Origin of the sequence: Actinocorallia aurantiaca, from assembly GCF_039533685.1 — a bacterium.
GTDB lineage: Bacteria > Actinomycetota > Actinomycetes > Streptosporangiales > Streptosporangiaceae > Actinocorallia > Actinocorallia aurantiaca.
Genome location: NZ_BAAATZ010000012.1, coordinates 446,378 through 500,831, shown reverse-complemented (window position 1 = coordinate 500,831; position 54,454 = coordinate 446,378). Strand labels below are relative to the sequence as shown.

Annotated in this window: 51 protein-coding genes and 1 pseudogene; 26 read left to right on the top strand and 26 right to left on the bottom strand. The window is 69.9% G+C overall.

Going from position 1 to position 54,454, the window contains the following annotated elements; all coding sequences use genetic code 11:
- Positions 1 to 1,106: NAD(P)-dependent oxidoreductase (locus ABD327_RS17455; RefSeq protein ID WP_344451593.1), on the bottom strand; the 1,106-nt coding region annotated here is incomplete at its 3' end.
- Here ABD327_RS17455 and ABD327_RS17450 point away from each other — a divergent pair.
- Positions 993 to 1,286: a winged helix-turn-helix transcriptional regulator gene (locus ABD327_RS17450; protein ID WP_344451463.1), complete on the top strand. Its 294-nt coding sequence runs from the start codon at positions 993 to 995 to the stop codon at positions 1,284 to 1,286. The genes ABD327_RS17455 and ABD327_RS17450 overlap by 114 nt on opposite strands.
- A gap of 228 nt (positions 1,287 to 1,514) precedes the next feature.
- On the opposite strand, the gene ABD327_RS17445 is transcribed toward ABD327_RS17450, so the two are convergent.
- The 4 genes from ABD327_RS17445 to ABD327_RS17430 form a co-directional block, all read right to left on the bottom strand.
- Positions 1,515 to 2,408 (bottom strand): Vgb family protein, encoded by an 894-nt coding sequence (locus ABD327_RS17445; protein WP_344451462.1) that lies wholly within the window; start codon positions 2,406 to 2,408, stop codon positions 1,515 to 1,517.
- Between the two features lie 28 nt (positions 2,409 to 2,436).
- A complete protein-coding gene (locus tag ABD327_RS17440; RefSeq protein ID WP_344451461.1) occupies positions 2,437 to 3,342 on the bottom strand; it encodes an alpha/beta fold hydrolase in 906 nt (301 codons plus the stop codon).
- A gap of 75 nt (positions 3,343 to 3,417) precedes the next feature.
- Positions 3,418 to 3,591: a DUF397 domain-containing protein gene (locus ABD327_RS17435; protein WP_344451460.1), complete on the bottom strand. Its 174-nt coding sequence runs from the start codon at positions 3,589 to 3,591 to the stop codon at positions 3,418 to 3,420.
- Positions 3,575 to 4,402 (bottom strand): helix-turn-helix domain-containing protein, encoded by an 828-nt coding sequence (locus ABD327_RS17430; protein WP_344451459.1) that lies wholly within the window; start codon positions 4,400 to 4,402, stop codon positions 3,575 to 3,577. The genes ABD327_RS17435 and ABD327_RS17430 overlap by 17 nt, the downstream gene beginning before the upstream one ends.
- A 439-nt stretch (positions 4,403 to 4,841) precedes the next feature.
- Here ABD327_RS17430 and ABD327_RS17425 point away from each other — a divergent pair, with 439 nt between their 5' ends.
- The 3 genes from ABD327_RS17425 (at position 4,842) to ABD327_RS17415 (ending at position 6,155) form a co-directional block, all read left to right on the top strand.
- The gene (locus tag ABD327_RS17425) at positions 4,842 to 5,234 is read left to right on the top strand and encodes an ATP-binding protein (RefSeq protein ID WP_344451458.1); all 393 of its coding nucleotides are present in this window, start codon (positions 4,842 to 4,844) and stop codon (positions 5,232 to 5,234) included.
- Between the two features lie 118 nt (positions 5,235 to 5,352).
- The gene (locus ABD327_RS17420) at positions 5,353 to 5,862 is read left to right on the top strand and encodes an HAD domain-containing protein (protein ID WP_344451457.1); all 510 of its coding nucleotides are present in this window, start codon (positions 5,353 to 5,355) and stop codon (positions 5,860 to 5,862) included.
- A 77-nt stretch (positions 5,863 to 5,939) separates the two neighbouring features.
- Positions 5,940 to 6,155, top strand: a complete 216-nt coding sequence (locus ABD327_RS17415; protein ID WP_344451456.1) for a hypothetical protein — start codon at positions 5,940 to 5,942, stop codon at positions 6,153 to 6,155.
- 721 nt (positions 6,156 to 6,876) lie between these two features.
- Here ABD327_RS17415 and ABD327_RS17410 read toward each other — a convergent pair.
- Positions 6,877 to 7,641: a hypothetical protein gene (locus tag ABD327_RS17410; RefSeq protein WP_344451455.1), complete on the bottom strand. Its 765-nt coding sequence runs from the start codon at positions 7,639 to 7,641 to the stop codon at positions 6,877 to 6,879.
- Between the two features lie 312 nt (positions 7,642 to 7,953).
- Here ABD327_RS17410 and ABD327_RS17405 point away from each other — a divergent pair, with 312 nt between their 5' ends.
- Positions 7,954 to 8,589, top strand: a complete 636-nt coding sequence (locus ABD327_RS17405) for a hypothetical protein (RefSeq protein WP_344451454.1) — start codon at positions 7,954 to 7,956, stop codon at positions 8,587 to 8,589.
- A gap of 125 nt (positions 8,590 to 8,714) precedes the next feature.
- Here ABD327_RS17405 and ABD327_RS17400 read toward each other — a convergent pair whose 3' ends face one another.
- The 5 genes from ABD327_RS17400 to ABD327_RS17380 form a co-directional block, all read right to left on the bottom strand.
- A complete protein-coding gene (locus tag ABD327_RS17400; RefSeq protein WP_344451592.1) occupies positions 8,715 to 9,113 on the bottom strand; it encodes a RidA family protein in 399 nt (132 codons plus the stop codon).
- A 237-nt stretch (positions 9,114 to 9,350) separates the two neighbouring features.
- Positions 9,351 to 9,878 (bottom strand): DinB family protein, encoded by a 528-nt coding sequence (locus ABD327_RS17395; protein WP_344451453.1) that lies wholly within the window; start codon positions 9,876 to 9,878, stop codon positions 9,351 to 9,353.
- A 323-nt stretch (positions 9,879 to 10,201) separates the two neighbouring features.
- On the bottom strand, positions 10,202 to 10,801 hold the full coding sequence (locus ABD327_RS17390; RefSeq protein ID WP_344451452.1) for a hypothetical protein: 600 nt from the start codon (positions 10,799 to 10,801) through the stop codon (positions 10,202 to 10,204).
- Complete coding sequence (locus ABD327_RS17385) at positions 10,798 to 11,106, bottom strand: hypothetical protein (protein ID WP_344451451.1); 309 nt, start codon at positions 11,104 to 11,106, stop codon at positions 10,798 to 10,800. The genes ABD327_RS17390 and ABD327_RS17385 overlap by 4 nt, the downstream gene beginning before the upstream one ends.
- Positions 11,096 to 15,925, bottom strand: coding sequence for an HD domain-containing protein (locus ABD327_RS17380; RefSeq protein WP_344451450.1), 4,830 nt, complete (start codon positions 15,923 to 15,925; stop codon positions 11,096 to 11,098). Before ABD327_RS17380 ends, ABD327_RS17385 begins: the two co-directional genes overlap by 11 nt.
- A 417-nt stretch (positions 15,926 to 16,342) precedes the next feature.
- Between ABD327_RS17380 and ABD327_RS17375 the strand changes: the two genes are divergently transcribed.
- From ABD327_RS17375 to ABD327_RS17365, 3 genes are all read left to right on the top strand, one after another.
- Positions 16,343 to 16,648 carry an antibiotic biosynthesis monooxygenase family protein gene (locus ABD327_RS17375; protein WP_344451449.1) on the top strand — a complete coding sequence of 102 codons (306 nt, stop codon included), beginning with the start codon at positions 16,343 to 16,345 and terminating at the stop codon, positions 16,646 to 16,648.
- A 259-nt stretch (positions 16,649 to 16,907) separates the two neighbouring features.
- Entirely contained in the window at positions 16,908 to 18,035 is a 1,128-nt protein-coding gene (locus ABD327_RS17370; RefSeq protein WP_344451448.1) for a DUF6745 domain-containing protein, read from the top strand.
- Positions 18,036 to 18,044: 9 nt separating this feature from the next.
- Complete coding sequence (locus ABD327_RS17365) at positions 18,045 to 18,521, top strand: hypothetical protein (RefSeq protein WP_344451447.1); 477 nt, start codon at positions 18,045 to 18,047, stop codon at positions 18,519 to 18,521.
- A 122-nt stretch (positions 18,522 to 18,643) separates the two neighbouring features.
- On the opposite strand, the gene ABD327_RS17360 is transcribed toward ABD327_RS17365, so the two are convergent.
- Positions 18,644 to 19,156, bottom strand: coding sequence for a hypothetical protein (locus ABD327_RS17360; protein ID WP_344451446.1), 513 nt, complete (start codon positions 19,154 to 19,156; stop codon positions 18,644 to 18,646).
- A gap of 136 nt (positions 19,157 to 19,292) precedes the next feature.
- On the bottom strand, positions 19,293 to 20,000 hold the full coding sequence (locus ABD327_RS17355) for a polysaccharide deacetylase family protein (RefSeq protein WP_344451445.1): 708 nt from the start codon (positions 19,998 to 20,000) through the stop codon (positions 19,293 to 19,295).
- Between the two features lie 195 nt (positions 20,001 to 20,195).
- On the opposite strand from ABD327_RS17355, the gene ABD327_RS17350 reads away from it, so the two are divergent.
- Positions 20,196 to 20,873 carry a pentapeptide repeat-containing protein gene (locus ABD327_RS17350; RefSeq protein ID WP_344451444.1) on the top strand — a complete coding sequence of 226 codons (678 nt, stop codon included), beginning with the start codon at positions 20,196 to 20,198 and terminating at the stop codon, positions 20,871 to 20,873.
- Between the two features lie 99 nt (positions 20,874 to 20,972).
- On the opposite strand, the gene ABD327_RS17345 is transcribed toward ABD327_RS17350, so the two are convergent.
- Both ABD327_RS17345 and ABD327_RS17340 read right to left on the bottom strand, forming a co-directional pair.
- Positions 20,973 to 22,046, bottom strand: a complete 1,074-nt coding sequence (locus tag ABD327_RS17345) for an alpha/beta hydrolase (RefSeq protein WP_344451443.1) — start codon at positions 22,044 to 22,046, stop codon at positions 20,973 to 20,975.
- A 53-nt stretch (positions 22,047 to 22,099) separates the two neighbouring features.
- Entirely contained in the window at positions 22,100 to 24,520 is a 2,421-nt protein-coding gene (locus ABD327_RS17340; RefSeq protein ID WP_344451442.1) for a penicillin acylase family protein, read from the bottom strand.
- A gap of 259 nt (positions 24,521 to 24,779) precedes the next feature.
- Between ABD327_RS17340 and ABD327_RS17335 the strand changes: the two genes are divergently transcribed.
- The 6 genes from ABD327_RS17335 (at position 24,780) to ABD327_RS17310 (ending at position 33,510) form a co-directional block, all read left to right on the top strand.
- A complete protein-coding gene (locus ABD327_RS17335) occupies positions 24,780 to 25,769 on the top strand; it encodes an alpha/beta hydrolase (protein ID WP_344451441.1) in 990 nt (329 codons plus the stop codon).
- A gap of 65 nt (positions 25,770 to 25,834) precedes the next feature.
- Entirely contained in the window at positions 25,835 to 27,337 is a 1,503-nt protein-coding gene (locus ABD327_RS17330; protein ID WP_344451440.1) for a DUF8189 domain-containing protein, read from the top strand.
- A 20-nt stretch (positions 27,338 to 27,357) separates the two neighbouring features.
- Positions 27,358 to 28,815, top strand: coding sequence for a DUF8189 domain-containing protein (locus ABD327_RS17325; RefSeq protein WP_344451439.1), 1,458 nt, complete (start codon positions 27,358 to 27,360; stop codon positions 28,813 to 28,815).
- 77 nt (positions 28,816 to 28,892) lie between these two features.
- Positions 28,893 to 30,911: a DUF8189 domain-containing protein gene (locus tag ABD327_RS17320; RefSeq protein ID WP_344451438.1), complete on the top strand. Its 2,019-nt coding sequence runs from the start codon at positions 28,893 to 28,895 to the stop codon at positions 30,909 to 30,911.
- A 342-nt stretch (positions 30,912 to 31,253) separates the two neighbouring features.
- The gene (locus ABD327_RS17315; protein ID WP_344451437.1) at positions 31,254 to 32,012 is read left to right on the top strand and encodes an FHA domain-containing protein; all 759 of its coding nucleotides are present in this window, start codon (positions 31,254 to 31,256) and stop codon (positions 32,010 to 32,012) included.
- A 139-nt stretch (positions 32,013 to 32,151) separates the two neighbouring features.
- A complete protein-coding gene (locus ABD327_RS17310) occupies positions 32,152 to 33,510 on the top strand; it encodes a serine/threonine-protein kinase (RefSeq protein ID WP_344451436.1) in 1,359 nt (452 codons plus the stop codon).
- A gap of 33 nt (positions 33,511 to 33,543) precedes the next feature.
- Here the strand turns inward: ABD327_RS17310 and ABD327_RS17305 are convergent, their stop codons facing one another.
- Both ABD327_RS17305 and ABD327_RS17300 read right to left on the bottom strand, forming a co-directional pair.
- Positions 33,544 to 34,404, bottom strand: coding sequence for an LLM class F420-dependent oxidoreductase (locus tag ABD327_RS17305; RefSeq protein WP_344451435.1), 861 nt, complete (start codon positions 34,402 to 34,404; stop codon positions 33,544 to 33,546).
- Positions 34,401 to 34,937 carry a nuclear transport factor 2 family protein gene (locus ABD327_RS17300; protein WP_344451434.1) on the bottom strand — a complete coding sequence of 179 codons (537 nt, stop codon included), beginning with the start codon at positions 34,935 to 34,937 and terminating at the stop codon, positions 34,401 to 34,403. Before ABD327_RS17300 ends, ABD327_RS17305 begins: the two co-directional genes overlap by 4 nt.
- Positions 34,938 to 35,086: 149 nt before the next feature.
- On the opposite strand from ABD327_RS17300, the gene ABD327_RS17295 reads away from it, so the two are divergent.
- Entirely contained in the window at positions 35,087 to 35,659 is a 573-nt protein-coding gene (locus ABD327_RS17295) for a hypothetical protein (RefSeq protein ID WP_344451433.1), read from the top strand.
- A 19-nt stretch (positions 35,660 to 35,678) separates the two neighbouring features.
- Here the strand turns inward: ABD327_RS17295 and ABD327_RS17290 are convergent, their stop codons facing one another.
- From ABD327_RS17290 to ABD327_RS17265, 6 genes are all read right to left on the bottom strand, one after another.
- Entirely contained in the window at positions 35,679 to 36,248 is a 570-nt protein-coding gene (locus tag ABD327_RS17290) for a hypothetical protein (protein ID WP_344451432.1), read from the bottom strand.
- Between the two features lie 13 nt (positions 36,249 to 36,261).
- Positions 36,262 to 36,486 carry a hypothetical protein gene (locus ABD327_RS17285; RefSeq protein WP_344451431.1) on the bottom strand — a complete coding sequence of 75 codons (225 nt, stop codon included), beginning with the start codon at positions 36,484 to 36,486 and terminating at the stop codon, positions 36,262 to 36,264.
- A gap of 117 nt (positions 36,487 to 36,603) precedes the next feature.
- Positions 36,604 to 37,647 (bottom strand): NAD(P)H-dependent flavin oxidoreductase, encoded by a 1,044-nt coding sequence (locus ABD327_RS17280; RefSeq protein WP_344451430.1) that lies wholly within the window; start codon positions 37,645 to 37,647, stop codon positions 36,604 to 36,606.
- Positions 37,644 to 38,369: a CoA-transferase subunit beta gene (locus tag ABD327_RS17275; protein ID WP_344451429.1), complete on the bottom strand. Its 726-nt coding sequence runs from the start codon at positions 38,367 to 38,369 to the stop codon at positions 37,644 to 37,646. The genes ABD327_RS17280 and ABD327_RS17275 overlap by 4 nt, the downstream gene beginning before the upstream one ends.
- Positions 38,366 to 39,118 carry a CoA transferase subunit A gene (locus tag ABD327_RS17270; RefSeq protein ID WP_344451428.1) on the bottom strand — a complete coding sequence of 251 codons (753 nt, stop codon included), beginning with the start codon at positions 39,116 to 39,118 and terminating at the stop codon, positions 38,366 to 38,368. The genes ABD327_RS17275 and ABD327_RS17270 overlap by 4 nt, the downstream gene beginning before the upstream one ends.
- Positions 39,115 to 39,861 carry an enoyl-CoA hydratase family protein gene (locus ABD327_RS17265; RefSeq protein ID WP_344451427.1) on the bottom strand — a complete coding sequence of 249 codons (747 nt, stop codon included), beginning with the start codon at positions 39,859 to 39,861 and terminating at the stop codon, positions 39,115 to 39,117. Before ABD327_RS17265 ends, ABD327_RS17270 begins: the two co-directional genes overlap by 4 nt.
- An 89-nt stretch (positions 39,862 to 39,950) precedes the next feature.
- Between ABD327_RS17265 and ABD327_RS17260 the strand changes: the two genes are divergently transcribed.
- The 4 genes from ABD327_RS17260 (at position 39,951) to dmpG (ending at position 43,639) form a co-directional block, all read left to right on the top strand.
- The gene (locus ABD327_RS17260) at positions 39,951 to 40,856 is read left to right on the top strand and encodes an SDR family oxidoreductase (RefSeq protein ID WP_344451426.1); all 906 of its coding nucleotides are present in this window, start codon (positions 39,951 to 39,953) and stop codon (positions 40,854 to 40,856) included.
- Positions 40,857 to 40,925: 69 nt separating this feature from the next.
- The gene (locus tag ABD327_RS17255; RefSeq protein ID WP_344451425.1) at positions 40,926 to 41,708 is read left to right on the top strand and encodes a 2-keto-4-pentenoate hydratase; all 783 of its coding nucleotides are present in this window, start codon (positions 40,926 to 40,928) and stop codon (positions 41,706 to 41,708) included.
- Between the two features lie 9 nt (positions 41,709 to 41,717).
- Positions 41,718 to 42,608: an acetaldehyde dehydrogenase (acetylating) gene (locus ABD327_RS17250; RefSeq protein WP_344451424.1), complete on the top strand. Its 891-nt coding sequence runs from the start codon at positions 41,718 to 41,720 to the stop codon at positions 42,606 to 42,608.
- A 2-nt stretch (positions 42,609 to 42,610) separates the two neighbouring features.
- Positions 42,611 to 43,639: a 4-hydroxy-2-oxovalerate aldolase gene (gene dmpG, locus ABD327_RS17245; RefSeq protein WP_344451423.1), complete on the top strand. Its 1,029-nt coding sequence runs from the start codon at positions 42,611 to 42,613 to the stop codon at positions 43,637 to 43,639.
- Positions 43,640 to 43,711: 72 nt separating this feature from the next.
- Here the strand turns inward: dmpG and ABD327_RS17240 are convergent, their stop codons facing one another.
- On the bottom strand, positions 43,712 to 44,269 hold the full coding sequence (locus ABD327_RS17240; RefSeq protein WP_425547133.1) for a hypothetical protein: 558 nt from the start codon (positions 44,267 to 44,269) through the stop codon (positions 43,712 to 43,714).
- A 562-nt stretch (positions 44,270 to 44,831) separates the two neighbouring features.
- Between ABD327_RS17240 and ABD327_RS17235 the strand changes: the two genes are divergently transcribed.
- Both ABD327_RS17235 and ABD327_RS17230 read left to right on the top strand, forming a co-directional pair.
- Entirely contained in the window at positions 44,832 to 45,965 is a 1,134-nt protein-coding gene (locus tag ABD327_RS17235; protein ID WP_344451422.1) for an AI-2E family transporter, read from the top strand.
- 54 nt (positions 45,966 to 46,019) lie between these two features.
- Positions 46,020 to 46,439 (top strand): VOC family protein, encoded by a 420-nt coding sequence (locus ABD327_RS17230; protein WP_344451421.1) that lies wholly within the window; start codon positions 46,020 to 46,022, stop codon positions 46,437 to 46,439.
- Positions 46,440 to 46,453: 14 nt separating this feature from the next.
- On the opposite strand, the gene ABD327_RS17225 is transcribed toward ABD327_RS17230, so the two are convergent.
- Both ABD327_RS17225 and ABD327_RS17220 read right to left on the bottom strand, forming a co-directional pair.
- Entirely contained in the window at positions 46,454 to 46,993 is a 540-nt protein-coding gene (locus ABD327_RS17225; RefSeq protein ID WP_344451420.1) for a dihydrofolate reductase family protein, read from the bottom strand.
- 62 nt (positions 46,994 to 47,055) lie between these two features.
- On the bottom strand, positions 47,056 to 48,093 hold the full coding sequence (locus ABD327_RS17220; protein ID WP_344451419.1) for a sigma-70 family RNA polymerase sigma factor: 1,038 nt from the start codon (positions 48,091 to 48,093) through the stop codon (positions 47,056 to 47,058).
- A 253-nt stretch (positions 48,094 to 48,346) separates the two neighbouring features.
- Here ABD327_RS17220 and ABD327_RS17215 point away from each other — a divergent pair, with 253 nt between their 5' ends.
- The 4 genes and pseudogenes from ABD327_RS17215 to ABD327_RS37475 all read left to right on the top strand — a co-directional run.
- Positions 48,347 to 48,997: a hypothetical protein gene (locus ABD327_RS17215; RefSeq protein ID WP_344451418.1), complete on the top strand. Its 651-nt coding sequence runs from the start codon at positions 48,347 to 48,349 to the stop codon at positions 48,995 to 48,997.
- A 161-nt stretch (positions 48,998 to 49,158) separates the two neighbouring features.
- Positions 49,159 to 49,617: an Hsp20/alpha crystallin family protein gene (locus tag ABD327_RS17210; RefSeq protein ID WP_344451417.1), complete on the top strand. Its 459-nt coding sequence runs from the start codon at positions 49,159 to 49,161 to the stop codon at positions 49,615 to 49,617.
- A gap of 304 nt (positions 49,618 to 49,921) precedes the next feature.
- Positions 49,922 to 52,606, top strand: coding sequence for an MMPL family transporter (locus ABD327_RS17205; RefSeq protein ID WP_344451416.1), 2,685 nt, complete (start codon positions 49,922 to 49,924; stop codon positions 52,604 to 52,606).
- Between the two features lie 511 nt (positions 52,607 to 53,117).
- Positions 53,118 to 54,454 (top strand): annotated as a pseudogene (locus ABD327_RS37475) (hypothetical protein); the annotation flags it as partial.

The following is a 54,454-nucleotide window of genomic DNA, read 5'->3' as shown; positions in this document are numbered from 1 at the left end:
CAGCGGCGGCTCAGGATCTCGGTGACGCGGCTGAAGCCGTCCGCGCCGTGGCCCAGGCCGATGGCGCGGCGGGCCAGGCCTTCGGCGGCGCGCATCACGCCCGCGTCGATGCCGTGGGCCTCCGAGGCGTGGACGATGTGGGCCATGGAGGAGGCCGCCGAGGTGATCGGATTGCCGTCTCCGGGGAAGGCGCCGTTCTCCACCTCTTCCGCGCCCTCCTCGAAGAGCGGCGGGAGGATCTCGGCGATGCCCTTGGCGAACGGGGCCAGCTCCCGCGGGGTGACGCCCTCCGCCTGCGCCACGGCGAGGGCGTGCGCGTAGCCCGCCATCGCGGTCCAGAAGATGTCGAGGAGCGCGATGTCGTGGGCCGCGGCCCGGCCGATCTCCTCGCCGAGGTGGGTGTGGGTACCGCCCAGCGCGTCCAGGGCCGGCCGGTGCTCCTGGTAGAGCTCCTCCGGGCCGCTGTGGATGAACACCGCGTGGGGTGTCCCGATGGTCGTGGTCGGTGTCATGATCGCGCCGTCGAGATAGCGGACGCCGTGCTCGGCCGCCCAGCCGGCCAGGTCGCGGGCCCGCGCCGGAGTGTCGGCGGTGAGGTTCACGACCGTGCGCCCCTTCAGCGCGTCGGCGACGGCGTCGCGCCGCAGGACGGAGTCCACCGCGTCGTAGTCCACCACGCAGACCACGACCAGGCCGCTCGCGGAGACCGCCTCCTTGGCCGAACGCGCGCCGACGGCCCCGCGCTCGACCAGTTCCCGGTCGCGGCCGGGGGTCCGGTTCCAGACCGTGGTCCGCAGCCCGGCGTCCAGGAACGCACCGGCCAGGGCCCGGCCCATGGGTCCCAGACCGAGCACGGTGACGGCAGACTGGTCGGAGTATGTGGACATGGAGAACTCCCTCGATGACGATGACGATCGGCGATGAACGGGGTGAAGATGACGCGTAGCCGCGCCCGGGACCTGAACGTCTGCGGGGTGACCGCCGCGGTCGCCGTGATCGACGGCAAGTGGAAGACGACCCTGCTCTGGCTGCTGGAGTCCGGCCCCCGGCGCCCCGGTGAACTGCGTCGGCGGCTGCCGGGCCTCACCGAGAAGGTCCTGACCCAGGCGCTCCGCGAGATGGAGTCGGACGGCCTGGTGCACCGCGAGGCGCACGACGTCCGCCCCCTGAAGACCGAGTACTCCCTGACGGAGTTCGGCCGCGAACTCTCCGAAGCACTGGCTCCGGTCTCCGACTGGGGTCACCGCCGCCTGGAGAGGCTCGCCGAGGCCGAGTCGGCCTCCTGACGCGATTTCCCTCCGTCCCGTCCGCGCCGGGCGGATCCTCCCTCCGCCCACGACAAGGTTCGCCGTTCCGCGGCCCGCTGCCAAGTACCCACAAAAAGGTGGGTAGCGCGGGCGGGGACCGGCAGGGGATCACGTCAGGCGGGGCAGCGGCCGGGCCACGTCGAGGGCCCGGCCGCTCGGAGACGGGCTCGCGCCGGGCGTCGATGCAACGGTCGTCCGTACCCCGGGCTACGGTGCCACCCGCGCGACCCCTCCCGTTTCGAGGGCCGCCCAGAGAGCGCCGTCGGGACCCAGGGCGATGCCGTGCGGTTCGGATGACGGTGACGGCAGGTCGTACTCGGTGATCTCGCCACTCACGGTGATGTGACCGATGCGGCCGGCCCCCCATTCAGTGAACCAGCAGTCTCCGGCGGAGGCCGCGACGATGGCGTGGGGTCTGGCCGTGCGGTCGGGGAGCGGGAACTCCTCGATCCGGCCGTCCGTCGAGATCCTGCCGATCTGTCCTGCCGCGATCTCGACGAACCACAGGGCGGCGCCGTCACTGGTGATGCCCACGGGTGCGGCGTCCGGGGTGGGCAGCGGGTGCAGGACGACGTCGCCGCCGGTGGTGATGCGGCCGATCGCGTTCGCCCGGTTGAGGGTGAACCACAGCGCTCCGTCGGGGCCTGCGGTGATCGCCGAGGGGAAGGCGCCCTCGACGGGGAGGGCGAACTCGGTGACCTCTCCATCGCCGGTGACGCGGCCGATCCGGTCGGTGTTCATCTGCGTGAACCACATCGCGTCGTCCGGGCCCGCGGTGATGCCGAAGGGCCCGCTGCCGGGCGTCGGCACGCGAAAGGACTCCGCTTCACCGTCGACGGTGATGCGGCCGATCCGGTGGTCCTGGGACCGGGCGAACCACAGCGCCCCGTCGGGTCCGACGGTGATGACCGTAGGACGACAGGTGGGCGAGTCCAGGGGATGTTCCTCGAGTTCGCCGCCGAGGGTGAGGCGCGCGATGCGACCGCTGTGCACGAAGGTCAGCCACAGGGCGTCGTCGGGGCCGGTCACGATGCCGTAGGGGCCGGCCTCCCCGTCCGCCACGGGGATCTCTCTGATGGCCGGGTCTTCGGAATGCCGCACTGCAACTCCTTGAAGGGGACGGGATCGATCAGCGTTCCCGGTTCGACGTCCCGGCCCGGTCTCGCACCAGGCCGAGAATGATCGCGGCGAGGTCGGCGGGCCGGGTCATGGGGACGTTGTGGTTCGAGCCGATATCGACCAGCCGGCGGCCGGGGGCGGCGTCGGCCACGGCACGCGCCTCGTCGCGGCGCGAGGCGTAGAAGCCGTCGTCGGCCAGCACGATCGTCATCGGACAGGTGATGCGGTCGTACACGTCGATGCTCGGGAAGACCGCGGCGCCGGGCTCCACAGCACTGACGGTCATGATCTCTTCGACGGTCGGCCGCCTCACCCACCGGTGGCCTCGGCGGAGGAAGGAGCGCCGCGTGACCTCCTCGACGAGGCCGGGCCGTGCTCCGGCGTTGAGCCGGTCCCCGCCGGCCTCCCGGACGCACTGCTCGACGTAGGCGCGCATCTGTTCGTCGTCGGCTTCCCAGCCGTAGCGGAACATGGCCCGCAGGCGGTCCGCCGCCTCAGCGGTCCGCACGGCGGCGTGCTCGGCGAGTGAGGTGTCCCGGTCATCGAGCACCAGGCCGTCCACGACGCAGAGAGCGGCTGGCTCCACCAGTCCGCTCGCGGTCGCCGCCGTCACCGCGTACCCGCCGGTGGAATGACCCACCAGCACGGGACGGTCCCAGGAAAGCGCCGTGGCGGCGCTTCCGATGTCCCGCCAGTACTGCTCCGGGCCGGTGGAGACGAGCCGGGTCCGCCCATGGCCACGCAGGTCGAGGGCGACCGGATGGCATTCGCCCGCCAGACGGGACGCCACGTCCGCCCAGGCCGCGGCGTTGTGTCCGCTGCCGTGGACGAGCAGCACTCCCACGCCGCGACCGCCGAAGTCAACGCCCGACAGGACCCCGTCCGCGACGGGGAGCTCGATCTCTGAGCCGATCACCACAGCACCCTGCCCACGAGAGGACGGCGACCGCAACCGCTTTCTCGTGCTCCCCGAACCGGGGTCCGATGGCTGTCAGGCGTTCTTGATCCCCGCGACGAGAGCGGCGAACGCGACTCGCGCCACCTCCCGGTGTCCGGCACCGGGGTTCTTGGAGTCGCGAAGAGCGACCAGCCCTGAGCCGAGTTCGCCCACTTCGACGCATTCTCCGGTCGTGTTGCTGTAAGACGACTTACGCCAGTCGATCATCGCTCTCCGTCTCTCTGATCATGTTCGCCAGAAGCTGTCGAGTCGCCCCTACTGAGAGCGCGTGATCTGAAACCATCTCATATCGTGCGGCGAGATCCCGCACTCTGTCTGGGTCCGTGATAACGATGCCCCAGCCGGATACCTCTGTGAAGCCCACTTCGCCGGTCGGCAGCGTGACCAGCTTGATAGGGCCGTCCACCCCCGGGTGGAGAGGTTCGCCGACGGGTATCACCCGGATGCTGACGTTTCGTTGTTCGGAGAGCTCGGAGAGATATCGGAGCTGTTCCAGGCGTGTGCCCTGCGGCAACACCGGGCGCAGTAGGACGCTCTCGTCAATGATGGCTCGAACCATAGGAGGATCCGAGCGTTTCATTATCTCTTTTCGGGCCATGCGCCGTTTAAGCGCATGATCTACGTTCGGGACGCGACCGGCCACCAGAAGGGCGCGGGCGTACTGCTCGGTCTGCAGCAGGCCGGGAATCACCAGCGGGTTGAAGTACCGGATCACCAGCGCCTGCGCCTCGTGTTGGAAGTGCTGGTCCAGCCATGCTGGGTTCTGCAAGATTCGTGAGAAATGCACCAGGTAAGCGAGCAATCCGCCGGTTTTCCAGTGCCGGTCCAGGGTCGCCGCCTGCACGCTGCCGATCGGCTGCCGAGCGTGTTCGAGCTTGGAAACCTGCGCCTTGCCGACGCCGATGATCCGCCCGACCTGTTCGCCGGTCTCCCCGGCGCGGACTCGGTAGAACCGCAGCATGAAAGCGATGAGCGTGCCGAGCGAATCCTTCGGGTCCGGGTTCTCTCGCATGTACATGAAGCCACCTCCAGGTTTCCGCGGGTTTCCCAGCCCTCGCGCAACTCGTGACAATCACGCCTGGCACTGGAAATCTCGGCTTTCGAACAACCCTGGCAACCTACACAGAGAGGTAAAGCGGCGTGGCGATACTCACCATTGTTCTATGGGTCGTGATTTTCATCATCGCCTTGCTCATCGGAGTGCTCAATATTAGAGAAACGCGTGGAAACCGGCATAAATTCTGAGGAGTTTCCGCGTGCCGACCACGGCCAACGACGAGCATGTACGGACTTTTCTCTCACACCTCTTGAATTCGTCTATTGGTACGCGAAGCACGCACTCCTGTCGACTCCGGGACCCGTTCGCGGAATCCCTTACCCGGCCCGTGCGGAACAGCCGGTCGAGCCGGGAAAGAAACCACTGGGCCTGACCGGCAATGACCGAACGGAGAAGAAGAATGCCCCAGCGCCGCTTCGAGGGCACACTGGACCAGCTGGCGGAGGTCCGACGGTTCGTCCGGCTCACCGCGGGCGGGCACGAGGCGATGCGCCTGGCGGAACTCGTGGCCAGCGAGCTGGCGGCCAACGCCGTCCTGCACAGCGACAGCGGAAGACCCGGCGGATGGTTCACGGTGGAGACGCGGTTCGCCCCGGACGAGGTGACCGTCGCCGTCACCGACATGGGCGCCGAGCAGGAACCGGCGGCCCGGACCGCCGACATCGAGGCCGTCAGCGGCCGCGGACTGTGGATGGTCGAAACGCTGTCCCTGAAATGGGGCTGCGAACCCGCGGAGACGGGCCGGAGAGTATGGGCGGTCCTGCCCGTCTTCGCCGACGACCAGCACCCCTGACGCTCCGCCCCCGAAACGACTACCCGGGCTTTCCTCTCGAAGCGGGGAGCGGATCTTCACCCGCCCCGATGGCAATCGAGACGAGGTTCTCCGCGAACGGTCCCGCTATCCTGCGGTGGTGCTGGACTCCCCGGACCGTCCATTGCTGTTCCTCGACGTCGACGGCCCCCTCATCCCGTTCGGGGCGCCCGAACCGGACCTCAGGGAGCACCCGGATGCCCGAACGGCACCGCGACCGCTGCCGGCGGGGGCGAACCCGCTGCTGGCCAGGATCGACCCCCGGCATGGAACGCGGTTGTCGGCGCTGCCGTGCGATCTCGTGTGGGCGACGACCTGGATGGCCGAGGCGAACGAGGTGATCAGTCCGTTGCTCGGTCTGCCCGAGTTGCCGGTGGCGGACTGGCCGGACTCGGAGGACGAGGGGCCGCTGCACTGGAAGACCCGCGGCCTGGTCGGTTGGGCGGCCGGACGCTCGTTCGTCTGGGTCGACGACGAGATCGCCGACGCGGATCGCGCCTGGGTGTCCGCACACCATCACGGACAGGCGCTCCTCCACCGCGTTGACCCCCGCCGTGGCCTCACGCGCACCGACTTCGCCACGATCGCCGACTGGTTGGCACGGCTGTGACCGATCCGGTCCCAGGCGCCTTTCCGCCCAGGATCGATGGGAGCAACGCCGGGATCCCTCAGACGCGTCTTAACGGTATGAAAACGCGTGGCACGATTCTGCTGACCCTGACCGTCCTCGGTTTCAGCCTGGTTCTGCTGGTCTCGCCCGCAGCGCCCGCCTGGGCCTGCTCCTGTGCCCCCAATGGCCAGGACGAACGGGCTGATCTCATCGTCATCGGCACCGTCACGGAGGTCACGGACACGGGAATCCGGCTCGCGGTCGAGTCGACCGAAAAAGGCAACCTCGGGTAAGGGTCCGCGCTCGAGCTGAAGGCGAGCCGCAACGAGAGCAGCTGCGGTTACGACTTCCGCGTCCGCACCCGGTACCGAGTGAATTCCGTCCGCGGTGCCACCGGTCTGTGCGCGGGAGTCCGTCCGTTGCCCGACGCAGCGCCCCTGCCCCCGGCGGACGCCACTTCTGTCACGATCGGGCCCACGCCTGCGCAGTCACCGGGCTGGTGGTGGCTCGCGGCCGGCGCGACGTTGACCGTCCTCGCCATCGGTGCGGTGACCGTGACCCTGAAGCGGCGTAAGACCGGTTAACGGCGAACTCGTCCTGTTGCCGGGCAAGCACCGACCCGAGGTTCCGCAGGCGCATCAACCTGCGTCTTGACGGTGTCGATGACGTCGGCAACGGCCCGAGACATGATCGGTTCAGGTCGTGCGCCGCCGGCGTGGGCCTCGTTCCGCGCGTGCGAGTGCGATGCCGAGCCGACGGCGTCGGGAGGGGCGGACGCCCAGGTGCCGGGCCAGCTCCAGCGTGCAGGCGCGGTTGCGTTTCCCGACGGAGGTCAAGGGGCTGGAGGAGTCCGCGAAGGAGACGAGAAGGGCGGAGTGCTTCTCACTGCGGCCGGAAACCCACTCGATCGTGGGGGCGAAGGGCCCGTCCGGTTCCACATGGGTGACGGCTCGGCGCGGGATCGTGCGGGACCACCACAGGCCGCGGACGACGACCGTCTCCTGAGCGCCCTGTTCAGGTGAACAGGTAGCCGACGGCGACGGCGAGACTTCCGAAAAGGAGGGGGAAGAGCATGGTGCCGAAGACGAAGCCGGTGAAGCCGCCTATGGGTTCGACCGTTCGAGGGGCGCGTACGGGCGGGAAGGGGCGGCGCTCCAGGAGGAGGTAGCCGATCATGCCGAGGGGCGTGGACAGGAACATCCAGAACCAGGCCCAGCGGTTGGCGTAGCGGTGGTCGCGGGTGCGGAGCATGAGGATGGACAGGGCGATGGCGATGACGGCGGCGGGGACGGACCACCAGCCGGGGAGGTCGACCGCCCAGAAGGTGTCGTCCGGCCGGCGGCGCTCGTAGGGTTCGACGCGGACGTGTCCGGCGCTGTTGGCGGCGGCGAAGTCCTCCGGGAAGGTGTGGCCCTGCGGCCCTGCGTATTCCTCCGGGAAGGTGTGGCCCTGCGGCCCTGCGTATTCCTCCGGGAACGCTTCCGCGAGTTCCGGGGAGACGCCGTCGACGTTGCCGCTCTCGGAGTGCTCGTACCAGGAGAACGGTCCGGTGGACCAGCGCACCGTGAGGTGGTAGTCCTCGCCGTTCCGATCGAAGCGGTATTCGACGACATCTGCCCGGCCGGATCGGGTGTCGGCGTAGAGCTGCTCGAGCGACGCCCGCTTCTCCGTCCCGTACTCGTGGCCGGCCAGTCCGGCGAACAGCAGGAATGCGCAGATCAGGCCCCGCCAGAGCCATGCGAGGTCGATGATCCGGTTCTTCACGGCAAGGACGGCCACGGGTGCCTCCGGGGGAGAGGGAGGCTGCTGGCAGTCCCTGTGCGTTCGACGGGACAATTGTGACAGAACGGAAGAATCGCATGAGAGTGCGGCTCGCTCTCATCCCAGCACGGTGGCTCGCCGGATGCCGGGCGAACACCGGAGCCGGGCCGCGGCGGGGACGTCGCGGAGGCCGTACAGGCGAGACGGAGCATGCGGCCCGCCGACGTCGCCGTCGAGGGCGAGCCGATCGGCCGTGCCTGACGCGTGTCCCGGAGATGCGGGACGGTGGCCCCTTTTTCCCGGGAGCGCGCTCCGCCTAGCGTCCTGGTCATGTTCCTTGAGCGCCTGACACTTCCCGGCCGGCCTCCGTGGCTCCGGATGGTCTTCTTCACCACGCTGGTCGCGGCCAGCTGGTGCTTCGTCGGATTCGTGTTCGCGTGGGGAGGCGGGATCCTCATGCTGCTGATCGGGTTGCCGATGCTGGTGCTCCTGCTGTTCCCGCTGGGCATGGCACTCGTCCTCGATCGCGGAGGACCCGAGTTCGGCGTGATGGTCGCGGTCGGCCTCGCGCTCACGGTTACCGCGTTCACGGTGCCCGGCGACCTCTACCTCAAGCTCTTCGGTGAGTCCCGCGAGGCGGTCGTGGTGGAGAAGATCTGCTCCCGCTCCAAGGGCAGCTGCTCCTGGTCCTACGAGCTGGCGGGAACCGGAGACGAGATCGTCAGGGGCCTCCTACGCCACGGAGAGCTGGACGTGGGCGATGAGGTCAGGGTCATCGCCGATCCTTCGGGATTCATCCCTCCGCGCCGGGCCGGCGACGTGTCCTTCGACTTCCTCGACATGGTGGCGCTGGTGGCCTGGCTCGGCTGCGCCGTGGTGCTCTGCCAGGGTTTCCAGGCCATCTACAGACCCGAGGAGGAACCGCATCCTCCCGTGACGGCCCCTCGCGAGGAAACCGAAGAATGAGGGGTGCCCGCGGCACCGTCCACGGCGGTGGCATCGTCCACCGCCGGTCCCGGTCGCATCGGCGATATCGTGAAAGCCGCCCTCGTGCTCACCCGATTCGAGCACGGATATCCACCTCGGTGAGATCACTTCGTTACGGCGACGGCGTCGACCTCGACAAGCTGGCCCCGGTAGCCGAGCACCGTGACGCCGAGCAAGGTGCTCGGCGCGTCGTGGTCGCCGAACCGGGCGCGCACCACGTTCCAGGCTGTTACGAGGTCCGCCTGGTCGGTGCTCGCAACGTAGACGGTCGTCCGCACGACGTCTGTCAGCACAGCCCCTGCCGCCTGCAGTGCCACCTCGAGATTGTCCATGACCTGCCGGGCCTGCCCGGCGACGTCACCGAGCGCCACGACCCGGTCGTGCTCGTCGATCGGACACGCGCCGGCGGTGTGCACAAGCCGGGCACCGGCGGGAACTACCGAGGCGTAGGCATACGGGACGGCATCGGTCAGGCGGCCGGCACGGATCAATTCCACAGACATGAGGCCGACGATGCCACGTCCGCCGCCCGCTTCACCACCGAATTCACGCCGGCACCAGCGGATGCGCACGCTGCAGATCGACCGGCCCGTCTCTCCGTCGCCGGCCGCGCTCTACGCTGACGATCAGGCCGCCGACCCGATCGCGAAAGCCGCCCTGGTACTCACCCGCTTCGAGCACCGGTACCCGCCTTGTCGAGATCACCTCAGTGGGTACCGAGTCCTCGGGGAGCCTCGAACTCAGTGACCGGTGCGACCGTCGATTCGTTCGCGCAGCAGATCGGCATGGCCGTTGTGCCGGGCGTACTCCGTGATCATGGATGAGTAGACCCAGCGAAGGCTCATCTCGGCCTCGCGACGCGGATCGAAGTAGGTCTCGTCCAGTGAACGGCCGGAGAGCATCCGCCGGACGAGGTCGATCTCCCGGACGTAGGCGGCGTAGTCGTTCTCCGCGTCAGCGGCCTCGACGTCGAATTCGGCGTCGAGGTCGGTGTCGCTGCAGTACAGATAACCCGCTCGCTGCCCGGCGAACCGCGTACGGAACCAGTCCCGTTCCACCTCGGCCATATGACGGACCAGTCCGAGGAGCGACAGCTTCGACGGCGCGATGGCACGCGACTTCAACTGCTCGGCCGTCAACCCTCCGCATTTCCACAGAAGCGTCTGCCGATGAGTGTCCAGCCAGGCGTCGGCAAGGGTGCGCTCATCGCCCACCAGCGCCTCGAGGGGACCGATCGTGCGAGTGATCTCAGGGGCGGTCCAGGTCACCGCTCCATCATGCACAGCAAAGATGCAACGCGACAGAGGGACGTGGTCCCGAAGCGATCCGAAATGGAAACCCATGCCGACTCGGGCGATGGGCGGGCTATGAGCCAGGGTGAGTAGAAGTCGTGGAAGCGCATGCTCGGTCGACGGCGGTGCAAGGGTTTCAACGAGAGCTGGTCGAGGCCTGCCAGAGTCCGATGATGGTGTCGGTGAGATTGACGGCGAGGTCGTTTCAACGCGCTCTTGGGGCGCCTGTCAGCGGCTGCTCTGGGAACGTCAGGAACCCCGGTTGGAATCGCACCAGCTCGGTACCGGGCTGAGTCACATCAGGCAGGGCACTTCTCGACGGTCTCCAGCCCGGTGACGTCCTCCAGCCTAACGACGCGCCACGTTTTCCCCACGGCGACGACGATTTCCCTGTCTGCGGCCGATATGAGACGCCCGCAGTGCCGGATGTCTTTGACGTCCACCTGCACGAGCGTCCCGGATGGCTCCTGGGCCGGAGCCAGCCACGTCACGCCGACGGCAGCGACCACGGCCGCCACCCCGGCGAGAGTGAGGTTCAGGGCGAGCCGCAGGAACCGGCCGATCCGCCCGACCTCGGCACGCGTCCAGTCCCGCAGGTCCTCCGGCGTGCCGAGGATCTCGTCGTCGGCCGGCGTGCCGTGTGCGGCCGACAACGCGAGCAGCGCCGCCGCCACCAGCAGCACCAGCGCGAGAGCGAGGAGCACGACGGCGGCCCACCGCCACCCGCCCGCAACCCCGCTGAACCCGTCCCGCCCCTTGACGACGAGGACGACCCCGAGGAGTGTCGCCAGCCCGGCCAGGCCCGTCCGCCAGCTCTCCGCCTGTCGCCGCGCCACCTCCAGCTGCCCGAATCGAAGCTCGTGCAGTTTCCGCGCCCAGTGGTACATGTCGGCGCTCACGGCAGCGCGACCTGCCACTGCGCCCCGCACCCCTGGTCGAAGAACTCCGGCGGCCTCTCGAGATGAGTCCTCATGCAGTCGCAGATCATCGTCCGCGGCCCCGGCCGCGGCTCCCGCCGCCGCCTCGGCCCTTTCGTCCCCATCAACCCGTACGTCATCTCCTGACGGATGTGCGCACCGCATCCCGGGCACTCACCCGTCACGCTGTACCCGTGGCCGTCGCTCAAGGCGTCGACGACGAACGCCGTCATCAGCCCGTGGTCCCGGCGCTCGTACTCCACCGCCCGATGGTTCTCAACCGCCATTCGCGGCCTCCTCGACGCGATAGCCGAACAACCCCGCGTACTTCGACAGCCGTTCGACCACTTTCTCCTCCGGTTCCTCCAGATCCTCCGCCGCCTTCCGCACGTGCTCCCGTCCCACGACCCCGCTCACCACCGGCGCCTGCCCGTCCAGCCACTCCGTGACGGCCAGGAGGTCCTGCCAGTACACGATCTCGTCCGGACACGCGTCCCGCGGATACTCCAACGCCAATCCCAAGGGCGCGAACCGCGCGAATCTCTCATCCGCATACTTCACCGTCCACCCGAACCGACCCGCTGTCTTCAAGAGAAGGAACGGGTCGACCCGGGTGACGGGGATGGAATCGTAATAATTCACAACGGTCGTCAGCATGGTGATGTCGTATGCGTCGGGAACGTACGAGGTCAGTGTCTTCCGCTCGGCTTCGGTGGGTTCGGGAACGGGGGCGCCGAGGACGCGGAAGCGGGCCAGGTCGTCGAGGAACTCGCCGACCGGCAGTCGCGCGAGCTGAGAATTGCTCACGATATCCCAGGGGGTGAGTCGCCATGTAAGCCTCTCGCAATTGTTGAGTTGGGTGAGCCAGGGACCCAAGAGAGCGAGTGACTCGGCATCGCTGTCACAGCGTACGGTCGATGTCCGGGCGGCGACAGGAATATCCGTCAGGTCGGCGGTCTCGGGAAATAGTTCCTGGTAGTGTTTGACTGCATCGGCGAAATTCAGCCTCAAGGTCAGGCTGATATCGAATAGTTCTGCTGCGGAAACGGGGCGCTTGAGCGCGCAAATACGCAGTAGCCGCTGGTGATCATCTCTGTCTTTCATATAGCTGCGGCGCTCGGGCGTGCCGACCGAACTGATAAGTTGATCGACGAGGTTCCAGCTTCCAGGGCGATATTTGATGTGGCCCGCGTAGCCCTGAAAACGCGTCGAGAGAATGTTCTGCTCGGCCTCGGAGAATGGCTCATCCATGGTGTCGCTGAGTTCGGGCAGGGTGAGGAAGCCCAGATCCTGAAGTCTTTCCAACTCTTTGGCTACACTGTGCGCCGAGCGGCCAAGCTTGGCCGCGAATGCAATGAATTCGAACTCGATCAGCTTAGACCCGAAGTCGGGAATGTAGCGTAGCGCCTCGATTTCTGTCTGGGTCGGAGATTCTGGATAAACGTGTGTATCAGGGACTTCGAAGCCGAATCCCGACAGGCGTCGGAACATCGTCAGAACGGTGGAAAGGGGGAGGCCGAGATCAGTACTCGCTTCAGCGGCGATGCGTGGGCCGATGACGCGGCTCTCGCTTTCCCAGAACCGGTTGAGCAGACGCAGATCAGCGGCTGTGACGGTTTCCAGGGGAAGCATGGCCATGTCCAGTGGTATCGGCGGTGCCCCGGGGATCAGTTGCTCTATTCGCCGGATCGTCTCGGCGACCGGCACGTTCAATCGCCGTGAAGCGAGGGCGAGTCCTTGACCGTCCGGCCATCCCGACGGAGAAACGGACCATGCCGCCAAGGCGCTGTAGAGGAATCGCTCGTCCTCGTCGAAGGGCTGCTCCGGGAGGGGTACTCCGCGCAGGCACGAGACGTCCAGGCCGGTGATCGCGTATCGGCGCAGCCTCCGTAGCGCGGAAGGCGGCTCATCGGGTTGTTTCTCGAACAATTCGAGGAGCAGGGCAGCGTCCGGCCGAAAGTTCGGCTGACCCTCGAGCCGAGTACCAGCGGTGAAGACCTTGGTCAGAGCCGCTGAGTCCTCCGGCCCGGCTGCGGGAAACCCCGCCAGATTCTGCGGAACAGGTAGGCGCCGTTCGGCGCCGACGTTCGCTGCCTGCGCCCAGACGCCCTGCCGCCATGCCCGCAGCCACAGGCGATCCGCACTGCCCCATCCCCAGCTCTGGATACCGACGATGGTGTGATCGAACGGCAGGCAGCCGAGTTCGGTCAGCGGCGCGCGAGCGTCTCCCCGGTTTCCGCCGAGCGGTATCGGGTGCTGTTCGGCGACGAGGAACCGGTAGATGGACTGGGCTACATGGGGGGCTGAATCGGTGACCTTCCACAACCATGTCAAGGTCAGCTCGGGCCAGTCGAGCAGGAACGGGAGCGCGGCCTGAATCTGGGCTTCGACCCAGGACTTGTCCCAGTCCTGGAGGGAGTTGCGGTCGACCGTGAAACGGGGACGGTGTTCGCCGCGGAGGTTGATGACGAGGCCGTCGATCTCCTGGTCGGTGCGGATGCCGTCGGCGATGAGGCCTCCTTCGCCGGGGACCCACCAGAAGTCGGCTCCATGGCGGAGAGTCTCGGTGCCGGTTCCGCCCGGCGGGTGGAGGTCCTCGGGCAGCCAGGTCTCGGTGCCGGTGTCGTGGTGGTCGACCTGGACGTGGAATTCCGACAGCCACAGGAGGTGGCGGAGGGTGCGGAGGGCGGACACATCGGTCTCGCCGGTGAGATAGAGGCGGATGGTGGTTCCACCGCTGGGGACGCCGCCGGCCCTCGTGATCTGGAAGAGACTGCCGCTGCTGGCGATGCGGATGTGGGATGTGTCGACCCCGGGCTGGTCGTCGTCGCGGACGGCCCGCGTGGTGATCTCGATTTCGTCAGCGATCATGAAGTAGCTGAAGACGCCGATGCCGAACTGGCTGTTGGGAATGAGCCGTAGCGACGAGTCCAGCTCTTGCCAGAGAGCCTGTTCATACCGAAAGTCCTGGCGGTGGACGAACCGTTCGCCGGCGTTCGCAAAGGTGTTCTTGAGGGCGCCGGCGGTCATGCCGATGCCGTTGTCGGAGCATTCGATGTAGGCGCGGCCGTTCTCCTCGCCCTGCGTGAAAGAGATCGACCCTTTCCAGTCCGCGAGGGGCTTGCCGAGGGCGGTCAGGTACCGGCGGCGCATCTGCCGGTAGCGGCAGGCGTCCAGCGCGTTCTGGTAGAGCTCGCGGATGGCGAGTGACGGGTCGCCGTAGAGCTGGCGGCCCATGAGGAGTTCGCGGATCTTCTCGTCGGACAGGCGGAACGCCAGTAGCGGCAGCTCGTAGATCTTCTCGTCGTTGCGGTGCTCGGGGCGCAGCCTGCCATCTGTGAATCCGGCGGGCAGGGCCGAGAGAAGACCGGGGTCGCTGCCGGGAACGGCCGCGAAGGATGCACGGGCCTCTACCGCGAACGATTTCCGGGCGTCCTCGGTGGTCGCGACGACTGTTTCGAAGGCCCGGTGGACTGCGGGATGGTTGCAGACCGCGTCGAGTGCGAGGACATCGCCCTCTTTCGTCCAAGAAAGATGCTCGATGGCGCGGTGAAGGGTCGACAGCGGGAGTTCGTCGGTGATCCCGATATGGTCGGCGATGACCGTCGGCATCCGGCGGCCGTCCACGGCCATGTTCCCGGCGACGGCGAGCAGCGCGGCCAGAGACCGGGCCTGAGGCGTGAAACCGGGCCGGGCAATGCGTTCCAGGAGCCGGGGGTCGTCGGCGTTGGAGCCGACCGCGTGCATCAGCGCCTGCGCGACCGACGCGAGTTCCCCGCTGGTGAACGGCCGCTGGGCGCCCGCGGAGGAAAGCGCGGAGGACAGCCGCCGCCCGGCTTCGACGGCGTCGGGCCCCTCCCAGAGTCGGGGCCGCGCGATGAGCCACCGGTGGACGAGCCACAGCGCGAGGTCGTCGCGGGCCTTGGTGCGGCCGCGGTTGGCGAGCCCGTCGGCGCGGCGGCACACGCGCTCGAACATCGAATAGGTGAGTTCGAGGTCGTCCCGGTGCCCGCCGGCGAACCTCCGGGTGAAGTCCGTCGGTTCGATGACCGCGGCGTCGCGCAACCCCGCTGACATGATCGACTCGCGGAGGAAGGGCACGGCGATGGCCATGCCGAGTTCCTGCGGGGACAGGCGGGCGTCCGCCGGGAAGATCTGGGCGAGCGCGGCGAGGACCCGAATCGGGTACCGATGGCTGGACCAGCGGTCGTCCAAGCCCGTCCGCGCGCTCAGGAACGCCTTCGCGTCCTGCCAGTCCTCCGCCGCCTTCTCGATGACGTCGACCACGGCGGCCCGGACGGGCGCGACGGCGGCCGCGTCACAGCGGGCGCGGTTCCACAGCGGCGAGTTCTCGACGGCACGCCGCCACGCCGTCCTGACCTCGTCTCCTTCGCAGATCGCGACGGTGCTCTCGGTTCCGTCCGCCGCCCACCGGATCTGGGGACTCTGCGGGTCGGCGTCGGTGGTGACCAGGTGGCGGGAGAGACCCGCGACCGCGGTGTCGAAGACCTCGCGAAGGGTCCGGGCGGGGTCACGCCGGGCCAGGGCCTCGCTGAGATGCTGAGTGAAGTAACTGCCGGTGTCGTTGAAGCCGCTGGTCTCGCCGTCGGCACAGCTGGTGACGAGCGCGAACGCGCCGGTCGGGGGGAAGCGAAGGGCACCGCCGCCGAGGCCCGTTCCGCCGTCGCGGCAGGCATCGACGATCATGACGATGAGCGAGGCGCGGCATTTCTCCACGGCCCGGGGGACGAGGGGGATCAGGCTTCCCCGGTCGGGTCTCTGGTCGTCGTCGAGGTCGGGGTAGACGTCGCTCGGAACGAGGTAGCTTTCGCCGTCGACGGCGATGCCGTGGCCACTGAAATAGAGCAGGAGGACGCTTCCCTCGGGCGCCTCGCGGCACGCGTGGTTGATCGCGCGCTGGATCGCGCCGCGGGTCGGCTGCTCTCGCCGGTCGTGGTCAGGGGAACAGTACGCGATGTCGTAGCCGGATTCGGTGAGCGCGTCGTGCATCGCATCGAGGTCCGCGCGGACGGTCGCGCCGAGGGGCTTGAAGAGGTCGGTGGGCGTATCGGGAACGCCGATGAGAAGCGCGTAGTGTCCGCCCAAGTGACTCCGTCCTCACCGAGAGAGCGCCGGACGGGCATTCTATTCAACAAATTATGGGGAAAGGCGGAAATCGGTCTTCGGGCCATTTCTGGTCCAGGCCGGTTCCCTTTTTTGGGTGTGCGGTTATGGGCTGGCGAACCGGCATGTGCGAGGTGGTCGAGGGTGGTGCCGGCGCAGGTCGGAGAAAAGATGTGGATGTGTGCGGGCGGGTTCGAGCCGGCTACGGATCAGAAGGTCAGGGGTTCGAATCCCTTCGGGTGCGCTCGGTTCGAAGGCCCTGTTCGTCATTCGGACAAGGTCTTTTGGTGTCTGTACGGCCATCCGGTACGGGGGTGGCCGTCGCCGGGCCGGGTCATCTTGCCGACATGGTGTCGGTAAGATGGCGGGGTCGGCTGTCCCGCGTCCCGGAGGATCATCATGTACGTCGTTCACAACCGCATCGAAGTCACTCCGGAACAGGCCGCCTCTTTCGAGGAGGCCTTCAGCGCCAGCATGCGCGCGACGCTCGCCGGGGTGCCCGGTCTGCAGAGGAGCCTGCTGATGCGCCCGACCAGGCCCGGCGACCCGTACGTGTCGACCATGGAGTTCGACTCGGCCGAGGACTTCCGCGCCTGGATGAAGTCCGACTCCTTCAAGGCCGCTCACTCCGACGTCGAGGCGCCCGGCATGCAGGCCCCCTCGGCGATCGAACTGTTCGACGTCCTGGAGGACTTCTCGGCCTGAACCATGCCCGATTCCGGGTCGAGGTACGGCTCCCGCCGTCCTGGCGGGTTTGGGCGCTGCCGCCCACCAGGCGATGCCCTGGGTGAGGAGAAGCTTCCCGCCTGTGTCGACTTCATGGCGTTACTCGCTCCTGTGTACTGGGGCGGGTCGGGAAGCGCATGCGACGGCGTCACCGGCAGGGTGCGTGCTTGCGGGAGTGCGTTCGGGATGCCATCATTTCGTCCATGATCGAGAGAAAGGGCGCGACAGCCCTCACCCGATGACGGCGGCGCGGCTGGAAGCCGCCGCGATCCGCGAAGAATGGCTGGGCCACGCGTTGTCGACGTCGCCCGCCGACCGTTCGGCCGCTGAGGCCGGCATTTCCGAGCTCTACCGTCTGGTCGGCCGCAAGGCCCCGGCTTTCGCCTGGGTCCGGTCGCCTGCCGAGGCCGTCCCTCACATTCCGCCGATGCCGCGGTTGCGCGCGGACTTGTTCTCCGGAAGGGCTGCGGACTGGCCGTTGTCGTCGCTGCTCGCGGACAGGTACGCGCGTTTGCGAGACCGGCTCGACATGTGCGTGGACCGGCGGCGGATTCCCGCGGGGTGGCCTCCCTGGACGACGAAACTGCGGACTCTGCCGGAAGAGGAGCTCAGCCGGGAAGCGAGCGACTCGGTGCACCAGAGTGTCCTGGACGCGGTGCTCGGTCCCATCCGGCTGGCGCACAAGGTGGTGACCGGGGAATCACGGGGTCTGGCCTGGTACGGGCAGCACGATGCCCACTGGCTGGCGCACTACGAAATCTGGCGGCGCGTCGGCGGTGCCACGTATGCGCATGATGATGTTCGGGAGCTGGAGATCTGGGCCGTCCTGGCGCGTTCGTGCGGCTGGTGGTGGCCGGTCGAAGGACTCTGCACGGTCTCGGAGCGGCCGGTCGAGGTGAACACGGAACCGGCCGGGGAATCGGGCCAGATCCGGCTGCACGCGGCGGACGGTCCAGCGGTGCGGTTCGCAGACGCCTGGTCGGTGTACTCGTGGCACGGCACGCGGGTGCCGCGCTGGGTGATGACCGATCCGTCCGTGGAACGGATCGCCGCCGAGAGCAACGTCGAGGTCCGGCGCTGCGCGATCGAACGCCTCGGCTGGGACGTCTACATCGAGCAGGCGGGCCTCAAGCTCGTCGGCAGCGCGCTCGACCCCGGAAACCAGGGCTCCGAGCTGCGGCTCTACGACATACACAACGGTTTCAGCCGGGTGCTGCTGGCCGTCAACGGCTCCCTGGAACGGGACGGCCGCCGCCGCATGTACGGCCTGACCGTGCCCACCTCCATCGACGACCCGCTCGCCGCCGCCGGCTGGACCTACGGGCTGTCCGCCGCGCAGTACTCCCAGCTCGTCCGACGAACCTGAGGTGATCCCATGACAGTGACTCTCGCATCCCTCTCCCGCCAGACCGGCCTTTCCGTGCTCGACCACCTCGAGCAGGAGGTCACGATCCCCGTACTGGACGGAATCCAGGCCCAGGGCGACCTGCTCGTGATTCCGCTGCCCGTGGTGGCCGACGTGGTCTCGATCCGGGCCGACGTCCGGTGGACCGGTGTACCGGCCGGGGGAGTAGAACTCCTGCGAGGTGCCGCAGGAGGCAACCCGCACACGCTCGTGGCGGATCCGCTCACCTGCCGCTGGACGACCTCGATCAACGACCGGCTCGGCCTCGCGCTCGGACTGTTCGAGGCGTCCGAGCCGGTCTACCTTCTCCACCCGGAGCACGGCGCGACGGGGTTCGTGCCCGGCACCTACGTCGTCCGGCGGCAGCGGGAACAGGTGGCCGCCGCCCGCCGTCCCGGATCCGCCACCGCGGACGCCCGGAACCGGAACCGATTCATCGAGGACTGACCCGGCACCCGGGAAACGACCTCCCGGGACCTGACGTCGATGTAGATCAGGGCCACTTCCGACCACTCGGGAGTGGCCTTCTGATTTCCGTACGGTAGCGACTTCCTGCGGCAGGCCGAGGTTCACATACGGTGGATTCGGTACTCCGGTTCGGGCGGGGTGAGTTCCAGGCCGTTCTCGTCCAGCGCGTTGTAGACGGTGATGCGTCCGTCGTCGAAGACGAAGCTGAAGGCGACCATGCCCTGGGCCATGTCCCTGCCCGACCACTCGAGCAACTCGACGGCTACCAAGGCGCGGCCGTGCAGAGCAGCCATGCCCTCGCTCTCGTCCTTGCGCCACCGCAGGTGGAACCCCATTTCCGAACCGGACCAGATGACGGGCGCCAAGGGGTCGATCTCGTTCCACGTGATGGACACGTCGCTGAACTTGCTGTGGCTGATCTCGACCTGCGTCCCCTCGAAGGCGAACAGCACGGGGCAGTCGGCGAACCATGAGTCGTCTTCCAGGTCCCAGAGGACCCATACCGAGCTCAGCCGACGGCCGACCAGGGAACGCAACCGGTCGGCGTGCGTCTCGACGATCGCGCCGACCCCGCAAATCCGCGGAGGGCGGTAGCCGGTGATGTCGAATGCCATCGGGTCACCCTAGTGACCAGAGCGCCTTCAAAGGGGAGCCGCCCAGGCGGACCCCGGATGCTCGGTCGCCGGACTCGATGCGGAGCGCGTCGGCTCCCGTCCCTTGGGGAGGGGCCGGGCGGCCCGCCGGCAGGCCTCAGCGGCGTCCGTGCCGGTAGGCCTTGCCGGGGGTGGTGCGGCCGAGGAGCTCGGAGACGGTGACGAGGGTGTAGCCCTTGGCCTTCGCGGCGCGCAGGATGCGGGGGACGGCGTCGACGGTCGTGGGGCGGCTGTCGTGCATGAGGATGATCGCGCCGCGGTGCAGGCCGCCGACGGCGCGGCGGGCGACGGTCGAGGAGCTGCGGTCGCGCCAGTCGAGGGTGTCCACGTCCCAGAGGATCTGGGCGAGGCCGAGGCGGCGGGCCTGGGCGGCGACCCGCTGGTCGGTCGCGCCGTACGGCGGGCGGAAGAGGGCGGGGCGCGTGCCGGTCAGCTTGGTGATGGTCCGGCGGGTGCCGCTGAGCTCCTGGCGGATCCGGCCGGCCGGCAGTCCGGTCAGCCGCTGGTGGTGCTCGGTGTGGTCGCCGACCTCGTGGCCGTCGGCGTGGGCGCGGGCGACCAGGCCGGGATGGGCGCGGGCCTGGGTGCCGACGACGAAGAACGTCGCCCGGGCGCCGTTCCGCTTGAGCAGTCTCAGCAGGCGGGCGGTGCCGGGGACGGGCCCGTCGTCGAAGGTCAGGGCCACGCATTTCGCTTTGGCACAGTTCACCCGGGCATGCTGCCGGTCGGCGGCCACCGCCTCGGCCGGGGCGCAGAGCGAGAGCCACGTCGCGACCCCCAGGACGGCCGCTCCCACGGGTCTCATCCACATCGCGCGACTCCTCGAACGTGCTGATATGAGAAAGCCTAGATAAGAAACGATCAATAACCAACATGCCTGGTATATCGGTTTCCTTTTTTCTGATTTTCCGATTTTTCCGAGATTCCCGCCGGGACCGTGCTCCGGCCTGCCCTGAAGCTCCCGGGCCGGTGGGGAAGACGGGGAGGATAAGGTCGGCGCATGCCAGCGCCCCGGACCCGAACTCCCCGCCCTCCGCGTGATCCCGTCGCCCCGAAGTTCCCGGCGGAGCTCGCTTCCGCGCGTCCGGCGGACGGTCTCGCGGACGACGGGGTGTTCCTGTCCCTGGAGTTCGGGCAGGACGACCTGTCGGGGCAGGTCGCGGAGGCCGTGGAGTTCGAGCGCTGCAGGTTCGACGGGACCAGGCTGTCGGGCCTGTCGTTGCGTCGTGGCCAGTTCTCCGACGTGGAGTTCAAGAACGCCGACCTGGCGGGCTCGCGGCTGGCGGACTCGGCGCTCGTCAACGCGGCGGTGCTGCAGTGCAGGCTGACGGGCTCGGTGTGGACGGACTCGGGATTCCGCGAGGTGCTGTTCGACGGCTGCCGGTCGGATCTGGCGTCGTTCCGGTTCTCGCGTTTCAGGAACGTGGTGTTCCGGGGCTGCAACCTGGTGGAGGCGAACTTCCAGGGCGCCGACCTGACGGGCGCCCGCTTCGAGGACTGCAGGCTGGAAGGCGCTCAGTTCAGCGGCGCGAAGATGGCCGGCACCCGGTTCTCCCGCTGCGACCTGTGGGGTGTCTCGGGCGTGGAGAGCCTGCGCGGTTCGGTCGTGAGCAGCGCCGACGCGCAGAGTCTGCTGCACACCCTGGCGTCGGCGCTGGGAATCAAGGTCGAGGACTGAGCCCGGCCGCAGGCCCGCCGGGAAGCCCTGACGGCTCTGCCGAAAGGGGGCCGCTCCAGAGTGTCCGGAGCGGCCCCCGACCGGTTTCCCGTACGGCCGTCAGGAGGCGAAGGCCTGCTCCAGCCGCGGAATCAGGTCACGGAGGTCCTCCTCCCAGCAGCCCGCGGTGTGGCCGCCATCGCACAGGGTGCCCCAGCCCGAACCGTCGCCGTAGTTGACGTAGTAGTAGGGCATGTTCAGGGCGTCCAGGCGGGCCTTGACGTTCTTGGCCGCGCCGGCGACCCAGAACTCCAGGTTGAGGGGCGAGCCTCCGCCGTCGCCGGTGTAGATGGAGATCCCCATGCCGGCGAGCCGCTCCATGTGCTGGGACGGGTCGACCTCGTTCCAGCGCCGGTCCCTGTTGAAGACCGGGTAGGGCGAGCCGAACAGCGCGTCGCTGTCCACACCCGGCGCGAAGGGGGACTGGTCGGGGTCGCAGGAGCCGGACGACGAGGCGCACATCGCGCCCGTCGCGTCGGTGACGGAGGCCACGACGGCCAGCCGCAGGTCCATGGACTTGACCGACAGGTCGATGTCTCCCGACAGGGACGCGGTCTGGCCGAACAGGTCGGGGCGGACCTGGGCGTAGTGCAGGGCCCCGAACCCGCCCATGGAGACGCCGGCGACGGCCCGGCTCTTCTTGGCGGCGATGGTCCGCAGGTTCGCGTCGATGAACGGGATCACCTGCTCGAGGTGGAAGTTCTCCCAGTTCTGGGCACCGAGAGCGGTGTTCTGGTCGAGCCAGTTGGCGTACCAGCCCTTGGCTCCGCCGTCCGGGATGACGGTGATCATCTCGTCCGACATGGACAGCGCCGGGTAGTTCTGGTGGATCGGGTCGTCGGGTGCGCCGTGCAGGAAGTAGAGCACCGGATACCGCCGGTCCGGCTGGTCGTGGTAGCCACTGGGCAGGATGATCTTGATGTGCTGCTCGCCCTTGACCTCCGGGGTGGTCACGGTGAGATAGAAGTTCGTGGCGCTTCCCGTCGCGGTGCCGACCTGGGTCAGGCCGAAGCCGTTCGGCAGCGATGGCGGCGCGGTGTCATCGGCCTGCGCCGTGCTCGCCGTCGTGGCCATCGCCACCGCGGCGACCGCCCCGGCCGCCAGCGTGCGCCACCGGTTCCCTCTGATTTTCACAGCGTTCTTCCTCGTGGGTGTCTTGTCGTTCGGCGCGAATGGACACGCCGCTCTCAGTCCAGGACCTTGGTCTCCAGGACCGGCGAGGCCGCGATCTGCTCCTCGGTGTAGCGCTCGGTCACCCACTGGCCCGCCGAGAACAGCTTGGTCTGATCGGCGTAGTGCGGTGAGCTGGAGTCCGTCGACTGCGAGTAGGCCAGTACCGAGTACGACTCCGGCGGGCCGTCCGCGGTGAACCGCGTCTGCTGGATGAAGCTGGAGCCGAAGACGACGTCGAGCTTGCCGTCGACCTGCCCACCGTTGATCACGTTCAGCACGCCCAGTTCCCCGAGTGAGCCGTGGATCGGGATCCGCTCACCGTTGCGGGTGACCGTCTGGACGTCCGACAGCGGCGCGTTCAGCGGTATGCCCGCCTTGCGCATCGCGATGACCGCGCGGCCGAAGGCGTCGCGGACGGCGGAGCTGCCGGAGTCCAGCGAATTGGGCGTGTGCACGGGGTCGTTCTTGTCGAAGGGAACCCGCCACGGCGCTTTCTCGACGCCCTGTCCGCCGAGCAGGCCGGCCCAGTAGTTCGCGAACAGCACGGAGCCCCGGCTGGTCAGCGAGTAGTCGTGGTCCTTCCAGGCGGCCAGGATCGGGCACGCCTCGCTCACGTCGACCAGGGTGCCGTCCACCAGGATGCGCCCGAAGGGCTGGCTCTGGCACATCGTCACGGTGGCGTCGAGGGCCAGGTCGGCGGCCCTGCTGTTGCCGGAGAACAGGAGCCGGCCCATGGTCTCCGGGGTGAAGCCCTTGCCCGGAAGGCCGTCCGTTCCGCTGATGCGCTTCTGCGCGGTCAGGATCAGCTCCTGGGTGCGCAGCGACCGGGGCGCCGCCGTGTCGCCCATCACCCGCGGGTAGGACAGCGGTTGCGCGGGGTTGGCCAGCCAGGGGCTGTCGTTGGCGTTGCCCGCGAAGTCGGATCGGATCAGCCGGGGCTGCGCGGCCGGGTCCAGCAGCCCCGGAGCGGCCGCGTTCGGGTCGTTCGGCCAGTCGCACGTACTGCGCTTGCCGTCGAGGATGGAGATCGGCGGCACGATCGGCAGCCGCACCTCCTTGTTGAACAGCAGTTTGCCCGTCTCAGTGAGGCACGACGCCGCGTGCGCGTCGGTGATGTTCGGGACGGCCTGGATGTCCGCGTAGAGCGCCCTGCCCTGGCGGTCGGTGGCGATGGTGTTGAAGAAGGGGACGCCCTGGGTGGTCTCCAGGGTGTCCACCACGTCGGTGATGTTCGTGGCCTGGTTGAGGCCGAACCAGGTGTTCAACGCCCGCAGGTTGCCCATGTTCGGATCGCGCACCGCGTGCGCGCTGACCACCCAGGGCAGCGGGTAGCCCTGGATCGAGTTGGTGACCGGGCCGTAACGGGTGGACCACAGCGTTCTGGAGACCTTGCCGAGGGAGCCGTCGGCGTTCAGCACGTCGACCGTGACCTGCTGCGAGGTCATCTTCTGCCAGGCGCCGTCGACCAGGTAGGAGGTCGGGTTCAACGGATCCACCTGCACGTCGAACAGCCCGAACGGGGCGACGGTGGCCACCGTGTGGCTCCAGGCGACGTTGTCGTTGTGCCCGATGTTCACCGCGGGGAGCCCGAGCAGGCTGGCCCCGGAGACATTGAGCTCGCCCGGAATCGTCAGATGGCTCTGCCACATGCGGTTCTTGCCCTGCCACGGGAAGTGCGGGTTGGCCAGCAGCATGCCGGTGCCGCCGGACACGCCCTGCGAGCCGACCGCCAGCGCGTTGCTGCCCATGCCCTGCCGGCGGCTCGCCGCGATCGCGTCGCCGATCTTCTTCGCGGTCTTCTTCGGGTCCGCGCCGCTCGCGGTCGAGGAGGTCGACGACGCTCCCGGGGGCTTGGCGTTCACCTGACCGTCCAGCAGTGGGTCGGCGGCGCCCATGATGATCTCGGCGTGCGCGTGCCGGTAGACGTCCAGCTCCGTGATCGGCCGCACCCAGGCCGCCCCGCGGCAGGCCGGGTCGGAGAGGTTGGCCACGCCCGTCTCGGCCAGGTACCTGTTGTACCCCTGCACGAAGCCGCGAATGGTCTCCTTGGCCTCCGGCACGGGGCCGTCGGGAGCGGGCTTGTCGAGCTGCTTCTCCACCACGCGGTCGTCGTTGATCCGCTGGAAGTACAGGTCGCTGTTGAGATTGGTGGTGCTGTTCTGGCTCTGGCCGGGACTCGCCTTCCCGGTGGGCCCCAGATAGCGGGATCTCTGGGCGTTCACCATCAGATAGGTGTCCGCCAAGGCGCAGATGTTGTCCTTGGCCGCGGCGTACCCGTAGCCCTCTCCCAGGCCTTCCCGGTCCTTGGCGATGATGTGCGGGATGCCGTACTCGGTGTAGCGGATCGTCGGCTTGTCCGGCCCCTCATCGGCGGCCGCCGACCCGATCGCCGCCGTCATGCCCATCACCACGGCCGCGGTGACGACGACCGCCATCGGCGGCCTCGCTCTGTGTCTCCTCCGCACCTTCGAGCCATCCTCTCTGCGGTACAGGCCTGCTCCGAATGCGGCCGCGCAGAACGGCGGCCGACGACGTCGCGCTACCGCCGCAGTCCCCGGGTCGCTGGGTTCAGGGAACCGCAGGGATACGCGGATGTCACTCCGGAGCGTTCCGGATGTCCTGCCCGCGGCCTTCGCCCCTACGTTGTCGACGGCGTTCCACCGGACACTTCGTCAGCTCCCGACCCAGGAGGTCATGTTGAGCGCACAGAACCCCACCCGCAGGAACATCCTGAAGACCGCCGGCGGGCTCTCCGCCGCGATGGCCTTGGGCGCCGGAGGCGTTCTGGCCAGTGCCACCCCCGCCGCCGCGGTCGGCGACGGATTCGGCCTGCGGATCGTGGACCGCAACGAGGCCGACCCCCGGATGCGCTACTACCGGTTCCAGACCAGTGCGATCGGCTGGAACCCCGGCGTCAACGTGCTCCTGCCGGACGACTACCACTGGAGCGGTCGCACCTACCCGGTCCTGTACCTCTTCCACGGCGGCGGCACCGACCAGGACTTCATCACCTTCGACCGCGCGGGCATCCGCCAATGGACCGCCGGCAAGCGCATCATCGTGGTCATGCCCGACGGCGGCCACATGGGCTGGTACTCCAACCCCGTCAGCTCGAACGTCGGTCCGCGCAACTGGGAGACCTTCCACATCGGCCAGCTGCTGCCCTGGGTCGAGGCGAACTTCCGCACCTACGCCGAGTACGACGGCCGGGCCGTGTCCGGGTTCTCGATGGGCGGCTTCGGCGCGCTGAAGTACGCCGCCAAGTACTACGGCCACTTCGCCTCGGTCAGCTCCCACTCCGGCCCCGCCAGCCTGCGCCGCGACAACGGCGCGGTCGTCCACTGGGCCAACCTCACCTCCGCCCTGGACCTGGGCGGCGGCACGGTCTACGGCGCGCCCTTCTGGGACGAGGCCCGGGTGAACGCCGACAATCCGGTGCAGCGCATCGAGAGCTACCGCAACAAGCGGGTGTTCCTCGTCGCGGGCACCAATCCCGACCCGATCAACTGGTTCGACACGCTCAACGAGACCCACGTGCTCGCCGGGCAGCGCGAGTTCCGCGGCCTTCTCAGCAACGCGGGCATCCCGCACCAAGGGCTCGAGGTGGGCGGTGGCCACGTCATCCGCCCCCAGCTGATGCAGGACGACATCAACGGCATCATCGCCCGCCTCCGCAAGGCATGACCGGCGCACCGGGTGCCGCGCACCCGCCCCCACCACCCCGAGACGACCAAGGAGAGGAGCGTCTCGTGCCGATCGGACCTTTCCGGAGCACCCTGACCCGCGTCCTCGCAGCGGCGGCGGTCCTTCTGCCCGCGCTGGTGGCCACGTCCCCGGCCACCGCCTACTTCCCGGCCGCCTGCCCGGCCGACGGACCCATAAGCCAGCACTTTCACAGCGGGCACAACGGCGTCGACATCGCCGCCAATTATGGAACCCCGATCTACGCCGTCGGCGACGGCGAGGTGACCATCTCAGGGACCGAACCCGGATACGGCCAGTGGATCCGTATCCGGCACCCTGACGGGACGATGTCCGAGTACGGGCACATGTCCCGGCGGGACGTCCTTGCCGGCGACCACGTGGCGGCCGGCCAGCAGATCGCCCTGGTGGGATCCGAGGGGCAGTCGTCCGGCCCCCATCTCCACCTGCGGATCTGGGGTGACTCGTCCGCCTCGTACGGCGTCGACCCCGTGCCCTTCCTCGCCGAGCGCGGCGTGATCCTGCCCTGCATCCCGGGCACCACTCCGCAGCCCGCTCCGCTGGTGTATCCGGCGGAGTCGGGACGGGTGGTGTCGGCGCGGTCGGCCGACGGCCGTCTCGAGGTGTTCGCCGCCGGTGCCGACGGAGTGCACCACGCCTGGCAGTCCGAAGTGAACGGCGCCTGGTCGGCGTGGGAGTCGCTGGGCGGTCCGGCCGGCGCGGAGCTGGCGATCGGTCCGAACAAGGACGGACGTCTGGAGCTGTTCGCGATCAACGGCAATGTCTTCCAGCACCGCTACCAGCTCTCGACCTCGGGTAATTGGTCGGGCTGGGAGAACTTCGGCGGCGGCGGCAAGGACATCGCCGTCGGCGCGAACAAGGACGGGCGTCTTGAGGTCTTCGCCTCGGGCCCGGTCGGGGTCTTCCACAAGTACCAGGTCGCTCCGAACAGCGGCTGGTCGGAGTGGGAGTCGACGGGCGGTGGTCCGGCGAACAGCAGGCTGGAGATGGAGAAGGCTCCCGATGGCCGTCTCGAAGTCTTCGCACTCAACGGCGATGTCTTCCAGCACTTGTTCCAGACGGCGGTGAACGGCGGCTGGTCGCAGTGGGAGGCCTTCGGCGGCGGCGGCCATGACCTGACCGTCGACCACAACCGGGACGGGCGTCTGGAGGTCTTCGCCTCCGGCCCCGTCGGTGTGTTCCACAAGTACCAGACGAACCCGACGAGCTGGTCGGACTGGGAGCCGACGGGTGGCCCGGCGAACTCGCAGCTGACCAGCGAAAGCTCCGCTGACGGCAGGGTCGAGGTGTTCGCGATCAACGGCAGCGTCGCCCAGCACCTGTGGCAGACGGGGGTGAACGCGCCGTACGGCCAGTGGGCGTCCTTCGGCACCGGCGGCACCGAGATCACCGCCGCGACGAACGCCGACGGCCGTATCGAGGTGTTCGGCACCAGCAGTGCCGGTGTCTACCACAAGTGGCAGACGGGCTTCTCTTCCTGGTCCGACTGGGCCTGGCTCAGCAACACCGCCGGCCCCCCGATCAATTGAGGAGACATCAGGTGAAAACCGTGCGGCGGCCTCGAAGGACGCCCCACCGCGTCGTGCTGTCGGCGCTGGTCTCGTTGCTGCTCGCAGCGGGCGCCGTCGTCAGCGCCTCTCCGGCCTACGCCGCCGGGAGCGACCTGTGCGCCGAGACCGGCCACAACGCGGGCTTCCGCGGCGACGGCCTCGTGACCGCCATCGCCGTCGCGCTCGCGGAGTCCAGCTGCAACCCCTCGGCGACCAACACCTACAACAACACGCCCCCCTCGCGGGACCGCGGCCTGTGGCAGATCAACGACTACTGGCACCCCGAGGTCAGCGACGCCTGCGCCTACGACGCCCAGTGCAACGCCAACGCCGCCTTCGAGATCTCCTCCGGCGGCACGAACTGGCAGCCCTGGTCCACCTACAACGCGGGCCTGCACCGGCAGCACATGGGCGAGGCACGGGCCGCGGTGGACCGGCTCGGCCACCACGAGCCCGGCCCCGGACCGCTGGTGTATCCGGCGGAGTCGGGACGGGTGGTGTCGGCGCGGGGGGCGGACGGCCGTCTCGAGGTGTTCGCCGCCGGTTCCGACGGAGTGCACCACGCCTGGCAGACGAGCGTCAACGGCGGCTGGTCGGCGTGGGAGTCGCTGGGCGGTCCGGCCGGCGCGGAGCTGGCGATCGGTCCGAACAAGGACGGGCGTCTGGAGCTGTTCGCGATCAACGGCAATGTCTTCCAGCACCGCTACCAGCTCTCCCCTTCGGCCGGTTGGTCGGGTTGGGAGAACTTCGGCGGCGGCGGCAAGGACATCGCCGTCGGCGCGAACGGCGACGGCCGCTTGGAGGTCTTCGCCTCGGGTCCGGTCGGGGTCTTCCACAAGTACCAGGTCGCTCCGAACAGCGGTTGGTCGGAGTGGGAGTCGGCGGGCGGTGGTCCAGTGAACAGCAGGCTGGAGATGGAGAAGGCTCCCGATGGCCGTCTCGAAGTGTTCGCACTCAACGGCGATGTCTTCCAACATCTGTTCCAGACGGCGGTCAGCGGCGGCTGGTCGGCGTGGGAGGACTTCGGCGGCGGCGGACATGACCTGACCGTCGACCACAACCGGGACGGGCGCCTGGAGGTCTTCGCCTCCGGTCCTGTCGGTGTGTTCCACAAGTACCAGACCAGCCCGACGAACTGGTCGGACTGGGAGCCCACGGGCGGCCCGGCCGACTCACAGCTCAGCAGTGAGCGTTCGCCCGACGGCAGGGTCGAGGTGTTCGCGATCAACGGCAGCGTGGCGCAGCACCTGTGGCAGACGGGGGTGAACGCGCCGTACGGCCAGTGGGCGTCCTTCGGCACCGGCGGCACCGAGATCACCGCCGCGACGAACGCCGACGGCCGTATCGAGGTGCTGGGCACCAGCAGTGCCGGTGTCTACCACAAGTGGCAGACGGGCTTCTCTTCCTGGTCCGACTGGGCCTGGCTCGGCAACACCGCCGGCCCCCCGATCAACTGACCCGTCGATCCGTCATCATCCGCGGCCGGCCGGCCCCGTACGGGACGGCCGGCCGCACGGCCCGCCTGGAGGAGCTCATGCTCGCGATCAGCAGACGGAACCTGTTGCGCGGCGCCGCCGCGGCGGGCGCGCTCCCGCTCCTGGGCGCCGGTCGCGCCGAGGCCTTCGACGTCCCGCCCCACCGGTGGGTGGGCTCGGGCCCCTTCACCTACGTCCACGACCCGTCCACCTTCGCCGGGCCCCGCTACCTCAACGACCACACGCTCGTCAAAGCCCAGGACCGCTGGCACCTGTTCGGCATCGTCGGAATGAGCGCGCCGCGCGGCGAGGCACCGGACAGCGCGGCGGAGATCGCCTTCACCCACGCCTCCGCCCCGACGCCGTACGGGCCGTGGACCGCGCACGCCGACGCCCTCACCGTCGACCCCTCTTACGGCGAGGAGCACCTGTGGGCGCCGCACGTCGTCGAGGCGGGCGGCAGATACTGGATGTTCTACGCCGCAGGCGGCCGGGCCGGTGCCGCGATCAACCTCGCGACCTCCACCGACCTGTTCACCTGGACCCGTGAGCCGTCCGGCCCCCTGTTCCGGGGCATCGCCGCACGCGACCCGATGGTGGTGCGGGTCGGCGGCACGTGGGTCATGTACTACACCGAGCTCTCCGAACCGGGCGGCCACCACATCGTCGCCTACCGCCGCTCCGACGACCTGCTGCACTGGAGCGGGCCGGGGACCGCGTTCACCGACGCGAGCACCGACACGACCGTCTCGGTGACCGAATCGCCGTTCGTCGTCGAACGGGACGGCTGGTACTACCTGTTCATCGGTCCGCGGGGCGGCTACGAGGGCACGGACGTGCTGGCGTCCCGGGACCCGTTCCACTTCGACCTCGACGGGTACGCCGGGCACGTACCCGGTCACGCCGTCGAGGTGGTCGCCGACGGTGCGGACTGGTACGTGAGCGCGGCGGGCTGGTTCCGGCACGGGCTGTACGTGGCGCCCCTGCACTGGCGTGACACACCGGTGCCGTGGCAGAGCCCCGACAACCCGGTGGCCGGCCTCGACGCCTCAGGCCGGCTCACCGTGTTCGCGCTCGCCGCCGGGGACCGGTCGATGCTGCGCCGCGTCCAGTTCGACCCGAACACCGACACCTGGTCGGCGTGGGAGGTCTTCGGCGGCCCGGCCGGGGCGGTCCCCACGCTCGGCCGCAACACCAATGGCACGCTGGAGGTGTTCTCACTCGCCCCGGGTGGCGCCAACCTGCACCACCGAGTGCAGCGGCCGGACGGCGGCTGGCACGGCTGGGAGGAGTTCGGCGGGCCGGCCGGTGCCGCCCCCGCCGTCGCCCGTGACGCGAACGGCCGGCTGGAGGTCCTCGCGCCGAGCCCCGGCGGTGCCTCCGTCGCCCGCCGACGCCAGGGGGCGCCGGGATCGCTCGCCTGGGAACCCTGGGAGCCGGGATTCTTCGGAGCCGCGGGCGCGCCCCCTGTCCTCGCGGCCAATGCCGACGGCCGTTTGGAGGCGTTCGTCCTCTCGCCCGGCGGCGCCGGGATCCGCCACCGCTGGCAGGAGGCGCCGGGCGGCCCCTGGACCGCCGAATGGCATCCGTTCGGGACCGCGGCGGGCGCGGCGCCGAGGGCGGCACGGGACGGCAGCGGCCGGCTGACCGTCGCCGCGATCGGCCCGTCCGGCGTGGGGACGTTCCACCGGCGGCAGTCCGCGCCCAGCGGAGCCTGGGACGACTGGCTGCCGCTGTTCGGCTGGAGCGCCGCCGCCCCGGCTCTCGCCGTCAACGCCGACGGCCGCCTGGAGGCCTTCTCCCTGGCGCCCGGCGGGGCGTGGCTCGGTCACCGCTGGCAGGTCGCCCCGGGCGGCGGCTGGGCCTCCGCCGCGGAGTTCGGGGAATCCGGCATCCGCCTCGCCGCCACACCCGCGGCCGCGATCGACTCGACCGGGCGGATCCACGTCTTCGCCGTCACCGCCGAGGGCCGGATCCGCCGGCGTGTCCAGATCAGGCCGAGCGGCGGGTGGGGATCGTGGGCGACCTTCGGCGACCGTTCGGTCGCACCGGTCGTGTCGGGTCGTCCCGCCCTCTGAGCAGGGGCCGGATCCCGCCGCCCGGGTCGGGCGAACAGGGGCTGCGAACCCGCCGGAAGCCATGCCTCCCCGGCCTTACGCGGTGATCTTCCCCACCTTGCGCCGAGCCGCGGAGACGTGCGCGACCGGCGGGTCGACGTGCGCACGCCCGGTCTCCGACAGGGCGCTGACCGAAAGCGCTGGTCCGGCGCGGACAAGGAGGCCGCCGCGGGACTCGGGAGCCCCTGCCCGCCCGCGGCGGCCTCGGCCGAAATGACCCGATCCCGCCGGTTTCCCTCTTCTGACGGCTGCTATCGTTCCGCCCGTTCGGCACTCCAAGAGACGTGGGCATCGGGGGAAGCCGTGAGCGGTGTGGTCGTCCATCTTCCGTGCGGCGCCGACGGCGGTGAACCGGTGACGTTGCGGCTGGGCCCCGGCGAGGTCGCGCGGTTCGGGCGCGGTTCCCCCAGGACCCCGGTCGAGCTCCGCCTGGACGACGACGCGGTGTCCCGGCTCGCGGGCGAGATCCGGGTGACCGACGATCACTGGCAGCTGACGAATCACAGCACCAGTCACAGCTATCTGGTGGAGAACCCGGAGGGGGCGGGCGAGTACCTGAGGGTTCAGCCGCGCAGGGTCGGCGCCCCCATCCCCTTCGAGTTCTCGCGCGTGGTGCTGCCCACCCGCGGCCGGTCGCCCGTCGCCTTCCAGGTGTTCGCGCCCGACCACGTCTACCTGGACCCGGACTCCATGGGCGTGTCCTCGGGGAGCCGCACCGTCATGGCGTACTCCCTCGACGAGACGGCCACGTACTTCCTCGTCCTGGTCGCCATGTGCGAGCCGCGTCTGCGCGACCAGTCGCGGGTCGGGGTCCCCACCACGCCCCAGATCGCGGAGCGCCTCGACGGGCACACCGCCTCCGGCACCCTGACGGCGCGGGCGATCAGCTCCCACATCGACTACCTCGCCGAGCAGAAGCTGCGCATGGGCCCGCCGGACTCGCACGCCCCGGGCAAGGGCGACCGCCGCAACGGCAAGCGCGAGGAGATCGTCGGGCTCGCGCTTCGCTTCGGGCTCGTACGGGAGGAGCACCTCGCGCTCCTGCCGCCGCCGGCGCGGTGACACCACACCGCGCGGCCTCGCGATGCCGGTGAATGTCATATAGACAGTGCTGTGTTTTTGTTGATAAGACTGTGAAATGCCTGCCATTTCAGTTCAGGGTGCGGTTCCCGGGACGGGGGTCCCGGGTCTGGGCGGTGCCATGGAAGAGTCCGCGGACCTCCTGCCGGGCGGCTACCTCGCAGGGGAGTGGGTGGTCGGTGAACTGATCGGCGTCGGCGGCTGGTCCACGGTCTACGCCGCCCGGCCGTCCGGTCGCACCGCGGGACCGGACCGGCCACCCGAGGTCGCGCTCAAGGTCATGCCGACCGCCGGGCTCGCGCCCCGCCAGGCGAGCCGGATCGTGGAGTCCGCACACCGCGAGGTCGAGCTCGGACGCAGGACGGGGCATCCGCGCCTGATCGGGCTCATCGAGTCGTTCGTCCTCAGCGCACCGGACCGGCCTTCGCTGGACGGCGCGATCGTCCTGGTGATGGAACGGGCCGCGCTCACCCTGCGCGAACTCCTCGACTCCGGGGTGCCCGAGGCCGATCGCGGCAGGCTGATCGAGGGCATCTGCGAGGGACTCGCCCATCTCCACCGCTCGGGCTGGGTGCACGCCGACCTCAAGCCCGAGAACGTGCTCCTCGGCCGGGACGGTTCGGTCAAACTCTCGGACTTCGGTCTCGCCACCGAACTGACCGGCACGCACGGCTACGCGCAGCCCCTGGGCACCCTGGACTACCTGCCGCCCGAGCGCTGGACGGCCCCTCTCGGCGCACAGGGCGTGCAGGTCCGGCCGAGCAACGACATCTGGGCGCTGGGCATCATCATCCACGAGGTGTTCGCCTCCGGCGCCTCGCCCTTCGCCGGCGCCACGCCCATGGCGCGCGGCGCCGCCGTCCAGGAGTACGGCGAAGGCCGTGCCCCGCTGCGCATGGACCACGCCGTCCCGCCGTTCTGGCGCGACCTGGCCGCGGACTGCCTGGCCCCGACGCACGAGGCGCGTGCCGAGCACACGGCCGACAGCCTCCTCGATCGCATCGCCGCCGGGCGGGCGACGCGGAGCCGGAGGAGCACGTGGCCGCACGGCGGCCGGGCCCGTGCGGTCCTGCTCACCCTCGTCCTGTGCGCCACCACGGGCGCGGCGCTCTCGAGCGGCGCCCCCCGGAAGGACGCCTTGCCGCCCGTCGGCGCGCTCACCGTGTTCAACGCCGACCGAAGCTGCCAGGACCGGTCCGGCCGAGATCCGCAGTGCAGTCTGGGGCTGGCGATCGACCCGACGCGCCCGTACACCCCCGCCAACGTCGTCCCGACCCGGGTGTGGCACGGCGACGTCGTCACCGCCGAATGTCAACTGCCGGACGGCCTGCCCATCGTCGACGAGGACGGCCTGCGGTCCACCCGGTGGTTCCGGGTGCGGCTCCTGAGCGGCTCGGAGCCCTCCGCCGCCTGGCTCCCCGCCGTACGCACCAAGGACCGGCCCCCGCTTCCGAACTGCCCGGACCCCGCGGCCTCCTGACCCCGGGGATCTCGTTTCGGGTCGTTTGTGCTCTTAAGCGGGAAAAGCAAGTTCGGCGAAGGCCTCGAGCTGCTCCAGGTAGTGGGCGAGCGACTCGTGCTTCACAGTGAGGTTGATGCGGGTGCCGCCCGCGGCGGCGGCGGTCTCGAGGAGTTCGACGACCCGACCGGGGGCGTTCAGGGCGTCGACGCGGTGGCCGGGGGTGAAGACCACGTCGAAGTCCGGGGGGAGTTCCACGGAGTCGAGCATCTGGCGCATCTTCTCCGGCGACGGGCCGTGGAAGGACTGGGGGGCGGGGGCCCAGCCGTCGGCGAGGGTGGTCGCTCGGCGCAGGGCGCGCGTGCTGTGGCCGCCGACCCACAGAGGCACCTTGGCCTGGACGGCGTGCGGGTCGATCACCACGTCCTCGAACGAGTAGTACGGGCCGTCGTAGGAGGCGACGCGGGTGGACAGGCTGGCGCGCAGGGCGCGCAGGGCGTCGTCGGCGCGGGCTCCGCGGTCCTCGAAGGGCTTGCCCAGCATGTCGAACTCGGAGGACAGGCTGCCCACGCCCAGACCGAAGATCAGCCGGCCGCCGCTGAGGAAGTCGAGGGTTCCGTAGCGCTTGGCCAGCTCTAGCGGGTGGTACAGGGGCAGGACCAGCACGTACGGCAGGAAGCGCAGCCGTTCGGTCTTCCCCGCGAGGAACGAGAACGTCGCGAGCGGGTCGTAGAAGCGCTCGCGCTGGGGGACGCCCTGCGGCACGGCGACGTGGTCGGGGCAGGTCATGAAGTCGAACCCGAGCCGATCGGCGGCCTGGGCGACCTGCACCAGTTCGGGTACTCCGGCGTGCTCCTCCCACGCGGGGCGGTTGCCGGAGAGGGCGACGATGGGCGAGCTGATACCGACCTTCACGAGCCTGCCTTCCGAGAGGTGATGCGCTGCTGAAGCCGGATGAGGGGGTCATGGTCGTCATGCCGCCCCGAGGGTCCTTCGCCCTCCTTGGGCATGAAACGGCCGACCTCGGATCTGGTCCATTCACGGACCGCCCAGCGCTCGGAGACGGCCCACCGGCCGTCCCGATAGGTCATGTGGTCGACGAAGCGCACTCCGCTGGTGAAGTTGGCGCGGGCGCTGTCGGCCGGCTCACCCCAGTGGACGGAGGTGCCGTACGTCTCCGAGACCGCCTCGTCCCCGTGCAGTTCGACCAGGTGGTTGCCCAGGATGTGCATGGTCCCGCCGGTCCGTGCGCGGGCCCGGAGCTTGGGCTCCACCCAGGCGAGATAGTCGTCCACGGTCCCCGTGAAGCCGGTGTGGTGGTCGATCGCGTCGGGGTGGTACGCCGAGCGCACCAGATCGAAGTCGAGCCGGTCGATGCCCCGGCAGTACCGCAGGACGACCTCGTGGATCTGCCGACGATCCGACTCCTCCGAACGCCGCTGTGCCACGGTGCGCCCCTCCCGGCCTGTTGTCCTTCCGCGCAGGCTAGGGAGCCCCACCGGGTACGGACAGCGGAGTCCCATTGACCGGAAGCGACCGCAGATCTGCTTTTCGTTCTATAAATGGATATTCTTCAGCTCCGAGATAGGGTCATCCCGTGCGTAAGAAGGCGGGGCTTCTCGCGGGCTCCGTGGTCCTGGTGCTCGCCGTCGTGGGCACGGCTTCCGCGGTCTGGCCCCACGGGTCCGCGCCGGAGGTGGATCCGCGGCTGAGAGCGGAGCTGACCCCGCTGATCCGGCACCATCTCGAGACCCGCCACTACGAGCGCGGTCTGTGGGGAGACAGCTATCTCGGGCCCGGCAGCCGGACCCTCTGCGAGGTCCGCGTGATCCAGACCCGAGAGGAGGGCACCGCTCTCGCGGTCGGTATCCACGTCCTCTGCGAGGAGTTCATCGCACGGGACGCCACTCTGCTGCTGGGCAGCGGGTACGGGGGTGTCCTGCTCGTGGAACTGAACGGAGCGCAGGGCGGCCGTACGGTGACCCGGGTGGAGGAACCCCCGGAGCATCTCCCTTTTAATGAGATGTTCGACCGGGCGTTCACCAAGGGCGGAGTGGACGAGCTCGATCGAATCGCAAGGCGCGGCGTGGAGCGGGAGAGAAAGCGGCTCTATGACCGTGCCCGCCGCGTCCACGGCCTGCCGTCCGCCGCACCCGTACGCCGCGACTGAACGCGTTCCCCCCGGAGCCTCAACCGCATGGCGTCAGGCGGTCGGTCAGTTTGTCGGACATTTTTGCGAGGTCGGCCCGGCGGTGTGCCGGAATGACGTCGTCGACGGTTCTGTCGGCCGTCAGCAGGGCGTTGAAGAACACCGAAGCGCGGGCCACCTCCAGGGCCGCGTGGTCCACGGCGCCGAGTTTGTTGCGGACCAGCCAGTCCGAGACCTGGGCCCAGGAGAACGACTTCGCCCGTACCGGTGCGGGAAAACCGCCCGGTCCTCGCGTACCCGACACCCAATGGCGGACCGCGTGGACCGTCACCTTCGCCCTCGTGGCGATGGCCTCGACGGGTACGAGGTCGCCTCCGTCGACGCCGGTGACCGTCATGCCCGCGGTGCGGACGTCGGAGATCGCGGACAGGATCGCCTCGGCGACGTCTTGAGCCTCGCGGGAGAACATCACCATCCCGCCGCGTTCGTCGGCCTGGACGGTGGCATCGATGCCGTCACCGCGGTTCTCGACGATGGTCTCGGCCAGCCGGTCGACGTGCTCGTCGGTCACCGGTCCGGCGACCTCGAGGTCGAACCAGTACACGTTCACGTCTCGCTCTCCTTCACTTGCCGGCAGGGCATGAGGCGATGGCCCGGTAGATCTTCGCCGCCTCGTGCTCTGGTACTCGCGGCGTTCCGTACACGTTGAGTTGGGGACAGCAACCTCGGCCTCCCGGGCAGCGCAGCTTGCGGTACACGTGTGCGCTCCCTCCGGACGGCTGGTCGGGTTCTTGCCATCCGGCCATGATCGCAGCGCGGAGGGCGGCGATGATCTCCTTGGCAGGCATGTGGCAGATCTTAAGCCGCCTGTACTGATTATTAGTACAGAACACCGAGAGAAATGCAAGTGCGGCCGGAAACGGCGAAGGGCCCGGACGGGGTCCGGGCCCTTTCCGTGCAGCGGGTTACTGGAGGTCGATGCCGCGGATCTGCTTCTCGGCCTGGGTGACGATGCTCTCGATGAGCTCGGCGCACGTCGGCAGGGAGTCGATCAGGGCGACGACCTGGCCGGAGGCCATGACGCCGAGGTCGGGGCGGCCGTCGACCATGGCGGCCTTGAGCAGCATGGGGGTGTTGGCGGCCATGAGGACCTGGGACCAGGTGAGGTCCTTGCCGTGCTTCATCGCCAGACCGTCCTGGATCATGGTCTTCCAGGACTGGCCGGAGATCTTCTTGAAGCGGGCGGCGTTGCGGAGGGCGCGGACCGTGCGGGAGACGGAGTTGGTCGACTCCAGCTCGGTGACCAGCTCGCTCTGCAGGACGCGGTGGGGCATGCCGTCGACCTGGCGGGTGACCAGGGTGTCGGTCTTGCCCAGGTAGACCTGCTTGACGTCCTCGGGCACGGAGCTGTCGGCCGTCAGCAGGAAGCGGGTGCCCATGGCGACGCCCGCGGCGCCGTACATGAGGGCCGCGGCCAGGCCCCGGCCGTCGTAGAAGCCGCCCGCCGCGATGACGGGGATGTCCACGGCGTCGACGACCTGGGGGAGCAGGACGGTCGTGGCGACGGCGCCGGTGTGGCCGCCGCCCTCACCGCCCTGGACCAGGACGGCGTCCGCGCCCCACGCCGCGACCTTCTCGGCGTGGCGGCGGGCGCCGACCGAGGGGATCACGACCAGGCCCGCGTCCTTGAGCTTGGCGATGAGCTCCTGCTTGGGCGCCAGCGCGAACGACGCGACCTTGACGCCCTCGCGGATCATGAGGTCGATCCGGGCCTTGGCGTCCGTGGCGTCGGCGCGGAGGTTCACGCCGAAAGGAGCCTCGGTGCGCTCCTTGACCTCGTGGATGGCGGTTTCGAGCTGCTCCAGCGTCATCGTCGCCGAGGCCAGGATGCCCAGGCCGCCCGCGTTCGCGACGGCCGAGACGAGCTTGGGGCCGGCGACCCAGCCCATGCCCGTCTGGACGACGGGGTGGCGGACGCCGACCAGCTCGGTCAGCGCGGTGCGGATCATGAACGGACCTCGCGGTCCCGCAGGCCGCGCGGGTCCAGGACCTCGCGCAGGACCTTCAGCTCCTCCTCGGAGGGCGTGCGGGACTCGGGGACCTCGTCGGGGACGACCAGCTCGAAGCCGGTCTGCTCCACGACGGTCTCCACCGAGACGCCCGGGTGCAGGGAGCGCAGGCGCATCCGGCGGTCCTCGGTCTCGAAGTCCAGGACGCACAGGTCGGTGATGACGCGGCGGATCTCGTGGGCGCCGCGGTCCCAGCCGATGCCCGAGACCATGTCGACCTTCTCCGCGAACACCCGGGGGGAGTGCCTGGGGATCCAGTACGACGTCGGGTTGCAGCGGGTGTTGCCGGGCGCTCCCCGGGAGCCCAGGAGCTGGGACTTCGGCTGGTTCCAGTCGCCGACGCACGAGATGTTCGTGTTGCCGTGCGCGTCGATCTGGGAGGCGCCCATCATGACGTGGCGGCGGCCGTTGAGGACCAGCCACAGGTGGTCGCGGAACGGCATCCAGCCCTCGACGTCGCCGGCCGGAGCGCCGAGCGGGATCGGCTCGGCGGTCAGCAGCGGGCCGCCGTCGGTGGTGATCAGGTCCGGCTCGAACGTCGAGCGGGCCAGACGCGCGCCCAGGACGGAGCAGGTGCCCATGGCGGCGGCGAGGATCTCGCCGTCGCCGCGCCAGGCGTCGGCGCAGGCGGTCACGCAGATCTCGGCTCGGGTCACGGTCACTTTCCGGCCTCCTCGACGTAGGACTTCTGGCGGGCCTCGTCGCGGGGGTAGTCCGGGAGGCATTCGGTGAATCCGGCGCCGCCGGGCACTTCCACGACCCCGGCGGTGTGCATGCGGCTGATCAGCAGCGTGGAGGGGTGGCCCTCGAACCGCTCGACGAGCTGCTCGCAGGAGACGTACGCGCGGGTCGCGGCCTTGGCGAACAGGTCGTCCATGTACGGGTCCATGCCCAGGTACTGGCCGTTGCCGCGGGCGTCGGCGCGGTTCATGTGCACGAACGCGACGTCGAGCTTCAGCGCCGGGACGGCCACGAGCTCCTCGTCGCCGTACGGGTCGGTGATCGTCTTGAGCTGGGGCGCGTACTTGAGCACGTCCGAGCCGATGCCCACGGGGGTGGGCAGGAAGGGCAGGCGGTGCGCGGCCGCGTACAGGCCGAACATGAACATGCCCTCGTCGTACTCGGTGAACTCGATGGCGCCGGTCTGCCGCGCCTTGCGGAAGTGCGGCTCCAGCGCGATCGAGTCGAGCGTGACGAACGGGGCGATGACGCGCTTGACCTTCCCGGCCGCGCACAGCATGCCGACGTCCGGGCCGCCGTAGGAAACGACGGTCAGGTCGGTCACGTCGGTCTTGCACAGCGCCTCGACGAGGGCCATCGGCTTGCGCCGCGACCCCCAGCCGCCGATGCCGAGCGTCATGCCGCTCTCGACGCTGCCGACGATCTCCTCAACTGAGACGAGCTTGCTCATTTGCCCCCCACGAAGGCGTCGCGGTGCCGGTCGCCGGCACCCTGGAGATTGAGTTCGAAGGTGAAGCCCTGCTCGAAGCGGTAGGAGCGGTTGACGTCGACGGGGTCGATGCCGTTCAGGCACTCCTTGGCGCGGCGGATCACGAACGGGTCCATGACGGCGATCTGCCCGGCGACCTCGAGGGCCTTGTCGCGCAGCTCCTCGCGCGGGACGACGGCGTGCACCGAGCCGAAGGCGTGGAGCTGGGCGGCCGTGGCGGTCTGCGTCGTGTAGACCATGGCGCGCATGAGGTGCTGGGGGACGAGCCGGGCCAGGTGGGTGGCCGCGCCGAGCGCTCCCTGCTTGACCTCGGGGAGGCCGAAGGTGGCGTCGTCGGAGGCGACGATGACGTCGGCGTTGCCGACGAGGCCGATGCCGCCGCCCAGGCAGAAGCCGTGGACCGCGACGACGACCGGGACCTCGCACTCGTAGACGGCCTTGAAGGCGGCGTAGCAGCCCCGGTTGGCGCCCAGCAGGGCGTCGAAGCCCTCGGTGCGCTGCATCTCCTTGATGTCGACGCCGGCGTTGAAGCCGCGACCCTCGGAACGCAACACGACCACGCGGACCTCGGGGTCACGTCCCGCCGCGGTGACGGCGTCGGCCAGGTCGAACCAGCCCTGCACGGTCAGGGCGTTGACGGGCGGGGCCGTGATGGTGATCTCGGCGATCCCGTCCGGGCCCTTCGTGGTGGTGAGGATTCCCATAAGCTACCTTCGTTCAATCTAACATTTGTTAGAACGTAGCAGGAGGGCCCCGCGGCCGTCACGCCGGAGTCTCACTGGATGGAGCTGTCATGATCTGCAAGGACCGAGTGGTCATCGTCACCGGAGCGGGCCGCGGCCTGGGCCGGGCCCACGCGCTGGAGTTCGCCCGCCAGGGCGCCAAGGTCGTCGTCAACGACCTCGGGGTGAGCCGGGACGGCGCCGGGGAGCAGACCGAGGGCCCCGCCGCCGAGGTCGTCGCCGAGATCAGGGCGCTGGGCGGCGAGGCCGTGGCCAGCCCGCACGACATCGCCACCGACGACGGCGCCAAGGCCCTGATCCAGCTCGCCGTCGACACCTTCGGGCGGCTGGACGTCCTGGTCAACAACGCGGGCTTCCTGCGCGACCGGATGCTCATCAACCTCGGCGAGGACGAGTGGGACGCCGTCATGCGCGTGCACCTCAAGGGCCACTTCCTGCCCCTGAAGTACGCCGGGCAGCACTGGCGGGCCGAGTCCAAGGCGGGCCGTCAGCCCGACGCGCGGATCATCAACACCTCCTCGGGCGCGGGCCTGCTGGGCAGCGTCGGCCAGGGCAACTACTCCGCCGCCAAGGCCGGCATCGTCGGCCTGACCCTCGTCGCCTCGGCCGAACTCGGCCGCTACGGCGTGACGGTCAACGCGATCGCCCCGGCCGCCCGCACCCGCATGACCGAGGAGGTCTTCGCCGCGACGATGGCCGCCCCCGGCGAGGGCGAGTTCGACGCGATGGCGCCGGAGAACGTCTCTCCGACCGTCGTGTGGCTCGGCTCGCCGCTGTCCGCGGACGTCACCGGCCGGGTCTTCGAACTCGAAGGCGGCAAGATCGTGATCATGGAGGGCTTCCGGCACGGCGCGTCCGTGGACAAGGGCGAGCGCTGGGACCCGGCCGACGTCGACCCCGTCGTGCGGGACCTTCTGGCCAAATCCGCCACTCCCGAGCCTGTTTACGGAGCATAAGTCGATTCACTCCCATCTAGTGGGATAGCAGACGGCGGCGGCCGCTCGCCGGTACGTACCGTCTTGGGCATGCTGACCCAGGACGACCGGCGAGCCGCCGCCGAACGGCTCTACAACGCCGAGCTGGAGCGGGCCCCCATCGCCCCCTTGACCGAGCTCTTCCCCGGCATCGACGCCGTCGACGCCTACGAGATCCAGCTCATCAACATCAAGCGCAAGCTCGACGCGGGCGCCACCGTCCACGGACACAAGGTCGGCCTCTCGTCCGAGGCCATGCAGCAGATGATGGGCGTCGACGAGCCCGACTACGGCCACCTGCTCGGCGACATGGAGCTGCGCCAGGACGTCCCCGTCGAGATCTCCCGGTTCTGCTACCCCCGGGTGGAGGTCGAGGTCGGCTTCGTGCTCGGCAAGGACCTGCCCGGCGAGGACTGCACCGTCGAGGACGTCCTGGACGCCACCGAACGGGTCGTGCCGTCCCTGGAGCTGATCGACAGCCGGATCAGGGACTGGAAGATCGGGCTCGCCGACACGATCGCCGACAACGCCTCGTCCGCCGGATACGTCATCGGCGAGGGCGTCTCCCCGGCGGGCCTCGACCTGAAGACCATCGACGCGACGCTCACCCGCGACGGCGAGTTCGTCGTCTCCGGCCGCTCCGACGCCGTCCTCGGAAACCCCGTCACCGCCGTCGCCTGGCTCGCGCGCAAGGTCGCCTCCTTCGGCGTCCGCCTGCACGCCGGGCACGTCATCCTGCCCGGCTCCTGCACCCGGGCGATCGACGTCGCCGCGGGCCAGACCTTCACCGCCGAGTTCACCGGCCTCGGCTCCGTCTCTCTCACCTTCCAGTAAGGGGTGATCATGGCAACCGCCGCCATCGTCGGTCCCGGCAACATCGGCACCGACCTTCTGTACAAGCTGCTGCGCAGCGAACACATCGAACCCCGCTACATGATCGGCGTCGACCCCGAGTCGCCCGGCCTCAAGCGCGCCGCCGACCTGGGCCTGGAGGTCAGCCACGAGGGCGTCGACTGGCTGCTGTCCCGCGACGAGCTGCCCGACCTGGTCTTCGACGCCACCAGCGCCTACGTGCACCGCGCCGACGCGCCCCGCTACAAGGCGGCCGGCATCCGCGCGATCGACCTGACGCCCGCCGCCGTCGGCCCGGCCGTCATCCCGCCCGCCAACCTCCTCGAGCACATCGGCGAGGACAACGTCAGCCTCATCACGTGCGGCGGCCAGGCGACCATCCCCATGGTCTACGCGGTCTCCCGCATCGTCCCCGTCGAGTACGCCGAGATCGTCGCCTCCGTGGCGTCGGAGTCGGCGGGCCCCGGCACCCGCGCCAACATCGACGAGTTCACCAAGACGACCGCGCGCGGCGTCGAGACGATCGGCGGCGCCCGCAAGGGCAAGGCCATCATCATCCTCAACCCGGCCGACCCGCCGCCGCTGATGCGCGACACGGTGTTCTGCGCGATCCCCGCCGACGCCGACCGCGACAAGATCACCGAGTCGGTGCTGGACATCGTCTCCGCCGTGCAGGAGTACGTGCCCGGCTACCGGCTGCGCGCCGAGCCGCAGTACGACGACCCGACGCCGATCAGCGGCGGCCTCGCCCGCGTCGCGATCTTCCTGGAGGTCGAGGGCGCCGGCGACTTCCTGCCGCCCTACTCCGGCAACCTCGACATCATGACCGCCGCCGCCACGAAGGTCGGCGAAGAGTTCGCCAAGCAGATCGCGGGAGCCTGACGATGCCCTACAACGACGAATGGGACATCCGGATCACGGACTCGTCCCTGCGCGACGGTTCCCACCACAAGCGCCACCAGTTCACCGTCGACGAGGTCGTCTCGATCGTCGAGGCCCTTGACGACGCGGGCGTCCCCGTCATCGAGGTGACCCACGGCGACGGCCTCGGCGGCTCGTCCTTCAACTACGGCTTCTCCAAGACGCCCGAGCAGGAGCTGATCAAGGCCGCGGCGAAGACCGCCAAGCGCTCCAAGATCGCCTTCCTGATGCTGCCGGGCGTCGGCGTGAAGGACGACATCCGCGAGTCGGCCGACAACGGCGGCTCCATCTGCCGCATCGCCACGCACTGCACCGAGGCGGACGTCTCCATCCAGCACTTCGGCCTCGCCCGCGACCTGGGCCTGGAGACCGTCGGCTTCCTCATGATGTCGCACACCCAGCCGCCGGAGGCGCTGGCCAAGCAGGCCCGCATCATGGCCGACGCGGGCTGCCAGTGCGTCTACGTCGTCGACTCGGCCGGCGCCCTCATCCTGGAGCAGACCTCCGACCGCATCGCGGCCCTGGTGGCGGAGCTCGGGAACGACGCCCAGGTCGGCTTCCACGGCCACGAGAACCTGGGCCTCGGCGTCGCCAACAGCATCGCCGCCGTCCGCGCGGGTGCCCTCCAGATCGACGGCTCCGTCCGCCGCTTCGGCGCGGGCGCCGGCAACACCGCAGTCGAGGCGTTCGCCGCCGTCTGCGACAAGCTCGACATCAAGACCGGCATCGACGTCATGAAGATCGTCGACGCTGCCGAGGACGTCGTCCGCCCCACCATGCCGTCGGAGTGCAACCTCGGCCGCATGGAGATCATGATGGGCTACGCCGGCGTCTACTCCAGCTTCCTCAAGCACGCCGGAGCCCAGGCCGAGCGCTACGGCGTGTCGGGTGCGGAGATCCTCCTGCGCGCCGGCCAGCGCAAGCTCATCGGCGGCCAGGAGGACCAGCTCATCGACATCGCCCTCGAACTGGCGGCCGAGAAGAAGTCCTGACCTTCCTCCCTCCCCGCGACGGGCGGCTCCTTCCTTTCTCCGGGAGCCGCCCGTTGGGGAGGGACGGGGCGTTCACCGCAGGAACGGGAACTTCCGGACGAGGCCGAGCCTGCTCCACCAGGCGCCGAGGCCCAGGGTGTCGCCGGCGTGGACCAGCGCCAGGCCGACGAGGACGAGCGCGTAGACGAGGTGGTCGTCCATGAAGATGTTGTTCTCCGGGGGCAGGGCGGCGCCCCACATCATGACCAGCATCAGCGCGCCGGCTCCGGCCGCCACCCGCATGGCGATGCCGAGGATCAGCGCCGCGCCGATGCCGAGCAACCCCAGCATGAAGAGCCAGTCGATGACCGCGTGGCCCGCGAGCCCGTTGTAGAAACCCTGGAGCGGACCCCTGGCCGCCTTGCTGAGGAAGCCCTCGGTGGGGTGCCCTCCCTCGAGCCACGCCCCCGCCGCGGGAGTCTCGTGGCCGAGGCCGAATGTCTTGTCGAGGAACGCCCAGAGGAAGACCCAGCCGATCGAGATCCTGGTCAGCGCCCAGACGATGCGTGCGGCGGGGAAGTCGGTGAGAGGCCCGGAACGGGCGGCGGACGGGCTGGGGGGACTGTCGTTACGGGACGAGCTCAAGGTCATTCCTACTCCCATACGGCGTTATGTCACCATGACGATCCACTTTCCGCAGTCGAAGCGCTGCGGACGGAGGTCACCATGCTCTAGGGGCGTAGGTCTTCAGGGTTCTCCCTGCGGTACGTCTGGATAGCACTTTCCCGACATTCGGGACGGTTGTGGACTTTGTGGAATGGCCGAAGGCTCCTGCACGTCAGCCGTCAGGTCCGGCTTGGTCGGGATCGGCCCGACATGCTTGATCGCCGCGGCCTCGGTGACGACAGGGCGCCGGGCGATCGCGCCGCCGGAAACCCGCGCCCCCATCTGCGACTTGATTTGTACTTTCTGTCACATCCCAGGCGGCAGCTCGAGGGCGCGGAGGTCAAGGGGCCCGACCGCCGAACCGGAGGCAGACCCTGCTCTACCTCCGGATTCCACCGGACCGGACCGGCGGAGAGACGCGGCGGGCCCGGGCGGTCGGAAGGCCTTTCGGGAGCGGCCCAGGATGCTTGGCCGGTTAGGGCGCTAGTGATGCCGATTGGGGCGGTTGAGTCAGGGGATGAACGGGCTTGTGGATATTGAGGGGGATTTGCGGCTTAAGGCGTTGAGGGCCGGGCACCTGCTGCTCGTGGTGGTGCTGGTCTCCATCGCGGTCTGGGGACTCTGGCAGGTGCGGACCGTGGCGATCCCCGTGCTGCTCGCGGTGTTCATCGCCTCCGTGACGGTGCCGCCCGCGAACGGGCTGACGCGACGCGGGGTGCCCCCGGCGCTGGCGACCACCCTGGTGTGGCTCGGGGTGCTCGCGGGGGGAGCCCTCCTGGTGGTGCTGCTCGTCCCGGTCACCGCGGCCGGGCTCGACGACCTGACCCTCAACGTCGACCGGTTCTCCGAGGACCTCCAGTCGGCGGCCGCCGGGTTCGGGGTGGACGAGGCCCGCTTCGACGAGCTCACCGAGCAGGCCGGGCAGTGGCTGTCCGACCGGTCGGGCGACATCGCCGGAAGCGCGCTCACCGGCGTCATCATGACCGGGGAGATCCTCGTCGGGGCGGTGCTCGCGCTCGTCCTGGCGATCTACTTCACCCACGGCGGCTCGCGGCTGGCGGCCTGGTTCGCCGAGCTGGCGCCCGCGCGGTCCCGGAAGCGGCTCCGCTCGGACGCCTCCGCCGTCTTCGAGGTCCTCGGCAGGTACATGCGCGGCGTGGCGCTGGTGGGCTTCGCGGACGGGTTCTTCATCGGCCTCGGCCTGTGGCTGCTCGGCGTCCCCCTGGCTATCCCGCTGGCCGTCCTGACGTGGATCGGGGCCTTCCTGCCCATCGTGGGGGCGTTCCTCGCCGGCCTGCTGGCCGCGATCGTCGCGTTCGTCGCCAAGGGCTGGTTCGCCGCGCTGCTCGTCATCGCGCTCACCATCGTCGTCCAGCAGGTCGAGGAACACGTGCTCGCCCCGCAGGTCTACGGCCGCGCCCTGGACCTGCCGAGCTCCGTCATCCTCATCGTCATCGCCCTGGGCACCGTCCTCGCGGGCGTCGCGGGCGCCTTCCTGGCGGCCCCGCTGGCCTCCGCGGCGGTGGCCCTCCTGCGACGGCGGAGGCAGGGCGCCGATCCCTCACCGGACGGCGGTCCCGATCCTGCACCGGACACCGCCGACCCCGCGCCCGATCCTTCCCGGGACACCGTCGAGGACGATCCCGAACAGGCGGCCTCCGCGGCCGGGAAAAAGGAGTAGCGCGCCGCGGAAGAATGCGAGACTCGCGGTGAATGAACCTGAGAGGGGCCAGCCTTGACCATCCGCCTGGACCACATCGTCCTGTGGGTCTCGGACCCGATTCGCTCCACGCGTTTCTACGAGGAGGTCCTCGGGCTCGAGCCCCTGCGGCTGGAAGAGTTCCGCGCCGGCGGCGTGCCGTTCCCCAGCGTCCGCGTCTCCGGCGAGACCATCATCGACCTGATGCCGGCGACGATGGCGGAGGCGCTGAGCTCCGCTCCCGGCACGGAGGGAAGCGCCGGGCATCCCGTGAACCACCTCTGCCTGTCCTTCTCCCGCGACGGCTACGAGGCCCTCCAGGCCCGGCTCGAAGAACGCGGCATCGCCATCCCGGTGACGATGAAGGACTCCTTCGGCGCCCGGGGCCACGCTCCCGAGACGTTCTACTTCGCGGACCCCGACGGCAACGTCATCGAGGCCCGCTACTACGACTGACCGGAGCGCCGGGTTCAGCGGACGACGCGCAGCCGGTGGTACATCGGGCTCGAGGAGGCGGTCGGGACGCGCTCGAGCCTGACGAGGCTCCCGCCCGGATGGTCGAAGACGCGGACGCCGTCGCCGAGCAGCACGGGGGCGAGGAACATGAGGATCTCGTCGAGGATCCCGGCCTCGAGGCACTGCCGGGCGACGTTCGCGCCGAGGACGCCGACGTGCTTGTCACCCGCGGCGGCCTTGGCCGCGGCGACGCCGGCGTGCAGGTCGTTCACGAAGGTGACGCCCGGCACCGGGGTGCTCGGCGAGTGGTGGGTGAGGACGAACTGGGTGCCGTGCCATCCTCCGCCGTACGCCTCGCCCTCCTCGGGGTTCTCCGCGTAGGGGTCGTCGCCGCGGAAGGTGCGGTTGCCGACCAGGAGGGCGCCGGTGGACTCCCTGGTCTCGGCGACCTCCTTGTCGGCCGCCGGCAGCCCCTGCACCCAGGACATGTCACCGCCGGGTCCGGCCATGAAGCCGTCCAGGGACATCGTGAACTGCCACTGCAATATCGCCATGGGTTGCCTCCGTGGTCTCTGCTCGTTCTGTCCCCCGTTGAGACGGGGGTTCGCGCGGAAACTCATCGGTGCTCCGGCGGAATTTCCAGAGGAAACCCGAACAGGGGGAACAGGGCGGGGTCGTGGAAGGCGGTGAGGTCGACGATGAGCCCGTCCTCGATCCCCAGGAGGCCGATCCCGACGGCCCTGTGGACGGTCTCACCGGGGCTCCGGATGTAGGCCGCGGCGGCCGGGCGCCCGTTGGCCCGGGTCGGCACCATCCGGAACCGGCCCACGTAGGACGGCGAGGCGGGATCCCAGCTCATGGCCAGCGCCGCCATGAGCGCATCGCGTCCCTGGAACCACATCGGGTAGGGCGGCATCGTGGCCCTGACCTCGTCGGCCAGGAGTTCGGCCATCGCGGCGAGGTCGGCCCGTTCGACCGCGTCCATGTACCGGCGCAGCACCGCCCGCTCCCGCTCGGTGGGCTCCCGGGCCGTCCACTCCCAGCGATCGGCGGGGAGGTGCTCGCGCAACGTCGTCCGGGCCCGCTGCAGGGCGCTGTTGGCCGAGGCGACGCTGCCGTCGAGCAGCGCCGCGGTCTCCCGGGCGGGCCACCCGAGCACGTCGCGCAGAATGAGCACCGCCCGCTGCCTGGGCGGCAGGCACTGGATCGCGGCCAGGAAGGCCAGTTCGATCGTCTCCCTGGCCACCGCCGCGGATTCCGGCTGCGCCTCGGCCTGCTCGTAAAGACTGTCCGGGAACGGCTGCAGCCAGCTGAATTCGGTGTGGACGGACCGCGCCTCATCCGGCCACGACGGCGCCTCCACCTGGTGCGGGAGCACCCGCCGCGCCCGCCCGTCCAAGGAGTCCAGACACGCGTTCGTGGCGATCCGGTACAGCCAGGCACGCAGCGTGGAGCGCCCCTCGAAGCCGTGGAGGTTCTTCCAGGCGCGCAGGAACGTCTCCTGCACCAGATCCTCCGCCTCCTCGAGCGAACCCAGCATCCGGTAGCAGTGCACCCGCAACTCCGCCCGATACCGCCCGGCCAGCCGCGCGAACGCCTCCCCGTCGCCCGCCCGCGCGCCCGCCAGGTCCTCCTCGCCGCCCTGCGCGCCCAAGACGCCCTCCATCCCGTATCGCCGAGAACGCTACGGCAGGGGAACGACAGAAGGACCTGCCGGATGCGGTGGTGAGCTGGTCGCCGGTCGGCTTCTCCGATTTCCCGATCTCGATTTCGGGGCTGTAGCCGGAGAACGGTGGGATTGCCGCCGTCCCGGTCTGGCACGTTCGGTCGCGGAAGCCGGGATCACCAAACCGGAACGGTCTTTTGTCCGCTTTAAGCGGGCAGGGGAGGTCGTTAGGGTGGCGAATATGGGGAAAGCGACGAAGAGTGCGTTCGGGGTGCTGTTCTCCCTCGTCCTGGTCTATCTTTCCGTCGCCTATGCGCTGCCGGACGTCAAGCCGACCCTGGACGCGGTTCGGGGAAAGGGGGACCCGGGCGTCTTCCGAGTCGAGTCGCAGCGCCGCGACGCCGAGACGGGTGCCTGCGTCTGGAAGGGGACTTTCACTTCCCGGGACGGGCGGGTCCGGCACGGTGTCTCCTACACCGGGGAGACCTCCTGCGGTTCTGTGGAGGGAGAGCGGTTCCCCGCGCGGGACACCGGGGCGCGCGACGCGGTCTTCGGCGGGGAGAAGACGAGCGCCGGCGAACTGATCAGCCCTGTGGTGTTCTCCCTGCCCGTGCTGCTCGCACTGCTCGTTCCGCTCGCCATGCTCGCTCTGTCCCTCCTGTTCCTCCTCACGTCCCTGGTCCTATGGGCGGTGTCGCGGCTGCGAGGCCGCCGAGGGGACAGGGAAGACATCCCCATACAGGGGAGGAGCATCCGGGAACTCCAGGATGACCCGCGTCTGACCGCGGCCCAGCAGGAGATGCTCCGGCCGCGCCCCCGGGTGGCCGAACCGCCACCCGGCTGGACCCCGGGACCTCCCCTCGGGCCGTCGCGCGAGGATCCGGACCGCTGAAGCGGGCCGAGGACAGCCCTCCCTGCCCGCGGAGTACGCGGGCCGCCGCTTCCGGGTTGAAGTCAGAGGAAATCTGGCTAAAATCTTAGTTGAGTCGAAGCGACTCAGGTTTCTATAGCGGAGACCCTCAAGTCGGGGTCGTGAGGACAAGGAGGATGATCATGAGTGCTGTGTCGGTGTGGCGCTGGGACCCGTTCACCGAGTTCGACGGCCTGGTCCGGCAGGCGTTCGCCCCCTACCGGGCCGAGGGACGCGAGCGCGGCTTCGTGCCGGCGGCCGAGGTGCTCCGCGAGGACGAGGACGCCGTCGTGAGCGTCGAGCTGCCCGGCGTGGACGTCGAGAAGGACGTCACCGTCGAGGTCAAGGCCGGGCGCCTGGTCGTGCGCGGGGAGCGCCGCGACGAGCGCGTCGGCGAGCGCGGCCGCCGCGAGCTGCGCTACGGGGCGTTCGAGCGCGCGTTCGTCCTGCCCGAGCACCTGGGTCCCGAATCGGTCAGCGCCACTTACGACGCGGGCATGCTGAACATCCGGATCGCCGGCGCCTTCGCCGACAGCGAGCCGCACCGCATCGCCATCAGCACCGGCGGCGGCCGTCCCGCCGTCGAGGGCAAGGCCGAGTAAGGCGACCGGAGTCTGATCCGCGCCCCGTCACAGGAGGCCCGTCCGAAAGGACGGGCCTTTCCCATGCGGCCCGACGGGGAGTCGGCTTCCCGCTCACGCGGCGCCTGTACTCCGCGCCGCGGCGGTGCGGTCCCTGCCGTTCCCGGCCGCAGGGCGGTGCAGGTTTTGAAGATCGCTTGAGCTGGCCGTGCGGACGACCTGGGGATAAGGGGTGGGCCGGGCTCTTCCAGTGGGTGATTCATGGGGTGACCGGAGGTTTGAGGTGGATTTCTTGATTTCCGGTCACTTGCCACGGGGGTAGGAATTGTCGTCTTTCCTGTACGGGCTGGGGCGGTGGGCGGCCCGTCGGTGGACGCTGGTGCTGGCTCTGTGGCTGGCGGTGCTCGCGCTGGCCGGCGGGGCCGCGCTGGTGCTGCAGAAGGGCCTGGACGACACGTTCACGATCCCCGGGTCGCAGTCGCAGGCCGCGCTGACCCAGCTGAACCACGTCTTCCCCGAGCTGGCGGGGACCTCGGCGCAGATGGTGCTGGTGATGCCGGACGGCTCCAGGGTCCGCACCCCGCGGGTGGAGGGCGCCGTCGCCGGAACGGTGCGCAGGATCCGCACGGTGGACCAGGTCGCGGGCGTGTCGAGCCCGTTCGGCGGGATCGCCCGCGACGCCGTCTCACCGGACGGGCGAGCCGCGATCATCACGGTGTCGCTGACGGTCCAGCAGGCGGACGTCGCCCCGCGGACGAAGAGCGAGCTGACGGCCATCGGGAACGACCTCGCCGTCCGGATCGGCGGCGGAGCGCGCGTCTACACGGGCGGGGACGCCTACACCGACAACGTCCCCGGGATCAGCGCGACCGAGGGGATCGGGCTGCTGATCGCGCTCGCGGTGCTCTTCGTGGTGTTCCGGTCGCTGCTCGCCGCGGTGCTGCCGGTGCTCTCCGCCGTGTTCGGGGTGGGGGTCTCGGCCTGCCTCATCCTGGCGGCGACGAGGTTCACCCCGATCTCCTCGACCGCCCCGATGCTCGCGGTGATGATCGGGCTCGCGGTCGGGATCGACTACGCGCTGTTCATCCTCTCCCGGCACCGCGACCAGCTCGCCCAGGGGCTGGAGGCCAGGGAGTCGATCGCGAGGGCGATGGCGACGGCGGGCTCGGCGGTCGTCTTCGCCGGGACGACGGTCGTCCTGGCGCTGCTGGGGCTGTCGGTCGCCGGCATCCCCTTCCTCACGACGATGGGCCTGGCCGCCGCGGTGGGCGTGGTGATCGCGGTCTCGGTCGCCACCACCCTGCTCCCGGCGCTGCTCTCCGCGGCCGGGGACCGGCTGCGGCCCCGCCGGAAGGCGGCCGCGCACCAGCACAAGACGTCGTTCAGCCGCCGCTGGGTCCGCCTGGCCACGAAAGTGCCGTGGGCGACCACCGCGCTCATCGTCATCGGGCTGGGGCTGTGCATTCTGCCCGCCCGAAGCCTGCAACTGGCGCTGCCCGACAACGGAAGCCAGCAACCGGGCAGCCCGGCGCGCACCACGTACGAGGTGGTCTCCGAGTACTTCGGACCCGGGTACAACTCCCCGCTGCTGCTGACCGCGCAGGTCCTGAACAGCGACGACCCGGTCGGCGTGACCGACCGGCTCGCCGACGACGTCCGGCGGGTCCCGGGAGTGGCGGCCGTCCCGCTGGCCACCCCCGACCCCAAGGGGATCGTCTCGGTCATCGAGGTGATCCCCGAGCAGGGCGGCGACTCGGAGTCGACGAAGGACCTGGTGCTGCGCCTGCGCGCGGACAACGCCCGGTTCGAGCGGGAGTACGGGACGGAGACGGCCGTCACCGGCATCACCGCCGTCGGGGTCGACGTGTCGGACAAGCTCGGCGCGGCCCTGGTCCCGTTCGGGGCGCTGGTCGTCGGGGTCTCGCTGGTCCTGCTCGCCATGGTCTTCCGGTCGGTCGCCGTCCCGGTCAAGGCGGCGCTGGGCTACCTGCTGTCGGTGGTGACGGCGTTCGGGGCCGTGGCGTTCGTGTTCCAGCTCGGCCACCTCACCGGGCTGCTGAAGGTGACGCACACGGGCAGCGTCATCAGCTTCCTGCCGATCATCCTGATGGGCGTCCTGTTCGGGCTGGCCATGGACTACGAGGTCTTCCTCGTCTCCCGGATCCGCGAGGACTACGTGCGCACCGGCGACGCGAAGGGCGCCATCGAGGCGGGGTTCGTGTCGGCCTCGACCGTGGTCACGGCCGCCGCGCTGATCATGACCGGGGTGTTCACCTCGTTCATCCCCGAGGGCAGCGCGACGATCAAGCCGATCGCGTTCGGGCTGGCCGTCGGCGTGCTCACCGACGCCTTCCTGGTCCGCATGACGCTGGTGCCCGCCGTGCTGAAGCTGCTCGGCGACCGCGCCTGGTGGCTGCCCGAGTGGCTGGACCGGCGGCTCCCGCACTTCGACGCCGAGGGCGCGGGCCTGGAGCGGGAGCTGCGCCTGGCGGACTGGCCGGAGCCGGGATCCGCCGAGCTGGTGAGCGCCCAGGGGCTGACCGCCCGCGACGACCGGGGCGCGCCCGTCTTCACCGACGTGCGGGTCCACCTGCGGCCCGGCCAGGTGCTCGTCGTCTCGGGAGAGGGCGCGTGCGGCAAGTCGGCTCTGCTGCACACCCTCGCCGGACGGGTGAAGTCCTTCGAGGGGGACCTCAAGACGTGCGGGCACCTGCTGCCGCAGCACGCCGGGGCCGTCCGCCGCGAGGTGGCGCTGGTCCGCTGCCGCGAGTCCGTTGATCCCGGCGGGGAGCTCGGCGCGGCGCTGCGGGACGGGGCGCGGCTGGTCGTCGTGGACGACCTCGACCTGGTCACCGGGCCGCGTCGGCGGGCCCGCCTCGCCGAGCTGCTCGCCGGGGCGACCGCCGTCGTCTCCTGCCAGGACGCCGCCTCGGTCGAAGAGCTGCTGCCGTCGAGCGGCACGGGCGTCCTGGTGCTCGCCGAGACCGCGGAGAAGGACGGCCGTGCCTGACGGGGAGGCCCGCCGGCCGTCCGCCCTGCGGACCTGGATCGGCCTGCTGGTACTCACGCTCCTGGTGGCGGGCACGCTGACCTGGACGTTCTGGAATCCCGCCGTCAGCCATGGGACGGCCAAGGCCGCGATCGTCGACCTGGACCGGCCGGTGACGTTCGAGGGGAGGACGATCCCGCTCGGCCGGGAACTGGCCGACAAGCTCGTCAACGGGACCGACCGGCGCTACGCGTGGGAGGTCACCGACACCTCGGACGCCGAGGACGGGCTGCGGTCGGGCCGGTACGCGGCCGTCGTCACGGTGCCCGGGGACTTCTCCGAGAAGGCCACCTCCTTCATCACGCGGAGCGCGAGCGACGCGACCCAGGCCGTGCTCTCCGTCCGGACGTCGGCCAACGCCCGGCCCGCCGACCCCGAGCTGAGCCACGCCGTGGTGCGGAACGCGCTGGCCTCGCTGAACACGACCGTGGTCGAGACCTACCTGGACGGCATCTACGTCTCCTTCACCGAGATGCACGAGAAGCTGGGGGAGGCCGCCGACGATGCGGCGAAACTGGCCAAGGGCAGCAAGCAGCTCAAGAACGGGGCGAAGCGCCTCGATTCCGGCGCGACGCGGCTGGCACGGGGCGCCGAGACCCTCGAGGACGGGGCCGGGCGGCTCAACGAGGGCGCCGACTCCCTCGCGACGGGCCTGGGCTCCCTCGCCGCGGGAGCCGGGCGGCTCGAAGCGGGCACGGAGCGGCTCGACGAGGGCGCGCAGGCCCTGGCCGCCGGAGCGGGCCGGCTGGCGGCGGGAAGCTCCCGGCTGGCCGCCGGAGTCGGCGCCGTCGACAGGAACCTGTCCAGAGCGGAGGGGCGGGTGGCCGCACTGCCGGGACTGCTGGAGAGGCTGGCCGCCGGAGCGCGCGGGGCGGTCCGAGGCGACGCCGCCGCGGCCGAGCGGATGATCCCGGTCGCGAACCGGGTGCTGCGGAACGTCGACAGGCTGCCCACCCAGCGGCGGATCTCCGGCGACCTCCGCCGGCTCGCCACCCGCTGCGCCCCCCGGGAGGGAGAGTTCTGCCGCTCGCTGAAGGGCCTTTCGCACCGGCTCGCCGCCACGGCGAAGACCGCCGCCCGGTTCAAGGGAAAGGTCCGCTTCAAGACGGTCAAACTCAAGAAGAGGCTGAAGGCCCTGAACCAGACGGGAGGAAGAGCCGCCGCCGACGTCGAGGAGCTCACCGCCTCCCCGCTGGATCTGGCGCGGGGGCTCGAACAGGCCGCGGCGGGCGCCAGGCGGCTCGACGCCGGACTGGCTCGGCTCCGTTCCAGCACCGGCACCCTGGCCCGGGGCGCGAACCGGTTGGAGTCGGGGACGGACACCCTGTCCACGGACGTCTCCCGGCTCTCGTCCGGCGCGGGGAGGATCGCCGCCGGGTCCCAGCGGGCGCTCGCCGGTTCACGGCGGCTCGCGTCCGGCGCGAACTCCCTCCAGAACGGCGCGGGCACCCTCGCCGAGGGGTCCCGTGAACTGGCCGCCGGAACCGGCGCCCTCGCCAAGGGCGCAGGGCGGCTCGAAACGGGGACGCGCGAGCTCTCCAAAGGCCTGGCCGAGGCCCGGGACCAGGTCCCGTCCTACACGGAGGCCGAACGGAACCACCTCAAGACCGTCGCCGCCACCCCGATGACGAGCCGGTGGACGGGCAAGGTCGGCTTCGGCAGAGCCGCGACGGCCCTCTTCCTGGTACTGGCGTTGTGGACGGGCGCGCTCGGCGCCTCCCTGCTCCTGCGCGCGCTGCCGCCCGGCCTGCTCTCCTCGCGCTCGCCCACCCGGCGCCTCCTCTACCGGACCCTGGTCCCCGCCGCCCC

Coding starts and splice junctions, on each gene's coding strand:
- ABD327_RS17270 (WP_344451428.1), bottom strand. CDS start 39,118: ATGAGCAAGCTCGTCTCAGTTGAGGAGATCGTCGGCAGCGTCGAGAGC.
- ABD327_RS17340 (WP_344451442.1), bottom strand. CDS start 24,520: ATGGCGGTCGTCGTCACCGCGGCCGTGGTGATGGGCATGACGGCGGCG.
- ABD327_RS17265 (WP_344451427.1), bottom strand. CDS start 39,861: ATGGGAATCCTCACCACCACGAAGGGCCCGGACGGGATCGCCGAGATC.
- ABD327_RS17375 (WP_344451449.1), top strand. CDS start 16,343: ATGTACGTCGTTCACAACCGCATCGAAGTCACTCCGGAACAGGCCGCC.
- ABD327_RS17365 (WP_344451447.1), top strand. CDS start 18,045: ATGACAGTGACTCTCGCATCCCTCTCCCGCCAGACCGGCCTTTCCGTG.
- ABD327_RS17260 (WP_344451426.1), top strand. CDS start 39,951: ATGATCTGCAAGGACCGAGTGGTCATCGTCACCGGAGCGGGCCGCGGC.
- ABD327_RS17415 (WP_344451456.1), top strand. CDS start 5,940: ATGAAAACGCGTGGCACGATTCTGCTGACCCTGACCGTCCTCGGTTTC.
- ABD327_RS17240 (WP_425547133.1), bottom strand. CDS start 44,269: ATGACCTTGAGCTCGTCCCGTAACGACAGTCCCCCCAGCCCGTCCGCC.
- ABD327_RS17280 (WP_344451430.1), bottom strand. CDS start 37,647: ATGATCCGCACCGCGCTGACCGAGCTGGTCGGCGTCCGCCACCCCGTC.
- ABD327_RS17435 (WP_344451460.1), bottom strand. CDS start 3,591: ATGATCGACTGGCGTAAGTCGTCTTACAGCAACACGACCGGAGAATGC.
- ABD327_RS17335 (WP_344451441.1), top strand. CDS start 24,780: ATGTTGAGCGCACAGAACCCCACCCGCAGGAACATCCTGAAGACCGCC.
- ABD327_RS17285 (WP_344451431.1), bottom strand. CDS start 36,486: ATGCCTGCCAAGGAGATCATCGCCGCCCTCCGCGCTGCGATCATGGCC.
- ABD327_RS17350 (WP_344451444.1), top strand. CDS start 20,196: ATGCCAGCGCCCCGGACCCGAACTCCCCGCCCTCCGCGTGATCCCGTC.
- ABD327_RS17370 (WP_344451448.1), top strand. CDS start 16,908: ATGACGGCGGCGCGGCTGGAAGCCGCCGCGATCCGCGAAGAATGGCTG.
- ABD327_RS17430 (WP_344451459.1), bottom strand. CDS start 4,402: ATGTACATGCGAGAGAACCCGGACCCGAAGGATTCGCTCGGCACGCTC.
- ABD327_RS17255 (WP_344451425.1), top strand. CDS start 40,926: ATGCTGACCCAGGACGACCGGCGAGCCGCCGCCGAACGGCTCTACAAC.
- ABD327_RS17385 (WP_344451451.1), bottom strand. CDS start 11,106: ATGGCGGTTGAGAACCATCGGGCGGTGGAGTACGAGCGCCGGGACCAC.
- ABD327_RS17250 (WP_344451424.1), top strand. CDS start 41,718: ATGGCAACCGCCGCCATCGTCGGTCCCGGCAACATCGGCACCGACCTT.
- ABD327_RS17310 (WP_344451436.1), top strand. CDS start 32,152: ATGGAAGAGTCCGCGGACCTCCTGCCGGGCGGCTACCTCGCAGGGGAG.
- ABD327_RS17225 (WP_344451420.1), bottom strand. CDS start 46,993: ATGGCGATATTGCAGTGGCAGTTCACGATGTCCCTGGACGGCTTCATG.
- ABD327_RS17400 (WP_344451592.1), bottom strand. CDS start 9,113: ATGTCTGTGGAATTGATCCGTGCCGGCCGCCTGACCGATGCCGTCCCG.
- ABD327_RS17425 (WP_344451458.1), top strand. CDS start 4,842: ATGCCCCAGCGCCGCTTCGAGGGCACACTGGACCAGCTGGCGGAGGTC.
- dmpG (WP_344451423.1), top strand. CDS start 42,611: ATGCCCTACAACGACGAATGGGACATCCGGATCACGGACTCGTCCCTG.
- ABD327_RS17360 (WP_344451446.1), bottom strand. CDS start 19,156: ATGGCATTCGACATCACCGGCTACCGCCCTCCGCGGATTTGCGGGGTC.
- ABD327_RS17355 (WP_344451445.1), bottom strand. CDS start 20,000: ATGAGACCCGTGGGAGCGGCCGTCCTGGGGGTCGCGACGTGGCTCTCG.
- ABD327_RS17320 (WP_344451438.1), top strand. CDS start 28,893: ATGCTCGCGATCAGCAGACGGAACCTGTTGCGCGGCGCCGCCGCGGCG.
- ABD327_RS17215 (WP_344451418.1), top strand. CDS start 48,347: ATGGGGAAAGCGACGAAGAGTGCGTTCGGGGTGCTGTTCTCCCTCGTC.
- ABD327_RS17210 (WP_344451417.1), top strand. CDS start 49,159: ATGAGTGCTGTGTCGGTGTGGCGCTGGGACCCGTTCACCGAGTTCGAC.
- ABD327_RS17405 (WP_344451454.1), top strand. CDS start 7,954: ATGTTCCTTGAGCGCCTGACACTTCCCGGCCGGCCTCCGTGGCTCCGG.